This is a genomic window from Ruegeria sp. CDSA241, assembly GCF_059611265.1.
The window spans coordinates 57,672-115,342 of the sequence record NZ_JBXWPF010000011.1 but is presented as its reverse complement, the minus strand read 5'-3'; the positions used below and the strand labels follow the sequence as shown (position 1 = coordinate 115,342).

46 protein-coding genes (2 of these 46 cut by a window edge) are annotated in these 57,671 nt (G+C 56.4%); 14 read left to right on the top strand and 32 right to left on the bottom strand.

What is annotated here, in order from left to right; genetic code table 11:
* From AC2FJV_RS11945 to AC2FJV_RS11915, 7 genes are all read right to left on the bottom strand, one after another.
* On the bottom strand, positions 1–237 hold the 5' portion of the coding sequence (locus AC2FJV_RS11945; RefSeq protein WP_496709020.1) for a class I SAM-dependent methyltransferase. The gene continues 1,008 nt to the left of window position 1, outside the view; 237 of the gene's 1,245 nt are visible here — the first part of the coding sequence; it begins with the start codon at positions 235–237; its stop codon lies beyond the left edge, outside the window.
* Positions 237–1,439: a DegT/DnrJ/EryC1/StrS family aminotransferase gene (locus tag AC2FJV_RS11940; protein ID WP_142636227.1), complete on the bottom strand. Its 1,203-nt coding sequence runs from the start codon at positions 1,437–1,439 to the stop codon at positions 237–239. The genes AC2FJV_RS11945 and AC2FJV_RS11940 overlap by 1 nt, the downstream gene beginning before the upstream one ends.
* Before the next feature lie 24 nt (positions 1,440–1,463).
* On the bottom strand, positions 1,464–2,597 hold the full coding sequence (gene rfbG / locus AC2FJV_RS11935) for a CDP-glucose 4,6-dehydratase (RefSeq protein WP_281995076.1): 1,134 nt from the start codon (positions 2,595–2,597) through the stop codon (positions 1,464–1,466).
* 8 nt (positions 2,598–2,605) lie between these two features.
* Positions 2,606–3,415 (bottom strand): glucose-1-phosphate cytidylyltransferase, encoded by an 810-nt coding sequence (rfbF, locus tag AC2FJV_RS11930; protein WP_142636222.1) that lies wholly within the window; start codon positions 3,413–3,415, stop codon positions 2,606–2,608.
* 96 nt (positions 3,416–3,511) lie between these two features.
* Entirely contained in the window at positions 3,512–5,146 is a 1,635-nt protein-coding gene (locus AC2FJV_RS11925; RefSeq protein WP_496713812.1) for a hypothetical protein, read from the bottom strand.
* Position 5,147: 1 nt separating this feature from the next.
* A complete protein-coding gene (locus AC2FJV_RS11920; protein ID WP_142636218.1) occupies positions 5,148–5,570 on the bottom strand; it encodes a GtrA family protein in 423 nt (140 codons plus the stop codon).
* Positions 5,571–5,652: 82 nt separating this feature from the next.
* Positions 5,653–7,587, bottom strand: a complete 1,935-nt coding sequence (locus AC2FJV_RS11915; RefSeq protein ID WP_185956665.1) for a polysaccharide biosynthesis protein — start codon at positions 7,585–7,587, stop codon at positions 5,653–5,655.
* Positions 7,588–8,607: 1,020 nt separating this feature from the next.
* Between AC2FJV_RS11915 and AC2FJV_RS11910 the strand changes: the two genes are divergently transcribed.
* Genes AC2FJV_RS11910 through AC2FJV_RS11900 form a run of 3 tightly spaced genes read left to right on the top strand, consistent with a single transcriptional unit; the run spans position 8,608 to position 10,816 of the window.
* Complete coding sequence (locus AC2FJV_RS11910) at positions 8,608–9,213, top strand: sugar transferase (RefSeq protein WP_142636214.1); 606 nt, start codon at positions 8,608–8,610, stop codon at positions 9,211–9,213.
* Positions 9,210–10,124 carry a methionyl-tRNA formyltransferase gene (locus tag AC2FJV_RS11905; protein WP_281995073.1) on the top strand — a complete coding sequence of 305 codons (915 nt, stop codon included), beginning with the start codon at positions 9,210–9,212 and terminating at the stop codon, positions 10,122–10,124. Before AC2FJV_RS11910 ends, AC2FJV_RS11905 begins: the two co-directional genes overlap by 4 nt.
* On the top strand, positions 10,121–10,816 hold the full coding sequence (locus AC2FJV_RS11900; RefSeq protein ID WP_142636210.1) for a PIG-L deacetylase family protein: 696 nt from the start codon (positions 10,121–10,123) through the stop codon (positions 10,814–10,816). The genes AC2FJV_RS11905 and AC2FJV_RS11900 overlap by 4 nt, the downstream gene beginning before the upstream one ends.
* Before the next feature lie 31 nt (positions 10,817–10,847).
* Here AC2FJV_RS11900 and asnB read toward each other — a convergent pair whose 3' ends face one another.
* The 3 genes from asnB to AC2FJV_RS11885 form a co-directional block, all read right to left on the bottom strand.
* A complete protein-coding gene (gene asnB, locus AC2FJV_RS11895) occupies positions 10,848–12,797 on the bottom strand; it encodes an asparagine synthase (glutamine-hydrolyzing) (protein ID WP_281995071.1) in 1,950 nt (649 codons plus the stop codon).
* A gap of 3 nt (positions 12,798–12,800) precedes the next feature.
* Positions 12,801–13,925: a glycosyltransferase gene (locus AC2FJV_RS11890; protein ID WP_496713811.1), complete on the bottom strand. Its 1,125-nt coding sequence runs from the start codon at positions 13,923–13,925 to the stop codon at positions 12,801–12,803.
* Between the two features lie 100 nt (positions 13,926–14,025).
* A complete protein-coding gene (locus AC2FJV_RS11885) occupies positions 14,026–15,189 on the bottom strand; it encodes a DegT/DnrJ/EryC1/StrS family aminotransferase (RefSeq protein WP_496713810.1) in 1,164 nt (387 codons plus the stop codon).
* 424 nt (positions 15,190–15,613) lie between these two features.
* Between AC2FJV_RS11885 and AC2FJV_RS11880 the strand changes: the two genes are divergently transcribed.
* Positions 15,614–16,846 (top strand): glycosyltransferase family 4 protein, encoded by a 1,233-nt coding sequence (locus AC2FJV_RS11880; protein ID WP_496689384.1) that lies wholly within the window; start codon positions 15,614–15,616, stop codon positions 16,844–16,846.
* 24 nt (positions 16,847–16,870) lie between these two features.
* On the opposite strand, the gene AC2FJV_RS11875 is transcribed toward AC2FJV_RS11880, so the two are convergent.
* The 15 genes from AC2FJV_RS11875 to AC2FJV_RS11805 form a co-directional block, all read right to left on the bottom strand.
* Positions 16,871–17,707 carry a sulfotransferase family protein gene (locus AC2FJV_RS11875; protein ID WP_496677161.1) on the bottom strand — a complete coding sequence of 279 codons (837 nt, stop codon included), beginning with the start codon at positions 17,705–17,707 and terminating at the stop codon, positions 16,871–16,873.
* A gap of 33 nt (positions 17,708–17,740) precedes the next feature.
* Positions 17,741–18,904, bottom strand: a complete 1,164-nt coding sequence (locus AC2FJV_RS11870; protein ID WP_496693736.1) for a glycosyltransferase family 4 protein — start codon at positions 18,902–18,904, stop codon at positions 17,741–17,743.
* 75 nt (positions 18,905–18,979) lie between these two features.
* Positions 18,980–20,191: a polysaccharide biosynthesis/export family protein gene (locus AC2FJV_RS11865; protein WP_496693735.1), complete on the bottom strand. Its 1,212-nt coding sequence runs from the start codon at positions 20,189–20,191 to the stop codon at positions 18,980–18,982.
* Positions 20,188–21,390, bottom strand: coding sequence for an O-antigen ligase family protein (locus AC2FJV_RS11860; RefSeq protein ID WP_496713809.1), 1,203 nt, complete (start codon positions 21,388–21,390; stop codon positions 20,188–20,190). The genes AC2FJV_RS11865 and AC2FJV_RS11860 overlap by 4 nt, the downstream gene beginning before the upstream one ends.
* Before the next feature lie 71 nt (positions 21,391–21,461).
* The gene (locus tag AC2FJV_RS11855) at positions 21,462–22,808 is read right to left on the bottom strand and encodes a lipopolysaccharide biosynthesis protein (protein ID WP_496689392.1); all 1,347 of its coding nucleotides are present in this window, start codon (positions 22,806–22,808) and stop codon (positions 21,462–21,464) included.
* Between the two features lie 173 nt (positions 22,809–22,981).
* The gene (locus tag AC2FJV_RS11850) at positions 22,982–24,838 is read right to left on the bottom strand and encodes a GumC family protein (protein ID WP_496689394.1); all 1,857 of its coding nucleotides are present in this window, start codon (positions 24,836–24,838) and stop codon (positions 22,982–22,984) included.
* A 290-nt stretch (positions 24,839–25,128) separates the two neighbouring features.
* Entirely contained in the window at positions 25,129–26,694 is a 1,566-nt protein-coding gene (locus AC2FJV_RS11845) for a carbamoyltransferase C-terminal domain-containing protein (protein WP_496693734.1), read from the bottom strand.
* A gap of 54 nt (positions 26,695–26,748) precedes the next feature.
* Positions 26,749–28,071 (bottom strand): alginate O-acetyltransferase AlgX-related protein, encoded by a 1,323-nt coding sequence (locus AC2FJV_RS11840; RefSeq protein ID WP_496713808.1) that lies wholly within the window; start codon positions 28,069–28,071, stop codon positions 26,749–26,751.
* A 604-nt stretch (positions 28,072–28,675) separates the two neighbouring features.
* The gene (locus tag AC2FJV_RS11835) at positions 28,676–30,892 is read right to left on the bottom strand and encodes an NADP-dependent isocitrate dehydrogenase (protein WP_496689400.1); all 2,217 of its coding nucleotides are present in this window, start codon (positions 30,890–30,892) and stop codon (positions 28,676–28,678) included.
* Between the two features lie 220 nt (positions 30,893–31,112).
* The gene (locus tag AC2FJV_RS11830; protein WP_496713807.1) at positions 31,113–32,138 is read right to left on the bottom strand and encodes a trans-3-hydroxy-L-proline dehydratase; all 1,026 of its coding nucleotides are present in this window, start codon (positions 32,136–32,138) and stop codon (positions 31,113–31,115) included.
* An 11-nt stretch (positions 32,139–32,149) separates the two neighbouring features.
* Positions 32,150–33,388 carry an NAD(P)/FAD-dependent oxidoreductase gene (locus AC2FJV_RS11825; protein ID WP_496713806.1) on the bottom strand — a complete coding sequence of 413 codons (1,239 nt, stop codon included), beginning with the start codon at positions 33,386–33,388 and terminating at the stop codon, positions 32,150–32,152.
* Positions 33,385–34,317: a 4-hydroxyproline epimerase gene (locus AC2FJV_RS11820; RefSeq protein WP_496713805.1), complete on the bottom strand. Its 933-nt coding sequence runs from the start codon at positions 34,315–34,317 to the stop codon at positions 33,385–33,387. Before AC2FJV_RS11820 ends, AC2FJV_RS11825 begins: the two co-directional genes overlap by 4 nt.
* Complete coding sequence (locus AC2FJV_RS11815; RefSeq protein ID WP_281995060.1) at positions 34,308–35,267, bottom strand: dihydrodipicolinate synthase family protein; 960 nt, start codon at positions 35,265–35,267, stop codon at positions 34,308–34,310. The genes AC2FJV_RS11820 and AC2FJV_RS11815 overlap by 10 nt, the downstream gene beginning before the upstream one ends.
* Positions 35,268–35,425: 158 nt before the next feature.
* Positions 35,426–36,484 (bottom strand): ABC transporter ATP-binding protein, encoded by a 1,059-nt coding sequence (locus tag AC2FJV_RS11810; protein WP_271948765.1) that lies wholly within the window; start codon positions 36,482–36,484, stop codon positions 35,426–35,428.
* Entirely contained in the window at positions 36,481–37,287 is an 807-nt protein-coding gene (locus AC2FJV_RS11805; RefSeq protein WP_496693729.1) for an IclR family transcriptional regulator, read from the bottom strand. Before AC2FJV_RS11805 ends, AC2FJV_RS11810 begins: the two co-directional genes overlap by 4 nt.
* Before the next feature lie 140 nt (positions 37,288–37,427).
* Between AC2FJV_RS11805 and AC2FJV_RS11800 the strand changes: the two genes are divergently transcribed.
* The 10 genes from AC2FJV_RS11800 (at position 37,428) to AC2FJV_RS11755 (ending at position 48,692) form a co-directional block, all read left to right on the top strand.
* Entirely contained in the window at positions 37,428–38,687 is a 1,260-nt protein-coding gene (locus AC2FJV_RS11800; protein WP_142636170.1) for an ABC transporter substrate-binding protein, read from the top strand.
* Positions 38,688–38,781: 94 nt separating this feature from the next.
* Positions 38,782–39,705, top strand: coding sequence for a carbohydrate ABC transporter permease (locus AC2FJV_RS11795; RefSeq protein ID WP_142636168.1), 924 nt, complete (start codon positions 38,782–38,784; stop codon positions 39,703–39,705).
* Position 39,706: 1 nt separating this feature from the next.
* On the top strand, positions 39,707–40,555 hold the full coding sequence (locus AC2FJV_RS11790) for a carbohydrate ABC transporter permease (RefSeq protein WP_142636166.1): 849 nt from the start codon (positions 39,707–39,709) through the stop codon (positions 40,553–40,555).
* A 22-nt stretch (positions 40,556–40,577) separates the two neighbouring features.
* A complete protein-coding gene (locus AC2FJV_RS11785) occupies positions 40,578–41,918 on the top strand; it encodes an alpha-glucosidase/alpha-galactosidase (RefSeq protein WP_496713804.1) in 1,341 nt (446 codons plus the stop codon).
* A 24-nt stretch (positions 41,919–41,942) separates the two neighbouring features.
* Positions 41,943–43,652, top strand: coding sequence for an IlvD/Edd family dehydratase (locus tag AC2FJV_RS11780; RefSeq protein ID WP_496713803.1), 1,710 nt, complete (start codon positions 41,943–41,945; stop codon positions 43,650–43,652).
* Positions 43,652–44,419, top strand: coding sequence for an SDR family NAD(P)-dependent oxidoreductase (locus tag AC2FJV_RS11775; protein ID WP_142636160.1), 768 nt, complete (start codon positions 43,652–43,654; stop codon positions 44,417–44,419). Before AC2FJV_RS11780 ends, AC2FJV_RS11775 begins: the two co-directional genes overlap by 1 nt.
* Before the next feature lie 4 nt (positions 44,420–44,423).
* Positions 44,424–45,317 carry a 2-dehydro-3-deoxygalactonokinase gene (locus AC2FJV_RS11770; protein ID WP_142636158.1) on the top strand — a complete coding sequence of 298 codons (894 nt, stop codon included), beginning with the start codon at positions 44,424–44,426 and terminating at the stop codon, positions 45,315–45,317.
* Positions 45,314–45,919, top strand: a complete 606-nt coding sequence (locus AC2FJV_RS11765; RefSeq protein ID WP_496713802.1) for a 2-dehydro-3-deoxy-6-phosphogalactonate aldolase — start codon at positions 45,314–45,316, stop codon at positions 45,917–45,919. The genes AC2FJV_RS11770 and AC2FJV_RS11765 overlap by 4 nt, the downstream gene beginning before the upstream one ends.
* Complete coding sequence (locus AC2FJV_RS11760; RefSeq protein ID WP_496713801.1) at positions 45,916–46,776, top strand: SMP-30/gluconolactonase/LRE family protein; 861 nt, start codon at positions 45,916–45,918, stop codon at positions 46,774–46,776. The genes AC2FJV_RS11765 and AC2FJV_RS11760 overlap by 4 nt, the downstream gene beginning before the upstream one ends.
* Positions 46,773–48,692 carry a beta-galactosidase gene (locus AC2FJV_RS11755; protein WP_496713800.1) on the top strand — a complete coding sequence of 640 codons (1,920 nt, stop codon included), beginning with the start codon at positions 46,773–46,775 and terminating at the stop codon, positions 48,690–48,692. Before AC2FJV_RS11760 ends, AC2FJV_RS11755 begins: the two co-directional genes overlap by 4 nt.
* 27 nt (positions 48,693–48,719) lie before the next feature.
* Here the strand turns inward: AC2FJV_RS11755 and AC2FJV_RS11750 are convergent, their stop codons facing one another.
* From AC2FJV_RS11750 to AC2FJV_RS11720, 7 genes are all read right to left on the bottom strand, one after another.
* Positions 48,720–49,970, bottom strand: a complete 1,251-nt coding sequence (locus AC2FJV_RS11750) for an ABC transporter permease (protein ID WP_142636150.1) — start codon at positions 49,968–49,970, stop codon at positions 48,720–48,722.
* Positions 49,967–50,887, bottom strand: a complete 921-nt coding sequence (locus AC2FJV_RS11745; protein WP_496689419.1) for an ABC transporter permease — start codon at positions 50,885–50,887, stop codon at positions 49,967–49,969. The genes AC2FJV_RS11750 and AC2FJV_RS11745 overlap by 4 nt, the downstream gene beginning before the upstream one ends.
* Positions 50,888–50,899: 12 nt before the next feature.
* Complete coding sequence (locus AC2FJV_RS11740) at positions 50,900–52,012, bottom strand: ABC transporter ATP-binding protein (RefSeq protein WP_496693723.1); 1,113 nt, start codon at positions 52,010–52,012, stop codon at positions 50,900–50,902.
* A 116-nt stretch (positions 52,013–52,128) separates the two neighbouring features.
* Positions 52,129–53,253, bottom strand: a complete 1,125-nt coding sequence (locus tag AC2FJV_RS11735) for an extracellular solute-binding protein (RefSeq protein WP_142636144.1) — start codon at positions 53,251–53,253, stop codon at positions 52,129–52,131.
* Between the two features lie 141 nt (positions 53,254–53,394).
* Positions 53,395–55,392, bottom strand: a complete 1,998-nt coding sequence (locus tag AC2FJV_RS11730; protein ID WP_496713799.1) for a beta-galactosidase — start codon at positions 55,390–55,392, stop codon at positions 53,395–53,397.
* Positions 55,356–57,002, bottom strand: a complete 1,647-nt coding sequence (locus AC2FJV_RS11725) for an amino acid ABC transporter permease (protein ID WP_281995053.1) — start codon at positions 57,000–57,002, stop codon at positions 55,356–55,358. Before AC2FJV_RS11725 ends, AC2FJV_RS11730 begins: the two co-directional genes overlap by 37 nt.
* 65 nt (positions 57,003–57,067) lie before the next feature.
* On the bottom strand, positions 57,068–57,671 hold the 3' portion of the coding sequence (locus tag AC2FJV_RS11720; RefSeq protein WP_142636138.1) for a basic amino acid ABC transporter substrate-binding protein. Its footprint extends 146 nt past the window's final position; only the last 604 of its 750 coding nucleotides appear in the window; its start codon lies off the right edge, out of view — the gene reads right to left on this strand; the stop codon is at positions 57,068–57,070.

The window sequence follows — 57,671 nt, the reverse complement described above, 5'->3', positions numbered from 1 at the left end:
ATAAAGATAGTCCGTAAAGAAATCAGCAGGCACCTGATCTGCAACCTGGATCAAGCCACAATCCAGACAGGCCTGAGTATTCAGCGGGAAAGCCGGTTGCGGAACATCCTTTTGCTCGGGCCGTGCGAACATATTGGCGGGCGGGTGATCGCCCATCGGCAGCACAAGCATAAGGTTGGTAGACCGGCAGGTCCGGCAGGTCGTGCGAACAGACGTATTGATGCTTTGATCGTTCATCAGACCAGTGCTCCTTGGAATTTCAATGCAAATTCTTCAAATTTTGCATGCATATAATCGATTTGCGCTTGTATCAGACCATGGTGACAAGCCAGCAGGATACCCCCGCGCATAACCGCATCGGAATTGGGATAGCCCGCAGGATCTGCTCGGTATTCTACTTGCTTCATGGCAGGCTGACGCAGAATGTTTCCGGTAAAGACGGGCCGAGTTTGAATGTCCGAAGTCTCAAGGAATATCTGCATCTCGCGCCGTGTGAATGGGGCACCTTCGCGCAATGTCAGCGGGAAGGCCAGCCAACCGGTGCGCGAGTTCGGCAGTTGTTCAGGCAGGATGAACCAGTCTTCATAGCGGGCAAAAAAGGCGCGATGAGCAGCGAAGGCCTCTTCGCGCACGCGGATGTTGTTGTCCAGTTTGCTCAGCTGCACCAACCCGAATGCCGCGCTGATTTCCGAAGGTTCAACGTTATAGCCAAGATCCTCGAACAGAAATTTGGCATCATACTCGATCCCGTCCAGTTTGACGTTGAACCGGTTCTCGATGGCCTCGGATTCCACAAACAGCGAGGACGACCGCCCCCAGGACCTCAGCAAAAGCGCCTTGCGGCCAAGCTCTTCGTCATTCACGCACAACATGCCGCCATTCCCGGCGCCATTGATGACGTGGCTGCCGTAAAAGCTGGTGGTAGAGACGTCGGAATAGACGCCCGTGCTTGTACCGTCGATGGTCGCGCCCAGCGTGTCAGCGCTGTCTTCAATCACCTTCAGGCCATGCGCATCGGCCAGCTCGCGGATACGGCGCCAATCTGGCAGGTTTCCGATAAGTGACGGAATCATGACGGCAGATGTATTTGGCGTGATCATGCGTTCGATCGCGTCTACGTCGATATTATAGGTCCCGACCGCGGCATCCACAAATGTCGGGATCAGGCCCTGACGGACAAGCGGAGCAACCGTCGTGGCAAAAGTCAGGGCCGGAGTGATAACTTCGCTGCCCTTTGGCAAGTCCAGAATCTCGACCGCGAGATAGTTCGCCGATGACCCCGAGTTCACCATGATGCCGTGGCGTTTGGAAAACAAAGCAGCCACTTTTTCCTGCATCTCGCGCACTTTGGGGCCCATCTGGGTGGACGTTTTCAGAACTTCGACAACCGCGTCGATCTCTTCCTGGCCATGCACGGTTTGACCGTAATTCACTCGCATTATTCTTTTCTCCTCAATAACCCGCTATTGCGCGGCGACCGGAGCCCGGTCGAAATCCCGTGAAGACATCAGGTCACTGTAGAACCCGATCTGATTGTTTGTGATCCCACCCATCTCCGCACCGGCGGCATGGGCCTTGTACCAGTCTACTGTCAGGCGAACGGCTTCGGGCAATGTCAGTTGCGGACGCCAACCCAATCCCGTTTGCGCCTTAGTGCTGTCCAGTCGAAGAATACCTGCCTCATGCGGCGCAGCAGAGGTCTGTTCCGCCGACGCCATCGAAAACTGCGGGGCCTCTTCGCCCCAGGCATCCTGCATCAAGGTTGCCAACTGCCGGACATCCACCGTCCCCGACACATCAGGGCCAAAATTCCAGGCGCCAGCAAAGCTTTGCCCATCCCGATACATTCGCGCGGCCAAGGCCAGATAGCCCGACAGCGGTTCAAGAACATGCTGCCAGGGGCGCACGCTGAGCGGGTTGCGGATCACCACCGGTTCGCCCGCCTCGGATGCGCGGATCACGTCGGGGATAAGCCGATCTTCGCCCCAGTCGCCCCCTCCGAACACATTCCCGGCCCGGACTGTTGCCAGTTGCGGCCCATCCGCTGATGAAAAGAAGGAATGACCATAAGATTGCGCCACAAGTTCGGTACAGCCTTTCGAGGCGCTATACGGGTCCCTGCCGCCCATCGGATCGTTTTCGCGATAACCCCAGGTCCATTCCTTGTTGTCGTAACACTTGTCACTGGTGACAACGACCACCGCCTTCAGTGAGCGCATCCCCAAAGCGGCATCCAGAACATGGGCCGTTCCAGATACATTGGTCGCAAAGGTTTCGGCAGGATCCCTGTAAGACCGGCGCACCAAGGGTTGGGCGGCCATGTGGAACACGATTTCAGCGTCCACCCCTGACAGTGTATCCAGCACCGCCTGACGATTGCGGATATCCGCAATCCGGCTGTCGGTCAGCCCGTCAACAGAACAGGCATCAAAGAATGAATGCCCCTGTTCGGGAGGCAATGACAAGCCTGTCACCTCTGCCCCCAGACGCCTCAGCCATGCACAAATCCACCCGCCCTTGAATCCGGTATGCCCGGTCACAAGAACACGGCGGCCGGCAAAAACGCCATCAAACTGAGAATTGACCTGCCCGCTCACAGTTCACCTCATATCGCCAGAGCAGGGTAGCTCTTGCCCGAACCTTCGTTGAAATTAAGCCAGGGCGGCGTTTCACCTTCGCACAGACCGTCCAGCGTATTCCTGTCGCGCAGAGTGTCCATCGGATGCCAAAACCCATCGTGGCGATAGGCCATCAGCTCTCCGTCGCGGGCCATCTGGGTCAGCGGGGTCTGTTCCAGCGGCTCATTGTCATCAACCATATAGTCCAAGACGCCCGGCTCGAAGACGAAGAAGCCGCCATTGATCCAGGTTTCGCGATTGCGGACCTTTTCGGTGAAGGCGTCAACCCTGTCGCCCTTGAGCTCGATGTTACCAAACCGCGCCGGGGGCTGAACCGCAGTTACGGTCGCCAGCTTGCCGTGTGATTTGTGGAAATCAATCAGTGCATTGATGTCGATATTTCCTACGCCGTCCGAATAGGTGCACATGAACGGCTCATCAGGAGTCAGCCAATCCTTGAGCCGACGGATACGACCACTGGTCATGGTATGCGCACCGGTGTCTACCACTGACACATTCCACCCGCCCGGAGCAGAAGGGACCAGTTGCAATTCCCCAGTGTCCAGCGATACCGATATATTGTTGGCGATCAGGTGATAATTGGCAAAGAACTGCTTCAGCAGCAATGCTTTGTACCCGGCAGCCACAACAAAATCACGATGCCCGAAATGGCTGTAGATATCCATCACGCGTGCGATGATCGGACGCCCGCCCACTTCAACCATGGGCTTGGGAATGGAAACCGTTTCTTCGGCCAGACGCGAGCCTAGTCCACCAGCCAGAAGTACCGTTTTCATTGTCTATCCTTCCTTTATTCGATCAATAGAATTGATGGTCATGTGAATGGGCCCGCCCAGGAAAAATATAGGCAGGTTGAGTCGCGCAGGCACTGGTCATTGTTCAGCCCCTGCAGCTTTCAAGTATACCACACCTTGGCCGTAGCGGTTGTTCAGACCTGATAATTCGACCGGGCGGTAGTTGTTTGCCCGCGCATAGCTCAACAATGGGGCTTCCAGAACGGAATCGTATCCAAGCAGGAAAGCCGAAGGCGGGTTATCTGCAAACAGAGCCGGTAAGTCTTCGGCGCCTGCCATCACGTATTTGCCGGCAAGTTCCGGGTCCGTGAAGGGTGCAATTCGGTAAGCGAATGGCCCCGTTGCAAATTCTGGATAAACGCTCAGGCCCGCCTCAAGCGGATAGATCGGCAGCAAAGTCGCGACCGGACCATCAGGCAGTGCACTGCCTGCCACCGCATCCCGAAGGACAGCACCGGAACCGGCAAAACGGGCCGAGGTGAACTTCGAAGGTTCTGTCAGCGAGACCAGGCCCATCCCGATACGCGGGAGTCCCAGGATGACCATCAAGACAATACCTGCCGCAAGCACAGGCACTGCCTCGTGCCGCCGTGGCGGGTCAAGCCGACGAAACAGAACCGCGAGCAGTAGAGGCAGACAGACCAGAGGCTGGATATAATATTGCGGAAAACCGGGCGTTGGAACAAAAGCCATTGAGGCAGTCAGGATAATGATCGCCAGAACAACACCACCATGCCGCAGTTGCGAGGGCTGCATTTCGTCGACACGCGCACCACCACGCAGGATAATCCAAAGCACGGACAGAATGGCCATAACCATCACCAGGCCCACTCCGGCCACCCATGCCGAATGGGCCAGCATCAACTTGCCCGACAATCTCAGGGCCAGCCCCGGTTCTGTTGCGGCGTTGGCCTCCCAATAGGCGACATGTGGTCCGGTGTGAAACCCCAAGACATGCGCCAGAAAGACGCCCGGATCAGCGAGCAGGAAGGCAAACAGGGGCAAGGCCCCGCTCAGCCCTCCGATCAGCAGCGGCAGAACCACGGCTTTCAGTCGTCGTGCCATCGAAACATCCGCAGGCAACAAGAATGCGGCAAGAGCAATCGGCGGAATAAACAGTACCGCACTGACCTTCATCCCCGCCGCAATAGACAATGCGACACCCGATAGGACCAGCGTCAAAAATCGCGGCGCGGGCTTTGACGTCTCGATCAAAAACAGGCCAAGCCCGATGACCGCAAATGGCAGTGGCAACAGATTGTTGGTTGCGGCCATACCGGCACCGGTCAGAAACAGCTCGCATGTCACAATGCCGATAATTGAAAAGACAGCGAGAACCGGTGATCCCGACAAGCGCAGCGTTACCCAGCCAGTCGCCGCGATCAATCCAAGCCAGGCCAGAAACAGGCCGATCCGAGCGGACCCCAACAGGCCGAACTCATCGAACAGAATGCCGGACCCAAGGTAATACCACGCCGAATAAGGGACGTGATTGTAGAAGAAGTCCGAATAAAGCTCCCACTCTCCGAGCAAACGCGCCGGAGGGACGAACATCAGCTCATCCCGGCGCAGATCATAGGTCATCAGGCGGCCGAACAAACCGGCAATCAGCAACACAAGCCCCAGACCAGCGGTCACGACCCCAAGCATAGCACCCATGCGCGTACTTGACGGGGTGGCGCCCTTAAAGCTTGATATTCTCGCATCGCTCATCTCAGCCCCTCCGATCCATCGCCTGACCCCGGCCAAGCGCACGCGAAATCATGAGGTAAGACAATATGACAACGGGCCCCAATGCGACCGCCTGTGCCAGATAGGGATCAAGCCCAACCTGCATCAAACCGCGCAAAAGCAGCGCATTCACAAAATACAGCACGACATAAGACATCGCATAAAGCGGGAAACGGCGGTATCCCTGCACGCCAAAGACAAACCGGGCGTGGATACAAAAATTCCAGATCACACCCAAGATAAACTGAAGCAGAAGCGCAAGCTGTGGATGCATGCCCGCAAAAATCAAAAGGGCAAACACGCTATAGCCAAACGCCGTGTTGATCAGGCCGGCCCAGAGAAACCGTACCACCTGCGCACGTTCTTCTGACGGCGCGAAAGCCGAGCGTATATTAAGCCTCGCCATCAAATGTTGGCCCTTTCGGCGGAAATATTAAACACAGAAACCAAATTCGGCAAAATAACCGACACTAGAAAACAATTCTTAATCAGCTGCCAGCGGGCAACAGTTCTGGGTTTTCTCCTTCAGACTGACTGACTGCATTTGCTGCGTTTGTGCCAGCGCTTTTGAAAATGGGCTTGGACGAGAATTCCGAGATCGGAACTGGACGCAGGCCATTTGCACCATACCCTGGCACGAGCTCTTTCAGAAGGCGTTTGGCAGCCAGTTCGTCACCTTCTGCCGCAGCCTGTTCCAGTTTCCGGATCATGGCGCGCAGGCGGGCAACAGGAATGCCCTCGGGCCGTGCGGACCCGACGCCCGGAATGCCACATTCGTGGCGCTTCTCAGACGCATCAAACAATTCCTCGAACAGCTTTTCGCCTGGACGAATTCCAATGAATTCGATGTCGATATCCTCATAAGGCTTTAGCCCGGCAAGGCGGATCATCCGTTCGGCCAAATCCACGATCTTGACCGGCCGACCCATATCCAGAACGAATATCTCTCCGTGGCTGCTTTCCATTTTCAACCCGCTTGCGGCCGCAACCAGAGTCAGTTGCACGGCCTCACGGATGGTCATGAAGTACCGTTCCATCCGGGGATCGGTCACGGTCAGCGGACCACCGTTCGAGATTTGACGTTGAAACAGCGGGATCAGTGAGCCCGACGACCCCAAAACATTGCCAAACCGCACTGAGAAGAAACGGGTTTCTTCCTCGGTTCCGTTGGTTACACGGTCCTGTGCCTGAACGTAGAACTCAGCAACGCGCTTGGTTGCACCCATCACATTGGTGGTGTTTACAGCCTTGTCCGTGGAAACCTGTACCATCGCGATGGCACCATAGTTCCGGGCCGCATCCGCGACGTTACGGGTTCCGATCACATTGGTCAAAACGCCCTCGCAGGGATTCATCTCAACCATCGGAACATGCTTCAGGGCGGCGGCATTGAACACCAGCTCGGGGCGATGACGTTCAAAGATGTCATTCACACGCGACGCATTGCGAATGCTTGCGATATACATCCGCCGGGGAACATCTGGAAAGTTCTGCGACAAATCCATGTCGATGGAATAGGCGTTGAACTCGCAATGGTCGATCATCACCAGTTCCGCCGGATCGAAAGAGGCTATCTGACGTGCCAGTTCGCTACCGATCGAACCACCGGCACCGGTCACCAATACGCGGCGCCCACGGAACATCTCGCGCAACATCGAGCGTTCGACAGCTTTTTGTGGCCGCTCGAGAATTTCTTCCGGGTTGATAATACAACCGTTGGCCGCATCCTGGCCTTCTTCCCCAAGACCCGGCACGCGTGAGACAGCGATACCGTTGGATTCACACCAGCTGGTCAGCTTGCGGATGCCGTCACTTTCAAAATGCGTGATCGGTTCGGTCAGGAACAAGCGTCTGGGCAAATGATCCCAGGCTTTAAGCCGCTCGACCACGCGATCGGCATCCAGAAGAGATCCGATAATCTGAACATCGTGGAAATACAGCCCCATGGTATTGCGCGCATCGTCAATAATGCCCACCGGCTGATACTTGGAATGCGTATTCCTCAAAGACCTGACAAACAGATCACAACTTGCACCCGTGCCAACCAAAAGCACCGGAACCTTGTCCTGATGTTCGGCCATCAACCGCGCATTCTGGCGATTCAGCTCACGGCTACGGGCAACTACACGCAGGGCACTGAGCAGAAGGATCATCAAGCCAAGCTGAATAATGAAGGCCGCGAAGGGTACAGCCTTGGTCACTTCGAAAACTGCACTGGCAGCCATGAGGCACAGGACCAACATTGTCGATCCCCGCAGGATCAGACGAATGTCTCGCAATGACGTCGAGCGTGTGTGGCGCCGGTACATGCCCGCAAGCGGGAAAACCGCAAGTCCAATTAGGCTGGACAAGAGCATCAGCGGGAACATGGCTGGCGCCATCTGTTGCGCTACCGTTCCACCATTCGCAAGATTGATTGCCACTACGGCTGAGAAAGACGAAGCGACAATGTCTCCAAAGACTAATCGATGATTGGCACGCAACTCACTAACAATCTGCGTTTGCCAGCAATGAAAACCCGAAACCATTTACCTCACCCCTTTATCTCATCACCGGCTCAATTCCGGTCGAGAATTACTCGTACATCGTTACCCAACAGGATCCTGCAGCATCAAAACATTGCCACAGCTCCCAACTGATCACACACAGACCGCTTGCAGCTGTCCTATATAAACCAAAGGCTCGCGATCAAATGATCAACCGAAAGCCTTGTACCCGTATCTTTGTTTTGCCCCCTTCACTTGAGCTTGTCTCAATCGCCCAAGTTGAACACACTCACTTCACTCGTTAATAATAATAATTCGCGCAAGTAACAAAATTGTTCCTCTGGTTCGCCGGTTAGCGCAATTTCTTCAATCTCCTTCAACGCTAACATACGTTTCCGCGCCCTCAAAAGTAATTTCTTCACACTTCATTAACGAATTGCAGCGTTTCCTGAAGTACTCTTTGACAGATATTTTGCTGAGGGTTGCAGAATTTCCTCCCTGTTTCGGCTGACTTGAGCGCCGATTGACCTAGCGTAAACAAGAGAAATGCTAATCTCACGGGGAAAATTACAGTCATTTTCTCAATCCGATGAAATCTTCGGGGGCCGCTGTCCGGGTCTCAATATTGTCCAATCGATCCACAATAAGCCCCTATCGGGGCATTGTGAACCAAGACGCAACAAAGATGACAACTCCTTTCGGCCAATCCTCTAATGAGTCGCAGGCCGGTTTTCCTGACAAAGGCTTTGTGAACTTGGCGCATGCTTGGAAAAATTTCCGCATAGTCAGGGTGCCGGTCAGCTCTGCCGCTTGAATCGAGAATCAATTTGGGATCAACTCAGCCCAGACTTCGGATCAGTGCGCCGGAACTTGGATCCGGCCAGCAGGATGATCCGGAGAGATGTTGGTTCTTGGTTTGATATTCGTAGTTTTCAGCTACAGTTCTTGGGTTTGAATATGAACAGATTTCTCGAAATACTGTGTTGCCTGATCGCGGGCACGATCGCGCTGCCCTTTTTTCTGGCGGGTTGTGTGATTGTGCTGTTTTCGGTCGGGCGACCTTTGTTTTTTGGCCAACGGCGGGCAGGCTGCAACGGGCGCGTCTTTCGCATCTGGAAGCTGAGAACAATGTCCGACACACGCGATCAAAGCGGGGCTTTGCTGCCAGATTCGGAACGTCAGACAAAAACCACCAAGCTTCTGCGCCGCGTGAGGCTGGATGAGATGCCCCAGCTTGTGATCATCTTGCGCGGAGATATGGCCCTTGTTGGCCCCCGTCCCCTGCTTCCCGAAACCATCGAAGAGTTTGGAGACAATGGGCGGGTGCGCTGCACGGTTCGGCCCGGCCTGACAGGGTGGGCTCAGGTCAGCGGCAATACCGCGCTTTCAAATGACGAGAAGCTAAAGCTGGATCTATGGTATGTCGCGCACCGGTCACTGTCGCTTGATCTGAAGATATTGTTCGAAACCATTATGGTAGCCTTGGCCGGAGAGCATAAACGCCCTGACCGAATTCAGGCCGCAGACAACTGGCTGGACAGCCGAAAGGAGACACCTGCATGAAGACGGTATTTGTGGGGGCGGTCGAAGGATCGCATGTCGCCTTATCCGCCATATGTGCCCGAGGGTTTGTACCGGATTTGGTGGTGACACTACCGCCGGACTTGTCCCACCGGCACTCTGATTTTGCAGATCTCAAACCCACTGCAGATCGGTATGATATTCCTGTCCACTATACCGCCAAAAGTGACTCGGCCGGAACAATCAAAACCATTCAAGCCGTAAAACCTGATCTGATACTGGTCATCGGGTGGTCTCAGATTTGCGGGCCGGAATTTCGGGCCCAGGCAAAGATCGGATGCGTCGGGTTTCACCCATCCGCCCTGCCCCGTCTGCGCGGGCGCGGTGTGATCCCCTGGACTGTCATATTGGGCGAAACCGATGTAGGCGCGTCATTGTTCTGGCTGGGTGAAGGGGCCGATGACGGCCCGATTGCGGCGCAAGCTCGATATGCGGTCGATCCCAACACGGTAACAGCACGCGAGCTGTATGACCGGGCGCTTCAGGCCCTGACGCAGCTGCTGCCTCAGCTTCTGACGCAAATCTCTGAAGGCGATATCCCGGCGGCTCCGCAGCCAGAAACCGGGATCAGCCTTTGTGCGCGGCGGCGGCCCGAGGACGGGCTGATCGACTGGACCAGACCCGCGGCAGAGATTAACCGGTTGATACGCGCAGCCGGACCGCCCTATCCCGGCGCTTTCACCTACACTGCCTCCGGTGAGAAGCTGGTCCTGCTGGGTGTACAGAACACCGCCCTGCAGGGCTACTATATCGGCCTGCCTGGTCAGATACAGGCCATCGAAGGAAACCGGTTTACGGTCGCCTGTGGGGATGGGAAATGTCTGGACATCATAAACTGGACCGGCGCCGATGCGCCGCCCGAACTGCACTCAAAGCTCAGGAATTCCGAATGACAGCGCTGACACCTTTTGACGGACAGGACGGACCGGTACTTGTGGTTGCTCCGCACCCGGATGATGAAGTCCTTGGGGCTGGCGGCACCATCGCACGACTGGCAGATGCAGGTCGCGCAGTCCATATTGCGATTGTCACAACGGGTCGGTCGCCCCGGTTCAGCACGGAACAGATCGCCAATGTACAGGCCGAAGCCAGGGCCGCACATGAGCATCTTGGTGTGACGCATACGCATTGGTTGGATTTCCCTGCCGCTGAACTGGCTGAGCACCCCCATGGTGACCTGAACGCAGGTCTGGGAACACTGATCCGCGATCTCGACCCAAGTGTCATCCTGGCGCCGCATCCCGGCGACATCCATCTGGACCACCAGTTGAGTTTCCTTTCGACTTTGGTAGCAAGCCGACCTTATCAGGACAAATACCCGACGACGATCGCGGCCTATGAGACGCTGTCCGAGACAAATTGGAACGCGCCATATCTGACGCCGCCATTCGTACCGAACATGTTTGTGGACATTTCGGATACATTGGAGCGTAAACTGGAAGCATTCCAGTTATTTGCAAGCCAGGTCAAACAGCCGCCGCACGAGCGTTCGGTTCAGAGCTTGAAAGCGTTGGCAACTTTGCGTGGCGCGACGGTTCACCGGGCCGCGGCTGAGGGCTTTGTCTTGGTCAGGTCAGTTATCTGACTGACCTGGTCGCAAAATCGCCAAGCTGTGATCAGCGCATCCACGCTTCGGACCATAGTTGGAACATAAAGACCGTCCACAGCTGAGCACCCCAGTTGCGTTTGCCTGATTGGTGCTCGGCCCAGCATTTTTCCAGCGCTGCCTTGTCCACGAAACCCTCAAGCCCGTTCCCATCCAGAAGAATGCTGGAAACACGGGACTTTAGGGGCCCGCGCAACCAAGCGTTGAGTGGGATACCGAACCCGCGCTTTGGCCGGTCGTACAGCGATTGCGGAACCCGCTTTTTCAAAAGCTCCTGCAACGCCACCTTGCCAACCTTCCCGTCGCACCGAAGCGATGCCGAAGAGCGCCAGGCGGCGGTGACAACGCGGTAGTCCAACAACGGCGCGCGCATCTCAAGGCCCACCGACATCGAAGTGCGGTCGGCCTTCACCAGAATATCATCCGGCAAATAATAGAGCGAATCCAACAACATCATGCTGTCCAACTGGCTCAACCCTGCGGGCAAATCATGCGTTCCGATCTCATTGCCCAGCGGGATGCCGGACTTTCCAAGCATACCGGAGGACCAGATCGAAAACTGGGCCTGATAGCGGCACTGGAACTCTCGTCCCTGCAGAACCGGCGCAAGCTTGGCCAGACGGTCGGCGCTCAGATCATCGCGCATGCTGCGCGGGGCGAATGGCCTTAGGACTGGCAACAGAGCGGCAAGAACCGATTGCGGCGCCTGCGACAGGGCTTGAATTGCCAGGTCGGGCATCTTGCCCTTCAGGCGCTCAAAGGCCTGCATCCGAACATATCGGGCATAGCCACCAAACGACTCGTCACCGCCGTCGCCGGACATGACGACCTTAAGCTGCTGGCGCGCCAGTTGCGAAACCAGCAGGGTTGGTAGTTGCGACGGGTCGGCGAAAGGTTCGTCAAACACCTGCGGCAAGCCTTCGATGGCTTGAAACGCCATTTCCGGCGTCGCCGTCACCTCGTGGTAATCCGTCCCAAGATACTCGGCGATGGCTTTTGCATGGTCGGCTTCGTTGGTGTCTTCGTCCTCAAAGCGTACGGTAAAGCTGGGAACCTTCCTGCTGGATTGCTCTTGCATCATTGCAGTTATCAGCGACGAGTCGACGCCTCCGGACAGAAATGTCCCAACCGGCACATCCGCAACCATCCGTTCGCCCACCGCGCGCAGCAGTTCGGATTCGATTTCAGCTATGGCCGTTTCATCGTCAGGATAGGGGTTTGCGCGCGCCTCGGTGACTACGGCCTCGATATCCCAAAACCGCTCGATCCCTTGCAGAAGCGCATCCAACGAGGCCGGTGGGGTGTCAAGTTTGATCTCGACCATAGAGCCCGCAGGTAGTTTCAGGACATTTGGGTAAATCGTGCGCGGCGCAGGAATATATCCCAACCGAAGAAACGATCCCAAGGCTGCGCGGTCCACCTCTGCCGGTCCAAATTCCGGATGCGCGCGCAGTGACTTCAATTCGGACCCAAACAGAACGGTTTTCCCGGCCAGGCCCAGATAGAGAGGTTTTTTGCCAATCCGGTCGCGCGCCAATGTCACGCTCTGGGTTTTCCGGTCAAACACGGCAATGGCAAACATCCCGTGGACGCGGTCCAGTGTCTTGCGGATACCCCAAAGCTGCATCGCCGCCAGCAAAACTTCGGTATCGGACGTGCCCCTGAAGCTTATGCCCAGATCCTGCAATTCCTGACGCAGTTCCAGATAGCCATAGATCTCACCATTGAACACAATGGTGAACCGACCGTCTGCGGAATCCATCGGCTGGACCCCGGTTTCCGACAGATCAATAATGGCCAGACGCAGATGCCCCAGGGCCACACCCTGATCCGGGTCCACAAACAACCCGGTTCCATCCGGGCCACGGTGTTCAATCGATTGACACATCCTGCCAAGGACGGATGAGGCCTGAGACCGATCAACGGTGCCAAAGTTGATAAATCCGGTAATGCCACACATCGCTCAGATCCCCTTCTGTTCTGGCTGAGAGGCAATCTTATCGGGATCAAGACTGCCGCTCTCCAAAATGTTCCGATACTGCGCGGCAATGCGGTCAAGCTGGTAGGTACTGGCCACAATCGCCCGGGCTTTTTCTCTTTTTTCCAGATACTCTGGGGCCGACCAATTTGCGGCATGGACCAAAGCGTCTGCCAGCAATTCCGCGTTGCGGGGCGGTACGATCAATCCGCAGTTGCGAATGATCACCACTGCATCACCCACATCCGTCGACACAACGGGGTGGCCATAGCTCATCGCTTCGACAATGACATTCGGAAACCCTTCGGTTCGGGATGAAAGCACCAGCGCATCAATCCGTTTGTAGAATGCAGCCATATCATGCAGGTCGCCGCACAGCTCTACATTTTCGGCAGTCAGGTTATAGCGCGCCAGCAATGATTGTACTTCGGAGTTTTCAGGCGACATATTCTCTCCGGCCGCGATGATGCGCAGATCGGGGACTGACCGCAGCGCCAGGGACAGAGCCTGGAAAAGGGTTTCGTGATCCTTCTGTGGATGAAACCGCGCCGCAATCCCGAAAACCCTGGGCGGATCGTTCCGCACCAATTTCACTTGCGGCATGACCAGACCGTTCGGAATGACGCAAGACCGCGCAGCAGCAAACCCGTTCTTCGCGTGCTGATCCAATGCGCGTTGCGAGTTATAAATGATCCCTGCACACCTGCCCGACAAACGCCGACACAGGTCCACCGCAATCCGTGTGCTGCGCGTGAATGAGCTGGTATCGTCCAAAGCCTGCCGCACCGTCCAGTAAATTGGCACCTTACGACCTGATATCCAGCTGGCAATCAGCCCGATGACCATCGCATGATACATCCAGCACAGAACCGCCTGCGGTTTATACTGACGGATAAGACGCGATATCTGCAATATCGCGCGGGGCATGGACGACAGTGATCTGGCATTCAATCCGATCAGAACGGCGTTTGGATTTGCACATTGGCTTTTGATCCTGTCCGAAACCTCCGTCAGCGACACCACCAATACCCGATCCCCGGATTTGGCAACCAGCCGCGCCAGCATCGCCTGGGCCCCGCCCTGACCGGAAAAATCGGTGATGACATGCATGATCATCCGTTCAACACCCGAAACTCACTAACCTGATCCGGCGGCACATGCCGGGTCGGAACCTTCAGACACGCGCCCTAGATGCGGCGGTGTGAACTGCCTATGCACGCGCCTGATCTCCGATTTCGCGTACAAATTCGGCCAGACCGACAATGTCTTGATGCGACCAGGTCGGATCAACCAGAAAAGCAAGGCTGGTTTCACCAAGCTCTTTCGCCACCGGTAAGGGATCAACCGGGCCAACACCAAGGCGTGCGAACATCTCTTCTCTATATATTTCAGAACAACTGCCCGAGAACACGGGGAAACCCGCCGCAGAAATCTCAGCTATGATGCGATCCCTGCTCCAACCCGAGGCCAGATTCTCAGGTCTTATGAACGCATAAAACCGGTAATAGGCGTGTGTCAGCCCGGCAGGTGGAACAGGTACCCGAAACGCAGCGCATCCGGATAGAGCTTCCGCCAAAATCTCGGCATTTCTGGTTCTATGGGCGCGCCACCCGTCCAGTTTCGCCAGCTGAATGCGCCCGATGGCGGCCGAAAGCCCGGTCATCCGCAGATTGGTACCCGGCTGGCCACTATGTAGCCAGCGAAACCCCGGAGGGTGGCTCTTGTTAAACACGTGTTCATAGCTTTTACCGTGATCCTTATAGCTCCAGACCTTGGACCACAGCTCATCATCATTGGTGATCAGCATTCCGCCTTCGCCGCCGGTTGTGATGATTTTATCCTGACAGAAAGAATACGAGCCGCAGGTGCCAAAGGTTCCCACGTGCTGGTCACCGATCATGGCACCATGCGCCTGCGCACAGTCCTCGGTCACCCAGAGGTCGCGGCTGCGCGCCAGATCCATGAGACCCGCCATATCCGATGGCCACCCGGCCAGATGGACCGCGATAATCCCCACGGTTCTGTCGGTCAGAACCGGTGCAATCGTTTCTGCGGTGATGTTCTGGCTGTCACGATCCACATCTGCAAATACCGGCTTGCCACCGGCCAGAAGGATCGAACTGGCAGACGCGATAAAGCTACGCGGTGTGACAATAACCTCGTCTCCGGGTCGGATGTTCAACGCCAGCAGCGCGGCGTCCAGAGTGACCGTGCCATTCGCCATGGCGATCGCATGCTGCGCGCCGGTATAGGCGCTGTATTCACGTTCGAACTCTTTGACATCGGGGCCGGTCCAGGCATTCACGCAACCGGATCTTAGCACTGCGCTGACAGCATCAATTTCATCTTCTTCGAAGAATGGCCATTTGGGCATCAGCTGTTTCCCTTCAGATAAGCGGCCAGAGGATAGCCGATGGAAGATGGGCCAAGCCTATAATTGCTCAAATTTAGACAGCAGGATTTCCGGATCATTTCTTTACCTCGCGCCAAACCATCCGAGGAGGTCAGGCAAGCTCAACAATTAACAAATTTTTGGCGCTCAGCGCCTGAATTGGAAACAAACTCCGCAGGTTCGGAAATATCTTTTTGTGCCGCGGCAGGCGAAACCTGACCTGAATCGATTGCTTATGCAAGGTTCCAGGTCACTTAACAGCGTGATTTTTCAACAATCAGGCCGCAGACAGTCAGAGGTGAAAAATAGGCAACAATCGGCTTTGGTGACAGCGCCGTTGACAGCTTCGGCGACATGGATCAGCATCGCCTCAACCTTGGTTTTTAAAGTTTGAAATGTTTCTTTGATGAGTGATTTTCCCGACACCGCTTCCGGTGCCCAAGCCGTACCTGCCGAACGAGGTTCGACAACTGGCGGACGTCCAAAAGTTCTGTTTGTCGGCAATCTTACGACCTCTTTGACCAATTTTCGTTATGACCTGCTGAAAGAGCTTGCTGAACGCGCAGACGTACTTGCTTGCGCACCAGAAAACGATGCGGCGACCGAAGCAGCCCTTGCCGAGATCGGCGTGACATTTCGGCAAATCCCCATGGCGCGCGCGGGGTTAAATCCATTTCAGGATCTGTCCACCCTGTTCACACTGATCGGGATCTGCCGGGAAATACGGCCCGATATCGTCTTTGCCTATACGATGAAGCCGATCATCTTCAGCGGCCTTGCGGCGCGGTTGACCGGCGTTCGGCGGCGGTTCGCGATGTGTACCGGTTTAGGTTATGTATTTGCGGATGCCAAACTGACCCTGCGCCGAAAAGTGCTGAGAGCGGTGGCGACAGGCCTTTACCGCATCGGATTGAAAGGTGCCGACGAAGTTCTGGTTTACAACTCGGTCGACGCCGAGGAGTTTCGCAGCAGACGTTTGCTGGCACCTCAGGCCGCGCTGTCGATTGTGCCCGGTTCCGGTGTCAATCTCGCCAGATACGCAAAATCCCATCAGCCTACGGATCCACCCGTGTTTCTGATGATCGCACGTTTGCTGCGTGACAAGGGCGTGTTCGAATATGCCGAAGCCGCCCGGCAGCTTAGGGAACAATTCCCTGATGTGCGCTGTCAGCTTTTGGGTCCGCTGGATGACAACCCGGACTCGGTCAACGCACAGCAGCTCGAAGAATGGGGCCAGCTGGGGCATATCGAGTATCTAGGCGAAACCAAGGATGTTCGGCCATTTCTCAAGGAATGTTCGGTCTTCGTACTACCCACCGTCTATCGCGAGGGCATCCCCCGCGCCATTCTTGAGGCGATGTCGACCGGGCGCGCCGTCATTACGACCGATGCCCCGGGATGCGCCGATGCGGTCAGCGACGGGGAAAACGGGTTTATCGTCCCCAAACGCAATCCAGAGGGGCTGGCGGATGCGATGAGAAAATTCGTTGAAGACCGGAGCCTAATCGAATCCATGGGTCAGGCCGCGCGGGCGCGTGCCGAGCAAGAGTTTGACGTCGCGCGGATCAACACGATCCTGCTACGGAAAATGGGGCTGATCGACAGCGATACCACGCTGCCCTCGACTGCCACCGACTGATCCACACCCATTCTAAGCTGACGTCTAATCCGAGAAACTGCGCCACCCGCGGCTGAGACCCGGATCAATCGCATCAAGCTCGGCAACGTCTGGCCTGTAGAAATCGGCCATTTTCTGCGCCAAAGCATCGGGCAATTCAGGGTATTCCACCTGCCGCGCCACCGCTCTGCGAATGGCCTTTAACGGCCCCGTATGCCGGATCGGGTCAAGCAACGGTCGAAGCGGCGCCAGAACCCGCCTCAGAGGCAAGGGCACGATTGGCGTATTTTTGTTTTTGACCCGCTCTTCTAGTGGCGGCTCCACGACGCCGGAATAACCGATGTGATCGGCAACACGGCGCAAGGTTTCCACCGGTTGCGAGACGGTATTTTCATAGGCCAGTAACAAAATCTGATCGGTCGGAAACAGATCGTAAAAGCGGCGCAGGTGATAGCCATATCTGCCGTTGTGCAAGAACCTTTCATCACCGGCTTTGTCGGGGTCCAGATACCGATGAATGTCGTCCCCGACAGTGCCCCGGCGATACAGCATACAGTAATCGGAATAAGCCCTGCGAACCGGATCGCGCATCTGCAGGATCAACCTGACATCAGGATGATCCTGGGCGATCCTTTTGGCGGCCTCTGGATGTGTCAGGTAGGTATTGCACTTTTCACCCACGATACTCTGGCCCGAATATCCTTCGTATTGATCGCGATACCAGGCCGCCCCCCGGTCATAATGATCCGAGAAATAGTGCAGCTCGGGGTCCGGCATGAAAATCTGCGGTGTCGCGGTCAAAGAATTCTGCAACCAGGTGGTCGCACATTTTGCAGCACCAAAAATCAGGAAATCTATTTTTCGCTCGTTCGCCAAACCCATTTTACCCTCTAAACCCTACAATTCGCATCGGGATCACGATACCAATTCCCGGTACACGTCGGACACTTCGGCCACGTGTTTATCCAACCCAAAATTATCCTGCACATATTGGTAAGCCGCCTGTGTTACCTGCTGTCTCAGGCTCGGGTCCTCAATCAGAGAGACGACCGGCTCAACAAAGGCCTCGGGGTCCTGCGGATCTACCAGAAAACCGGTTTTGCCATGATCGATTGCCTCGACATTGCCGCCGTGCCGTGTGGCCACAACGGGCAGCCCAAGGTGCATGGCCTCGATCAAGGTGCGTCCAAATGGCTCGTTCAAGGCCGGCACAAGGGTGGCATCCATGGCGACCATGCACTTTTCAACATCCTGCCGAAAACCCATCATATGAATCTGCGCGCCCATCCCCTGTTCTCGGGCCACGTCCATGGAGCCTGAGTCCAACCCGTCATCGGGATTGAGTACTTTGCCAAACAGCAGGCCATGTACCGGCCTGTCCCCAAACTGTTTCTGAATGGCCACAAGGCTTTGGACAAAATGAACCGGCCGTTTTCGCGGTTCCAGATGGCCAAAATATCCCAGAAGAACTGCATTTTCCGGCGCACCAATTTCGTTCAGGATCATCCGACGCGCCGCGTCTGGATCCGGGCGCTGAATGCTCAGGTCGAAGGGGCTGCGGATGACTTGAAACTTTTTGTCAACCGAGCGTATCGGACGCGAGGGTTTCGAAAAATACGACACGCTTAGGATACGGTTCGAAAACACCGGCGCGACATAGTTAACGCCTACCGCGCGCGGATCCTGCCTGTGGTGCCAGATATGCTTGATCCCCAACCGTCTGGCCGGAAACACCCAATTCACATGCAATCGGCCCTCATTTGTGTGGACGATATCTGGCTTTTTGTCCCGCAAAAACCGGACGAGCTGGCCGTAGGTCCGGGTCCAGTATTCCGGAAAGCCAACATCTGCATCCGTTTTGTTGTTTGGAGGGCCCATAAGCCTGGGGCCCTGCAAAACTTCGACATTCAGACCCAGCGATTGTGCATACTGCCCGACTGACCCCGCTTCGTTGTGGCAAAGGACCAATGGTTCAAACTGATCCCGGTCCAGACAGGACGCAAGTTTGAGCGCGGAAACATGACTGCCGCCCAGATCTGCCCAACCTGCAAAGGGAAATAAAACGCGTATCTTTTTCATTCTGGCCTGCCGCCTTTTTGGCTCAGCGCCGGACATCAGGACCGCGCGCTGAACCATAAATCATTGAACTGAAATCTATTGTGTTTGCGTGACGAAGGTTCGAGAAACCGAAAGCGTATCCCCGGGGGACAAGACAGTGTCACCCGAAATCGCCGTTGCGGCTCCTCCGGCCGCGCGGGTGACTGAGTATTCGATCACGATCTCTTCGACCGCATCAACCTCTTCAACAACGCCAAGCGCTGCCAGCTCGGCCTGCAGGATTTTCGCGGTGCCCAGCCGGGTCTGCAAATCCTCGAGTTCGATCTGCACCAGATTCAGCCGCACCAGCGCATTCGAGCGCGCGGTATCAAGCAACTCCAGCTCATCGCGTTGCGCGCGGTTCAGCTGTTGCCGGGCCAAGCCCAGAGCGATCTCGATATCCACACTTTTGCTTTCCAGATCGTTCAACGAGTTGGACAGAGATGACACGCGCGAACTGACCGTAAGGCCCTTTTTCTGTAGTGCCAGAGCATCATCCAGATCATTGCGCGTGATCGCGATCTGATTTGCCCGCAATTCCAGCTGCCGTTCGAGGCTATCGATCTGATCTTTGAGGGTTTCCTGTAATTGGATGATGCGTTCACCCTGCCCTTCCCGGGCCTGTTGATCCGCTTGCAGAATCTCCCCCTGCAGACCTTGTGGGGGTTCAATTTTGGCATCACCGCCGTCCGGAGACAGTGTTGACAGATCAGCCAGCAGTCGGCGTTGTTCGGCTTGCAAAGCTTCAATCTGTTCATTGTACAACTGAACTTCACCCTGAACCCGCAATCCGGTAAAGTTCGTTCCTACGTCATTTTGCAAAGGCAACCGGTATTCCCCGCCCGCAAGCGCCATCGCCTGCTGCGCGGTCAGTTGTGGCCGATAAGGGTACGAGCCTGGAATCTGGACATCCCCCAATATGTATACAGGCAGATGGCCGATGACTTCGATCGCCAGATGAGGCGGTTCTGCCATCCCCACGCGAGTGCGCATCTGAGTTTCCAGCAGCAGTACCAGTTCTTCGGTCGTTCGCCCTTCAGCATGAACCTGACCGGCCAGAGGCACCATCAGCATCCCTCCCGAAGAAAGCGCATATTCACCGGAAACGCCTTGCCAGTTCACAAAAGACGCAACCACCGGATCCCAACGCATCGCACGCAAATTGATCTTGTCCTGCGGTGCCAGAACATATTCCTCGGCCTGAAGCGCACCGATAAAACAAGCCGAAGCCGCGATCACAGAAAGCATCAGTTTTTGCAATAATTTCACGACAATCTCCTAAGTGTATTCGTTGGTCCTAACACCGGCAGGCGCGACACGCTAAGCGCAATGGCAAGGACAAAGGGTACGTTCCAGAACCGGGCATAAAAGGTCGTCGCCCCGGCAAGCAGCACGACATACATCAGCATGGCAACGATGGTCAGTGCCCCGACCGATGGCGAGCGGCCGACAGAAATGGCCATCCAGGCCAAGTATATGCTGGCCAAAATAAAGCCGACCATACCGAGCAGAGAAATCAAGCCACCTTCGGACAGAGTCAGCAAATAGGCCGAATGAACCACGATTCCCTGTTCGCTGGCCAGGCTGTACTGGTTTGCACCCAGCCCGATCAACAAAGTGCCACGGGATACCTCGAAGGCCTCTTGCAGCAGGAATAGCCGGTCAGAGAACGTGCCCGCCTGGCTAATGTCACCTGCAAGAACGGCATTCAGAACTCGTTCGCGAAAGACCTCGGGCAAGAAAAGCTCACCAAAGTTCAGGACCACCAAAACCGCAATCAACGTGCTGGCGATCAGGATCACAACATGACGCGGGGACCCGCTGCTGAGGATAATGGCGACAGTCCCCACTATGGTCACGATCAGACCAGAATTCGAACCGGTCAGAATGACGCCGTAAAACAGGATTGGCAGCACGATCAGCCCCCAGATGCGGCTGCTTTGCTTCTGCAGGATCAGGCTAAGCAGGAAAACGATGGCCATCGCCAGCATGAGCGCGCATTCATTTGCCCGCTCGACCAGCGAAAGCATGCGACCATTGGCGGATACAAACCGGTGTGTCGGGTCTTCCATGAAGTTGATTGCATAGATGCCAAACAGCACAACAATGCCCATTCCAATAATAAATGCCTTCATCAGCAGGACGATCTGATCAAAGCTTCGATTGCCGATCAGGATTGGCAGCACGATCAACGAAAAGAAGTACTGAACAAACACAGTCAGCAGCTCGGTCGGATCTCCGTTGATCAACGAACCTACGGTCAGGCCCCCTGTGAAAAACAGGAACGAACTGTACCAGAACCCGCTTGCGGGACCGAATATCTTAACCGGCAGCTGGCCAGTTGCCAGCATGACAAACCCAGCCAGCACAAAGAAGAAATCCGAGAGGGTGAAATAGACGAAATCCACTCTGAGATAGTTCATCGGCGCCAGGGCTACAGCCGCCATCAGGAAATAGAGAGCTGCCATGTCTACGCTTGGCAAATAGCCGATTCCATTGGTCGGCTTGCCAAAGGAAACTGATTGGACCGATGCAGGTCTCATGGGCGCACCTGCTCCTTTCCGTGTAATGCAGGGTTCAGCAATGTACGCCGCAAGTGTAACACACACAGCCCTAACCAAACGGAATTACACAGCATATGCGCCACTGCGGCACCGACCACGCCCAAAACAGAAACCATCGGTGCAATGAGGATCAGAAACAAAATAGTGTTCAACAAACCGATCCGAACCAAGGCCCGGTCTTGCCCCAGACTCAGCAGTGCAGGGTTCAGCAGTATCCCACCAAGATAAATACCTACCGCGATTGCCTGCACGCGCACGACCGGTACTGCAGGGGCATAATCCACACCAAAAATCGCAGTAACGATCGGTTCCAGCATCAAGATCACTGGAATCAAGACAAGGGCAATTACCCCCCAGAACCCGGCGCTGAGACCCGTTAGCATTTTTTGCAAACGGTCAAATTCATTTCGGGCGGCAAACCGGGTGAACTCGGGATAGATCGCCTGGCTTAGCGGTCGTCCAAGACGCAGTGCAGCTTCGCCGCACCGTTTCGCGATATGGTAATATCCCACCATCGTCGGTGAAATCAGAACACCCAATATGATCACGTCCAGGCGCTGCGTGGTCTGACGCAGGATGACAGAGAGATTGCTGTTCCAAACAAAGCGCAGAAACCCGGAATTTTCACCCAGAGTTTGTTTTATTCCAAGCATCGGACGGCCATAGCCATTCCGCGACATTTCTCGCAGCCCCGCGGCAAAGGCCAGAACGCCGTCTAAAAGGCTGACAGCAACAAATATCGCGACAAAGCCAGGCAGCCCAAACCCCAGTTGCCAGGCAATCACCCCCAGCACCATCCGCACAGACGCTGCGAAAATATCCAGTTTGGCCAACAGATCGAACCGGTCGAAGGACCGCAACAAAGCCAACCCGGTTGGCCTCAGCGAAACCAGAATTCCCAGCGATGCGACCGGCAGCACCCATGCAAGATCCTGATCCAGCCCCAGCCATCCGGCGATGATCGGTGCGAATGCGATCGCAGCGCCGGCGGCCAATACGCCCCCAACCACGTCAATCAGGACCGACAGCCCGACAAGTCGGCGAAATCGTTCGCGGTCTTCTTCCTCCAGCGCAGTGCTTCCATATCTAATCACCGCCTGCCAGGGCTCAAGATGAAGGAATCGGGAAACGATCCGCGCATAGGCCTCTCCTATTGCCATTACCCCCAAGCCTGCGGCCCCAAGTGCGCGGGCGGCCACCGGCAGAAACACAAGGCCCAGCAAAGCGACTGCTATCTGAGAGGAAAAGATCCATTTCAGATTGCGCAGTAAACGCCGAAGCACAGCAGTCGGGATTGAGGTTGCGCCGGGCTGAGAGGTCATGTCTGACCCACCCGCCCGCCGCACAAACGACCGGCCAATTCCACCCCTTGGCGGCTGCCGGTCATTGGACCACGCCGCAAAAGCGTCGCGGGCGCTGTGCCCTCATATTCGCAAATAAAAACCAATACCCAATCACCAATCTAACAAATCCTACAAGGGTCTGCGAACCGTAATCAGCTGCTTTTCCCAGGCTCATCCGAGTAATGATATGTATAGGCACCATACCCATATTGCCTTTGCTTCCGCATGTTCACACCATTCATGATCGTACCGGAAATCTTGATATTGCTCATCCGCAGCTTTTCGATTGCATCCTTGAGAATTTTTTCGGTGGTCTGCCCCCAGCGCACCACCAAGAACGTACCGTCGACAAGCGGCCCAAGTCGGATCGTGTCATCAATGACCAATGTCGGCGGCGTATCGACCAACACAAGATCGTACTGATTGCGCAACATGCGCCCGTATTCGCCAAGTTGCTGCATCAACTGTTTGCGGGATATTTTTGGACGCAGGTTCAGACTGATCGACGAAACCCCCGGTACCCGTTCGCCATCGACATAAATCTGGCTGGGTTGCACGGCACCGCTCAGCGCGTCCTCGATTTCGACCGGGGCCGCCCCGTTAAGACCCAGTGTTTTTGAGGCACGGCAACGGTGGTTATCCATATCCAACAATAGAACGCGCATCCCATCTGTACCCGCCACTAGGGCCAGCGAAACCGCAACCACGGTCTTGCCTTCTCCAGGAACACCAGAGGTAACCATGACGATGCTGCCGTCATCATTTGTGTTAAACCACATCGTCAAAACACTACGCAGCGCCTCTACATACGGCGAGCGGCCCTGATCACGGATAAAGCGCAACAACTCCTGCTGACCATCCGTGTCCGAATCCATCACCGTATCCGGCAGGAAACCCAGATTGGTCAGATCGGTTTGCTGTTCGATCTGGTTTTCGTTGACGATCCGCGTGTTGCTGCCCTCCATCAACAGGGCGATCACAAATGCCAGAGAGAACCCGACAATCGCGCTGACTGCGACGGCGACTTTGGTATTCGGCCAGAATGCCGAAGTCGGCGCATGAGCAACCGAAACCTGCTGAACCGCCTGGCCAAGAAACTGTTGCTGGGTTTCGAAATCATTCAGCTTTTCAATCGTCGTCTGATACCGGATCCGAAGAAGCTCTAGCGCGCGTTCCATCCGCAGCAATGCAATTTCCGAACCGGTCCGGCTGCGCAATGCCTGTTCAACAACGGCAATCTGGTCAGCAATTTTGTCGACCTCTTCGCTGCTGGCTCCGTTGATCTCATGCACATCTTTTTGCGAGTTCAGCCGCGCAAGTTCCGACCGAAGCCTACCCGGCACGGATTCATCCGCCAGATTTTCTTCAAGAATAAAGGCCGCCATCTGAAGTTCGTCACGGGTCAGTTCGTCACCCAGCTCATTTACGCGGTCCTTAAGAAAAGAAATGGAAGATGAAAGTCCCTGCTGCCGCCGCTGCTGCAGGCGAAGGATAAAGGTTTCTGCAACTGTATTGGCAATATCGGCTGCCAGCTGCGGGTCTTCGGCTGTTGAGATGATCTCAATCGCAAGGCTCTCTCCTTGCCGAAGTACGTTATATGTCGACAGTGTATTGTCGATTACACGATTGCGGATAACGGATGTGGATTGCGGGTTTGCGGGATTTTGTGCCCCGGCAAAAGCCTCATTCTCGAACAGGTCCAGCGCTAGGGCGACCTCTGCCGCAAACTCCCGTGACCGCAGGATGTCGATCTCGGTTTCAATTAGGGTGCGGGTCAGTTCATAGGATTCAAGTTCGACACTGTCGGCGCGGACGCGCATATCCAGAGATGTGAGAACGATTTCGGCGCGGGATTTGTATCTTGGGTCCAGTTGATTGACGACCATAAACGTGCCGACGATCACAGCTGCGGTCACTCCGAGGATCAACTTCAGATGACGGTAAATCATCCGCCATATGCCATCCAGACGCTGCTGGCCAAATTGGTTTGCGATATGGTTTTGATCCATTCTCTATCGTCCCTTGTAGCGACCAAGATCACCGTCGCCTGAAATACAAATCTTTGATGCTGCGCCCATGTTCGAACGAATTCTTATCCTATTGATTGGACAGCTTGGCCATTTTTCCGAGTTTTCTTGTCGTTATTTGCTCAATGTTTCCACACAAGAGACAATAGGCCGGAATCCTTGCTGTTGCAGAAGCTAAGAGGCGGCGTCTTTCAAAGTTTTGCAGACCTGATTCATACGACAAAGTACTTAACCTCCAAAAGTGCGGCGACACCGCAAGCGCGCCAATATTACTAGTTAAACCTGTAAAACGTGTTTCCTGCGACAAAGCCGTCCAGCTTTGCCGATCTTGCATAGTGATGCAGATCACTGGTTTTGTTTATGAACCCCGCTCCGCGAAAGTTCAGTGATGTATTGCACAATACACCCGTGCCCGACGCCGACTTGAATGCGTTCAGCAGGTCGTAAAAGAAAGCATTCTGATCCCGGCGGACTGTTTGGACCCTTGCTGTCCCGTCTACATGCGTGATCGCGGCCAGGTTCTGATTGGTCACCTTCTGCAGATGCAACATATAGGGCGCGGAGTTTTCCCATTCAAAATGTTGGCTGACATCTTCCTCAAGGCAAGACGGTGCCACGGGGCTTGTATCCGGGCGGTTTTTAGCCCTGTTCAGGCGCACGCGGGTTTCGGCCCAGAACGGGGCCGCCAGAATCGAGCGGTTGCCCAATGCGCGCGGACCGATTTCACAGTTCCCTCTGGCCCAACCGATGAGCTCACCGGACATCAACGCATCCGCGACATCGTTCAGACGCAGCTCGCTGACCCGCATGCCGCTACTGTCGATTTTATCATCCACAAAGGACTGTCCGGAATAAACCGTCCAATCCAGCTTTGCCTGGCCCGTATAGTGGCGCATGGCATCAACCGCAGTTCCTATGGCGCAGCCGGAATCACTGCTGCAAGGTGGTACAAATACATCTCGGAACAAGCCGCAATTCTGCCACTTGGTGTTCCAATCGCAGTTCAATCCACATCCGCCGGCAATCACCAGCGGATAACCCTCTGTCAGGTTCTGTTCGGCAAAGGCAAGGAACCGTGAAAAAATCGCATCCGAGAGTTTCTGTGCAAGATTACTGAACTGCTGGCTGTGCATTCCGACATTGAAAAACGGGGAATCGGTCAACCGATCCTTGCGCAGAATTTCGGCCAATGGTTGATCTGACAAAAGATAATCTATCAGCGCATGTTCATCCGCGTCATGTGAACCGGGCTCTGCATAGGCACATGCCGCCATCATCCTCCCGGGATCCTCACGCCGTTGTTCACGCGAAAGCACGGGATAATCGGGATCAACCAGTGCGCTCAGGAATGAATATCGGGCACCTGGCCCGGTCATCACCCGACCAACATGAGACAGCTTTAGATCTTCATCAATCTTGTAGAAATCGCCAAGCGTGTCTTCCCAAACCAACACATAACAAGGTTCACCCTGACGAAACGGAGACATCCCATAAGCGCCCCAGATATGTGCCCTTTCATGGGTCGATGAGAAATAGTCGATCTCTTTGCCAAAAAACGTTCGTTTCCCCACGGTCTGAGCATCTTCGCCAATGCCGAAATACCCTGCCCCCGAGGTCGTCACATGTTGTGTTCCGGTCGTTGACCAGCCGCTAAGGGCCAGGATATCAGGCAAGTCCCGGAACCACAGGCCAGAGTCGATAAATGTATCCGGTGTGACTGACGTATTGCGGGGAAAACTGTCTTTCTCGGATTCATAGGAAAACAGCAGGTTACCGTTTTGGGCATCAATACCCGCAACCGTACCGTCATGCCCCGACTTGAATGACAAAATCTTCATTTCACACCTCTTTACCGCGCTTGTTGCGCGGTCCTGGCAAAACACACCAATTCGTTACTGTTCTATCAAATTGCGTTGACGCAGCCCCTCTGTAATTGCCCGAGCGGCCAGTTCTGCGCCTGCTTCGTTGAAATGAGAATCCGGCGCATAATACGATGCCGGATCCTCTTGCATTTCGATAACATCCGTTAAGTCTATCACGTCCAGCCCGGCCTGCGCAGCCGCATCTTTCACCAATACTCGCAGCGGGTCGTGGATAAAGGGCTGGGCGACCAGACCCATATAGCGGCTGACCGTCGGCACATACACAATGGCAATCTCACCATCCCATTCTGATGTAATCTGTTTTGCCCGCATCAGAACATCGGTAAATACCGGATTTTCATCAGTTGCCTTGGGATAGTGAATCCCAAGGATCTCGGCCGTTTTCTGCAATGCCAGAAAGTTTCTGAACACCCGTTGCGCCCGCAGGTAATCGCCCCAGGATAAAGTGGTCTCTGCCCACCATCCGGATATCACCGGTGCGGTTAATTCCGACTGGTCCGGATGCTCGATTGGGCCAAAATCTACAGCCGGGTCTAGTGCTGCGCTCAACCATGGCTTTTCAAGCTCTCGTTCCAGATTGCGCCAGTCATTGCCCGCAAAGAAAGAGAACAGCGTGAGGTCGGGCTGGAACTCTGGCCCGTACCGGCCCAAAATCGCCAGCTGATACAGCGGGCCAATGCCCCTGTGGCCGGTGTTAAGCAGGTTCGGCATGCCCTGACGCAGCTTATCCGCCAGATGCTCACCCTCTCTCAGGCAGAACCCCTCGGAAAACGAGTCACCCAGCAGCATCACACTCACATCGTTTTCATAGACCGATGGTGGATTGCGAAACCCCAGACGATCCGGCGTGTAGGTCACCGGCTCGCCCAACACCGAGCACAATAGCATCTTGTCATCCGGCATGGGGGCCAGATACGCAGATTCGAGCAGTTGTGTATCCAGCGCATCGTTTACATGTTTCATTGTCCTGCCCGGAGGCAAGTTTTCCTTGTATTCTTCGACGCTTACCTCATCGCCGACAAACCCGACTAGCCCTAGGCGTCCGGGGATTATTTTGATGGTCAGATAGGCCTCAAATGCAAACAGAGCCGCCAAAAGCGATACCGCGCTCAAACCAACAGTCAGCCTGGCTTCGTTCGACAAGAAGACCGCGCACAAGGCCAGCACCAGCCCAATCGCGCCCGGGGCCAGAATGTACCGGATCAGCCGCGCGGTTCCATTGGCAAATTCCGCTGAATTCATCAGCGCGTATGCGACGACCCCAAAGAAATAGAGAGCGGCGCCCAGACATAGGATTGACCCGAAACGCGAACTGCGGGTTTTTTCAGTCATTCCATCTGGTCCCTTTCGACCGATATCGACATTTGCCGTCATTAACGGCGAAACCGGGCGAATTCAGTTGAACCGATTTGCGTATCATCGGCAAGCTTTTCTGCGGCGGCCTGAAAAGCGCAGGAAGCAGACGCATCGCCTGACCCTCTGGAATATGAAAAACGCTCAAAAACAACAGGATAAATACACACAGCACACAACACTCGAATACAAAACAAAAACCAGATTTTTTTACCACCGTTATGCCGAAAAGCAAATCACCCGCTCTTTCAACGCCTAGTGGGCGCACGGCGCTATCACATTGCGCGCATAATCCGTCCTTGTACGGCCTATTGTTCCCGAATTCAGTACGGCGACATAGTCCTTTCCGTCGCCGGAGGACAATGAATTTGGCGGGTGTATCGTCAGCGGCACAGCAGACGGATGAATATACGGGAAACCCCTAATATCCAGCCAGCAGGGTTTTGTTACAGTTAACGCAACTACACCGGAGAGGTTTCGGCCTCCCCACTCGCTCAAAAAGGGACTGACTTTGGGGGTCGGTCCCTTTTTAATTTTCACGCCAGGTTCAGAACCCTGCCCAAATCAGGACAGGGCATCTGGATTACCCGTCAATGATACCATTGAGTGTCGCGCTCGGGCGCATGACTGCTGCAGTCTTGGTCGGGTTGGTGTGATAGTAACCACCCAGATCTGCCGCTGCCCCTTGTGCGTTGGCCAGTTCGGATAGGATCTGCTGTTCTTTCGCGGCCAACTCTGCAGCAATCGGCGCGAACTCGGCGGCCAGATCAGCATCATCGGATTGCGCGGCCAGCGCCTCGGCCCAATAGCGCGCGAACCAGTAGTGGCTGTCTCGGTTATCCGGCTGCCCGACTTTGCGGCTGGGCGACTTGTTGTTGTCCAGAATACCCTGCGTTGCGGCCTCGGCAGCGGCGCCAAGAACTCCGGCTTTGGCGTTGCCTTTGCTGTCGGCCAGGAAATTCAAAGACTCGCCAAGCGCGCAGAACTCACCCATCGAGTCCCAGCGCAGGTGGTTTTCCTCGACCAGTTGCTGCACGTGTTTCGGGGCAGACCCACCCGCACCGGTTTCGAACAATCCACCGCCCTGCATCAGCTTGACGATCGACAGCATCTTGGCCGAGGTGCCCAACTCAAGGATCGGGAACAGGTCCGTCAGATAGTCACGCAGCACGTTGCCGGTGATGGCGATGCTGTCGTTACCGGCCGTGATGGTCTCCAACGACTGGTGGGTCGCCTCACGCGGTGCCAGGATTTGGAACTTGTCCGCCACGCCAGCAGCTTCCAGTGTTGGTTGGACGGATTTGATCAGTTCGGCATCATGGGCACGGTTTGCGTCCAGCCAGAAGATCGCCTCGGATCCGGTCAGACGCTGACGGTCCAGCGCCAGTTGAATCCAATTCTCGATCGGAGCCTTCTTCACGGTGCAGGCACGCCAGATGTCGCCCTTTTCAACCGTATGCTCGTGCAGTGTCTCGCCATTTGCCAGAACGATACGAATGGTTCCATTCGCAGGCGCCTGGAATGTTGTCGGGTGGCTGCCGTATTCTTCGGCTTTCTGAGCCATCAGACCCACATTGGCCACAGCTCCGACGGTGGCTGGGTTCAGCGCGCCATTGGCTTTGAAGAATTTGACGGATTCATCATAAATAGACGCATAGCAGCGGTCGGGGATCACACAGTTGGTGTCACCCTTGGACCCGGTTTCGTCCCAACCCTTGCCACCAGCACGGATCACGGCAGGCATCGAGGCGTCGATGATCACATCAGACGGCACGTGCAGGTTGGTGATACCCTTGTCGCTGTCAACCATATACATGGACGGGCGGTCGCCCTTGATCGCGTCAATGGCGGTCATGATATCGGCGTTGCCTGCAACCCGCTCCAGCAGATCGCCCAGACCCGAGTTCGGGTTCACACCCAGCGCATCCAATTCAGCGCCATAGGCCTCGAATACCGGGGCAAGCCACGCCTTGACCGCATAGCCGAAGATGATCGGGTCGCTGACCTTCATCATTGTGGCCTTCAGGTGAAGCGAGAACATGGTGCCGTCTTTTTTGGTGTCTTCGATGGCCTCGGCCAGGAAAGACGACAGCGCATTGACGGACATGAAGGTCGCATCGGCAACGGTGCCCTCGGCCAGCGGCCAACCGTCTTTCAGAACCGTAGTACTGCCGTCTTGTCCGACAAATTCGATTTTGGCGTCACCGGCTTGCGCCGCAGTAATGGTGGCCGATTTCTCGTTCGCGTAGAAATCATTGCCGGACATGGACGAGACTTTAGTCTTGCTGTCAGCGGCCCATGTACCCATCGAATGCGGGTTCTTCTGGGCATAATTCTTGACGGCGCGCGCGGCGCGACGGTCGCTGTTACCTTCGCGCAGAACCGGGTTCACAGCCGAACCCTTGATGGCATCATACCGCGCGCGGATCGCTTTTTCTTCGTCAGTCGCAGGTTCTTCGGGATAGCTCGGGATGTCATAACCCTGTGCTTGCAGCTCTTCGACGGCGGCCACCAGCTGCGGCACCGAGGCCGAGATGTTGGGCAGCTTGATCACATTGGCATCGGGTGTCTTCACCAACTCACCCAATGCGGCCAGATCATCGGTGATGCGCTGCGCATCTGTCAGCTTTTCGGGGAAGGTCGAAATAATCCGCCCAGCAAGTGAAATATCCTTGGTTCCGACGCTGACACCGGCGGCGGATGCAAACTTTCGAATGATGGGCAGGAATGAGGCGCTGGCCAGCTCGGGCGCTTCGTCTACAATGGTATACAATATGTCGAAGTTCGATTTATCTGCCATATTCTTTTACCTTTTTTAAGCCTTTCGGGGCGTGCGATCCAAGAGTTGGGGCCACATCGGCGTGGCGCGTAAGGGACGTAACAAGACTGCCGTCCCGGGATGACTCTGTATTGACAGGGCCTCCCTTAAATGACGTTTGGCTTGGGATCAATCGCCAGAGACCGCGCATTTTGACACGGTTTGCGGAAAATCATCAAAACTGCTTGCCAATGGGCAAAATTCAGACGCCCCAGGTATCGCTGAGCTTATATCCGCCCGGCCAGGGATCGTCCGGGTCAAGCATGTGTTGATGTGTACCGGTAATCCATCCGCGGCCACTGATCTCGGGAATGATCGCGGCACGCCCCCCGATCGTTGTGGCCTCGACGATCTGTCCGGTGAAAGACGAGCCGATGATCGAAACCGCCTGGAAAGATTGCCCGACTGCCATTTCTCCCTTGGCGGCCATCAAGGCCATGCGGGCAGAAACTGCGGTACCGGTAGGGGACCGATCAACTTTGCCCGGCTGGATCGCCACGGCGGATTTTCCGCGCAGGCCATTTGCTACCCGCTCGGTCGGGCCACAAAAAGCGCAGAATGAAATGTGATTCCAGTCCGGGTTTTCGGGATGCGTAAACCCAATTTGTTCGTTGGCCGCATTGGTGATCGCTACACCCAGCCGCGCAATGTCACGCGCCTCGTCCTGCACGATGTCAAACCCAAGCGCCGCCGCATCGACCACCACGAAACTGTCGCCCCCATAGGCCGTATCCACGGTCAGTGTGCCAAGGCCCGGCACTTCAAGCGGAACGGCGAGCCGGTCTACAAAACTGGGCAGGTTCTGCACAAATATGCGCTCGGCCTTGCCATTCCGGCATTCGGCGCGCACCGGGACCAGCCCGCCCGGTGCCTCAAGCGTCAGATGTGTAACCGGTTCCTGCATCGGAATGATCCCGCTATTCAGCAGCACGGTGGCCACGCAGATCGAGTTTGAACCAGACATTGGCGGTGTGTCTTCGGGCTCCATGATAATGAAGCCTGCATCTGCTTGCGGATGTTTGGGCGGCACCAACAGGTTTACATGACGAAATACACCCCCGCGCGGTTCATTCAGGACAAAGTTGCGCAAGGACTGGTCGCGCGCGATGAACGACCGCTGCTCCCATAAGGTATCACCGGGTGGCGGAAGAACACCGCCAACGATGACATCTCCAACCTCGCCTTCGGCATGGGCGGAGATCACGTGGAGAGTTTTGATACTGCGCACGACCCCCTCCCTCAGAACCGGCCAGCAGCAAAGGGGGCTGGCGAAATCGGGGGGGCCTGACGGTCAACCATGGCCCCAACAAGCTCGGCCGTGCCTGCGGATTGGGTCAGCCCAAGATGCCCATGGCCGAACGCATAGAACACGCAAGACGCATTTGGAGAAACACCGATGACCGGGATGCTGTCAGGCATCGACGGCCGGAACCCCATCCATTGCGTGCCTCCTTCGGTCTTGAGGCCGGGTAGAAACTCTTCGGCTTTGTGCAATAACGTGTCGGCTCGTTTGAAATTGGGGGCGAGGTTCAGACCGCCCAACTCGACCGCGCCGCCGATCCTGACGCCATTGTTGATCCGGCTGGCAACGAACCCATGCCGCGAGAAGGACAGGTGCATCCGCAGATCAAATGCACCTTCGGGCAGGGTCGTGTTGTATCCACGCTCGGTTTCAAGCGGGAATCGGTCACCAAGAGTTCGGGCGATATGATGCGACCATGCGCCGGCAGCCACGACCACTTTCGTCGCGTCCACGGGCCCTTCCGCCGTTTCAAGGCGCATGCCACTTTGCTGTGGCACCAACGCCTGAATATCGCGCCGCTCGATCCGGCCTTGCCGGTTTTGAAAGGTCTGGGCAAGGCGCTCGACCCATTTCTTGGGATCAACAGTATTCAACCAGTTGGGCGTAAATCCCGCATGAGTGAACCGAGGACTGAGACCCGGCTGTTTTTCGGCAATCGCCTCGGGGCTTTCCAGCAGTTCAAAGTCGATACCATGCTGGCGGCGCACCTCCCAGGCGGGCAGGCTTGCACGGTATTCGGCCTCGGATTCGTACAGCTGCATCTGACCGTCGCGCTGCATCATCGCCTCGCCGTCAACCGCTGGGATCAACCGTTCAAGCGCGGCACTGGACAGTTGCATGAGGCTGGCCTGAGCGGCCAACAGCTCGGCATAGCGACCGGGCTGGCTGGCCCGCCAGAAACGGTACATCCAGGGTGCAATCTGCAACGCATAGGCAGGCGGGATAGACAGGGGACCCAACGGGTCCAGCAGCCACTTTGGTGCCTTTTTCATGATGCCGGGCGTTGCCAGAGGCTCAACCTCGGAAAAAGCAAAGGCCCCGGCATTTCCGGCTGATGTCTGCGCCGCAACGCCTTCCTTGTCCAGAACCAGCACGGCATGACCCCGGCGCTGTAATTCCAGCGCAATGGTCATGCCAATCACGCCAGCTCCGATGACGACGATCTGCTGGGTCATACCTCAATCCCCGAACGGAATGGATCAGCCTCGGCAAACATCAACCGCGATTCCGCCATGACATAGGCCTGCCCGGTGATCGAGGGGATGACACCGCCGTTGGGCCCAGCCTGATAGGACAGGCGATAGGTGCTGCCAATGACACTTTGCTGGACGATTTCCTGCCCCGGGGCCAATAGACCCTCAGCGGCCAGACAGGCCAGCCGAGCAGAGCTGCCGGTGCCACAGGGCGACCGGTCGTAATTGTCATCCGGGCACAGAACAAAGTTGCGGCTGTGAATCGCTTGCTCGGGCGATGCGTCCTGAAAGATTACATGATCAATCGGTTCACCCTGCTCGCCGCCAACCCCCTGCGCGATCGAGGCTTTGCGGATAGCAACGGCCCTATCGGTCAGCTCCCGAATATTGGCCGGAATGACGGAAAGCGGGCTTGGATCGACGATAAAGAACCAGTTTCCACCATAGGCCACATCCCCTGCAACCTCTCCGAAACCGGGCACATGAAGTGAAATGTCGCTGTGAACGCGGCGGCTTTCGATATTCGTGACCGTGACAGTATTGGCATCGTGCAGCTCGACCGTGACAACTCCGGCTGGCGTTTCGATCCGATGTATTCCAACATCGATCCGACCAAGATGCGCCAGTGTCACGGTCAGGCCAATGGTTCCGTGGCCGCACATTCCCAAAACAGCATCGACATCAAAATAGATCACGCCGGTGACACAGGTTGGATCAACCGGTTCCACCAACAAGGCCGCGACCATGGCCGGTTGTCCGCGCGGTTCAAGCATGACCGAACGATAGAAATCCCTGTATTCGATGTCCAGCCGCCGGGCGCGTTCAGCCAGAGGGCCAGAGCCCAGATCTGGAGCGCCATCGAGGATGACCCGGGTCGGTTCTCCTCCGGTGTGGCTGTCGATCACATGCATTCTGCGATCACCCCACCTTGTTTCAACCAATCGGCGAACCAAGCCCCAAACAACGCGTATTGCTGTTCGCAATAATTCCGCTGTGCATCTGTCAGGGCATCAGTTTCATTGAAATGCAGGCGGTATTCCTCTTCCCCGTTCAACACCAGAAGATGCTTGTAATACAGCACAAGATCCGGACCCTCATCAAAACTGGACAGCACCTGAATGGCCTCGGTCAGTTCTTGCGCCCGTAACCGGGCTTCGGCATCGCCCCGCGCGGCCTTTTGAGAAAGCGCAGCCAACAGCAACGCCTCACGTGGGAGGGCCGTTCCGATCCCGGTGATCGACCCGGTTGCCCCACAGTTGACGAAACCGTGGTAAACCTCGGTGTCCACACCCACCATCAACGTCACATCATCATCCTGACTGGTGATGTTTTCCGCAGCATAGCGCAGATCGTCCTTGCCCCCGAATTCCTTGAACCCAATGAGGTTAGGGTGTTCGGCGCGCAGGGCAAAGAACAGATCAGCCTTTGTTGCGAAACCATAATATGGGCTGTTGTAGATAATTGCCGGCACGTCCGGCGCAGCGGACAGGATTGCCTTGAAATGGTTCTTTTGCGCAGTTGATGAGCTCCCGCGGGACAGAACCCGGGGAATGACCATCAACCCGACAGCGCCGACCTTTTGCGCATGTGCAGCGTGGGCCTCGGCGGATTTGGTGTTGATTGCCCCGGTTCCGACCACAACCGGCAGCCCGGCATCCACCAGACGTTCCACCCCTTCCATGCGCTGCGCATCCGTCAAAAGCGGCCAGTCGCCCATGGATCCGCAATAGACAACCGCAGACATGCCTGCGTCGATCATTTGCTTGCCCTTCCGAACAAGTGCGTTGAAATCCGGCTGCCTATCCGCCGAGCAAGGGGTCATGAGCGCGGGCATCGTACCGCTAAATACATTGGTCGACATACGGTGCTATCCTCTAGTTACAGGGGTCCAGATAGGCGTCAGGCGCCCGTTTTCACGCGATAACGGATATTGGATACAAAATCCATATATAATTCGACGCAAAAGCCCGCGTTGGACCTTTCGTCTGACGCGGGTGTTTTTGACTGTCTAAACGGCAATTATCTCAACCGCAGGCCGGTTTCAGGATCAAACAGCATGGTGCGTTCCGGGCGGATCGAAATACCGATGCGTGTACCCTGCTTACTGCGCTCGTCTTCGCGCTCTTCAACGATCAGCTTGTCGCCATTCGATGTCAGCAAATAGGAATAGCTGACGCCGCCAAGCGCCTCGGTCAGATCAACGGTGCAGGTATCGCCCGATCGGTCGACCTGAATATGTTCCGGGCGGATACCCAGCGTGACCCGAGACAGACCCAAAGGAACCGATGCTGGGACGGGCAGAGGCTGAGTGATCGCCGGATGAGTCACCTGACCATCGACGATGTCGCAATCCAGAAAGTTCATGGCGGGCGAGCCAATGAACCCTGCTACAAACTTGTTATCTGGATCCCGATACAGATCCATCGGCGCACCGACCTGTTCGATCCGACCATCGCGCAGCACCACGATCTTATCGGCCATGGTCATCGCCTCGACCTGATCGTGAGTCACATAGATCATGGTCGCGCCAATTTCATTGTGAAGCCGGGCAATTTCCACACGCATCTCAACGCGCAATTCGGCGTCCAGGTTGGACAGAGGTTCATCGAACAGAAACACCTCGGGGCCGCGCACAATCGCACGCCCGATGGCAACGCGTTGGCGCTGACCACCCGACAGAGCCTTGGGTTTGCGTTTCAGATACTGGTCCAGCTTCAGGATACCCGAGGCTTCCTGAACCTTCCTGTCGATCTCGGCTTTTGCCACGCCGTTCATCCGCAGGCCAAACCCCATATTCTCGGCCACAGTCATATGCGGGTACAGGGCATAGGTCTGGAACACCATCGCCACGCCCCGTTTCGCCGGGTCCTGATGCGTCACCTCACGCGCCCCGATGTGAATCTGGCCCTCGGTCGTTTCCTCAAGCCCTGCGATCATCCGCAATAAAGTGGATTTTCCACATCCCGATGGGCCAACAAAGACACAGAATTCACCATCCTCGATTTCGAGGTCGATCCCGTGAATCACCTGTGTCTGGCCATACCGCTTAATCGTTTGGTTCAGAGTTACTCCGGTCATGTCGCTTGTATCCTGTCCTTCTGGCCATCGGGGCGTGTTTCAGGGAACCGCCAGGCCTGAGCTTCGGCCGCGATTTGTTCGGCCACCCGGCGCACGCGGGGAATCCAAGCCTCGAGCTGGTCGAAATTCATCCGCTCGGTCGAGCCGGTCACCGATATTGCACCCAGCATCCGCCCGCCCGGCGTTCGGATCGGGCAGGCAACACAAATGATCCCCGTCTCGTGTTCTTCATCGTCCAGGGCGTAGCCCCGGCTGTGGATCAGCTCTAGATCGGACCGCAGCGCAGCTTCCGAGGCCAAGGTCTTATCCGTAAACCGGTGAAAGCTTTGCTGTGAGATCACCTTGTTCAGCTCAGCCTCGTCCAGAAAGGCCATCATCGCCTTGCCCACACCCGTACAATAGGCCGGTCCGACCTTGCCCGCCTGTGAATACATCTCAACCGGCTGGGCGGCATTGCGCTTATCGACATACAGAACCTGACCAGAATCGAGCTGCGCCAGATGCACAGTCTCGCCCGTTTCACCGCTGAGCGTATCGAGAAAAGGCCTGGCAATCGGCGCCAGTGAGCTTTGCGTCCACGCTGCATGGGCCAACCGAACCAGCCTCAAACCCGGTGCATAGGTCTGCCTATCCGGGTCATAGGACAACATCCCCTGATTGGTCAGGGATTGCAGAAACCGATAGAGCGTTGCCTTGGGAAAGCGGCTGCTTTCCAGCAGTTCCGCAAAGCGAACCGGCCGCTGAAACGCGGCCACCTGATCAAGCACGTCACATGCTTTCCCTATCGTTCCATCACCTGCCACGGGCGCTCTGTCTCCTCCAGTTAACCTTCGGCCTCAGCCAAGAGGGTCTTGACAAGACTAACCGAGTCGATGTGTAGTTTTCAACATATAAAACTAAGTTCCAATATATGGAACTAAAATGGAAGCTAAGGGAGGAAACCATGCATTCCATCTACAAGCGCACCACGGCCGCTCTGGCCATGAGCGTTGCACTTGCTGTTCCCGCCTCTGCCGAGCTTACCGGCGAATTGCGGATATTCCTGGACACATCGAACCCGGCACCCCGGGCCACGATGGAAGCAATGATCGACAGATTTCAGCAACAGCATCCGGATTTGGCCATCGAGACAACGGTGATCGACCGCGAGGCCTACAAAACCCAGATCCGCAACTTCTTGACTGCGGATACTCCGGATGTCGCCACGTGGTACGCGGCGAATCGGATGAAACCCTATGTCGAGGCTGGCCTGTTCGAAGACGTCTCGGACCTGTGGGCGGAACCTGCGATTGCGGACAATCTGGCTTCAACCAAAGGTGCGATGACGATCGACGGCAAACAGTGGGGCGTGCCCTACACCTACTATCAGTGGGGCGTTTATTATCGCAAAGACATCTTTGACGAGCTGGGCCTGACCGAGCCCGCAACTTGGGAAGAAGAGCTGGCGAATTGCCAAAAGATCGTCGATTCCGGTCGCGCCTGCTATACGATCGGCACCAAGTTCCTGTGGACTGCCGGTGGCTGGTTCGACTACCTGAACATGCGCACCAACGGCTATGACTTCCACAACCAGCTGGCCAATGGTGAAATCAGCTGGGAGGATGACCGGGTCAAGCAGACCTTCGCCAACTGGAAACAGCTGATCGATATGGGTGCCTTCATCGACAACCACCAGACCTATAGCTGGCAAGAAGCTCTGCCCTTCATGGTCAACGGTGATGCGGCGGCTTATCTGATGGGCAACTTCGCCGTGGCGCCACTGCGTGAGGCGGGCCTGAGTGACGACCAGCTGGACTTCTACCAGTTTGTTGCCATCAACCCCGATGTCGAACTGGCCGAAGATGCACCGACCGACACGTTCCACATCCCGTCAAACGCGGCGAACAAAGAAGCCGCCCGTGAATTCCTGCGCTTCGTTGTGTCTGCGGATGAACAGACCGAGATCAACAATGGCTCGAATCTCGGCCAGTTGCCGGTCAATGCTCAGTCCTCGGTAGATGCCGACAAGTTCCTGCAGCAGGGCTTTACCATGCTGTCGTCAAACAGCCCGGGCGGAGTCGCCCAGTTCTGGGACCGCGACGCACCGGCAGAAATGGCCAAGGCGTCGATGGAAGGCTTCCAGGAATTCATGGTCAAGCCAGACAATGCGGACAAAATCCTGGCCAAACTCGAACGGGCGCGTCAGCGCATCTACGACAACTGAACCGGTCAGGATTGGCAAAGCCAATCCTGAGCCATGACCTGCGTAAGGCGGGTATCAACCCGCCTTACTCCGCCTACCAGAACCGGGGACGCCCATGACCGCCGTCGATACCCACGAACAAGAAAGCTGGTTCCACCGAAACCAACAGCGCATCGCGCCCTGGTTATTTTTGGCCCCAGGCCTGTTGTTCTTTATGGTCTATGTGATCATTCCGGTCTTTCAGTCCTTCAACCTGTCGCTTTACGAATGGGACGGCCTGGGGGCTGCCGAATATGTCGGCTTTCGCAATTATGAAGACCTGTACTGGGAATGGTCGGACCGGGATGCCTTTTACATCTCGCTCAAAAACAACCTGATCTGGCTGCTGCTCTATCTGGCGGCGATTCCGGCGGGTCTGTTCATCGCGCTGTTCCTGAACCAGACGGTCTGGGGCATTCGCCTGTATAAATCCTTGTTTTTCTTCCCCTTCGTGATTTCTCAGGTGGTCGTTGGCCTTGTGTTCACATGGTTCTACGATCCCACATTCGGCCTGCTGAACGAATTCCTCGGATTCTTTGGCATGGGCCCGGTGAACGTGCTGGGTGACGAGCGTTTCGTCACCTATGGCATCATCTTTGCCGGTCTCTGGCCGCAGACAGCTTATTGCATGATCCTTTACCTGACCGGCCTCAACGCCGTGGACCCCGAACAAATCGAAGCCGGGCGGCTGGACGGTGCCAAGAGCTGGCGGATGTTGTGGCATATCATCCTGCCGCAACTGCGCCCTGCCACCTTCATTGCCTTTGTCGTCACCATCATTGGCGCGCTTCGCAGCTTTGACCTGATCTCAATCATGACACAGGGCGGTCCGTTCGGATCATCGCGCGTGCTGGCCTATTACATGTTCGAGGTCGCCTTGTCCGAGTATGGCTTCCGCATGGGGTATGGCGCGGCTATCGCGGTGATCCTGTTCCTTATCATGCTGTGTTTCATCGGTTATTTCCTGTGGTCAATGTACCGCGAAGAAAGGGGGCACTGAGATGTTTCCCAAGCCAATCGAAAAACAACCTCGTGCAGCGCAGATCACCTATCAGGCGTTGCTGCCGCTGGCCTTGCTTTTGTGGCTCGGGCCGTTGCTGGCCGTCGCCCTATTCTCGGTCAAACCCGCCGCGGATTTCACCAATGCCAACTACTGGGGGATGCCGTCCAGCTTTGAGGGCGCATTCAACTATGGGCAGGTGTTTTTCAATTCGGATATGCCGCGCTATCTGATGAATTCTTTCCTGATCACCGTTCCCACGGTCATCGGGTGCGTCGCGCTAAGTAGCATGACGGGGTTTGCACTCGGCATCTACAAATTCAAATCGAACCTTTGGATCTTCTTCCTGTTCGTAGCGGGCAATTTCGTGCCTTTCCAAATCCTCATGGTGCCCGTGCGCGACCTGACGCTGGACCTGGGCCTGTACAACACCAAGACCGGGCTGGTCTTGTTCCACATCGCGTTCCAGACCGGGTTTTGCACCCTGTTCATGCGGAATTTCATCCGCGCCCTGCCCTTTGAACTGATCGAGGCGGCGCGGGTCGAAGGGATCAGTGAATGGCGTATCTTCTGGTACGTGGTGCTGCCGCTGATGAAGCCCGCCATTGCGGCGCTCAGTGTCCTGATCTTTACCTTCATCTGGAACGACTATTTCTGGGCTGTAGTGCTGACGCAAGGTGCTGAGAGCCAGCCTGTAACCGCAGGGATCACCAGCTTTAACGCGCAGTTCCGCGCCGCCTATCAGCTGATGAGTGCCGGTTCCATTGTCGCGGCGCTGCCGCCGGTTGCCATGTTCTTCCTGATGCAGAAACATTTTATCGCGGGCCTGACACTCGGTGCCGTGAAATAACATCAAGCTAAAGGTTTGCCTGATGACCAAAATCACTTTTATCGGGGCCGGTTCCACGATCTTCATGCGCAATATCGTGGGCGATGCCCTTTTGACCCCCGCCCTGGCCGACAGCCATTTTGCCTTGATGGATATCGACACACAGCGCCTGGCTGAGAGCGAATCCGTGGCCCGCGCCATGGTGCGCTCGGTCGGCACGGGGGCCACCATAACCACCCACACCGATCGACGCGCCGCATTGGAGGGGGCGGATTTCGTGATTACCGCCTTTCAGATCGGAGGGTATGACCCCTGCACAGTGACTGACTTCGAGATCCCCAAGCAATATGGCCTGCGTCAGACCATCGCCGATACGCTGGGCGTAGGAGGGATCATGCGCGGGTTACGCACCGTTCCGGTCCTGTGGGACGTGGCCCAGGACATGATGCAGCTCTGCCCCAACGCGACGCTGTTGCAATATGTGAACCCGATGGCGATCAACACCTGGGCTTTGGCCGAACGGTTTCCGACATTGAAACATGTCGGCCTGTGCCATTCGGTGCAAAATACGGTCGAGGAACTGGCCCATGATCTAGACCTGCCCAAGCACGAGTTTCGCTATAAGGTCGCAGGCGTCAACCATGTGGCTTTCTTCCTCAAGCTCGAGCATCAGGGACGCAATCTGTACCCTGCGCTCCGACAGGGATATGCCGGTGGACAGCTGCCGAAACCGCCCCTTTTGATGCCACGCTGCCCCAACAAGGTCCGATACGAAGTGATGGATCATCTGGGCTATTTCTGCACCGAAAGCTCGGAACATCTGGCCGAATATGTGCCCTGGTTCATCAAGGACGGGCGCGACGATCTGATCGAGCAGTTCTCGATCCCGCTGGATGAATATCCCACCCGCTGCGTCGAGCAGGTCGAGGACTGGAAAGAACAGGCCAAGACCCTGACCGACGGGCGTGCGGTTGAGGTGTGCCGCAGCCACGAATTCGCGGCGGACCTGATGAACGCCATCGTGACGAATACGCCCTACACCGCCTATGGCAACCTGCCCAATACCGGCCAGATCCCGCAACTGCCCTTGGGGGCTGCTGTGGAAACGCCATGCCTGGTGGACAGCAACGGGGTGCAACCCTCGGTCGTGACCGACATCCCACCGCAGCTGATTGCGCTGATGCGCACCCAGATCAACGTGCAGGAACTGACCGTGCGGGCGCTGACCGACCAGAACCCCGAATACATTTACCACGCCGCCATGATGGACCCACACACAGCCGCCGAGCTCGACCTGCGCCAGATCCGTAATCTGGTCAGCGATCTTTTGATCGCGCATGCGGATTGGTTGCCAGACTGGTGCAAACCGGCCAAAGCGGCATGACCAAATATTAAAGGGCTGACAATAATGACAAAAAAACGCCGCTCGCAGCATTGGTATGGCAAGCTGGACAAGGATGGTTTCATCCACCGGTCCTGGATGAAGAACCAGGGCTTTCCCGACCATGCCTTTGACGGGCGTCCCATTATCGGCATCTGCAATACATGGTCCGAACTGACGCCGTGCAATTCCGGCCTGCGCGATCTGGCCGAAGGCGTCAAACGCGGCGTGTGGGAGGCTGGCGGCTTCCCGGTCGAATTCCCGGTCATGTCGCTGGGTGAAACCCAGATGAAGCCCACCGCCATGCTGTTTCGCAACCTACTGGCCATGGATGTCGAAGAATCCATCCGCGCCTATGGGATTGACGGCGTGGTTCTGCTGGGTGGCTGTGACAAAACTACGCCGGGGCAACTTATGGGAGCCGCCTCGGTCGATCTGCCCGCCATCGTTGTCAGTTCCGGCCCGATGCTGAACGGTAAGTATCGCGGGCAGGATATCGGCTCGGGCACGGATGTATGGAAGTTTTCCGAAGCCGTGCGCGCCGGGGAAATGACCCTGCAGGATTTCATGAATGCTGAATCCGGCATGTCGCGCAGCGCCGGTGTCTGCATGACCATGGGCACCGCGTCGACCATGGCATCCCTGGTCGAAGCAATGGGCATGAGCCTGCCCACCAACGCCGCGCTGCCCGCCGTAGATGCTCGCCGAATGGCGCTGGCGCATCTGACTGGCAAACGGATCGTCGAGATGGTGGATGAAGACCTCAAACCCTCGGACATTCTGACCAAAGAAGCCTTTGAAAACGCCATTCTGGCCAATGCTGCCGTGGGCGGCTCTACCAACGCCGTGGTGCATCTGCTGGCTTTGGCCGGTCGTGTAGGCATCGACCTGACACTTAAGGATTTTGAGATCGGGTCGGATATCCCGCTGCTTGTGAACTGTATGCCTTCGGGCCAATACCTGATGGAGGATTTCTGCTATGCAGGTGGCGTGCCTGTGGTTTTAAACGAACTCAAACCCTTCCTACGACCTGCCAAAACGGTTCTGAACAAGGATATTTCGGCCCATTACGAAGGTGCAGAATGTTTCAACCGCGATGTGATCCGTCCCTTCAACGACCCAATAAAACCTGCCGCAGGCCTGCGTGTGCTGCGCGGCAATCTGGCGCCGAACGGGGCCATTGTGAAACCTTCGGCGGCCACGGACGCACTGTTGGAGACCGAGGCTGTGGCCCATGTCTTCGAAAGCATCGAAGATATGAAGGCCAATATCGACAGGGATGACCTGCCGGTGACGCCCGAGACTATATTGGTGCTGAAAGGCTGTGGACCCAAGGGTTATCCCGGCATGCCCGAGGTTGGCAATATGCCGATCCCGGCCAAGCTGGTGAAGGACGGTGTGCGCGACATGATCCGTATCTCGGACGCACGGATGTCCGGCACGGCATTTGGCACTGTCATCCTGCATGTCAGCCCCGAAGCCCAGGCGGGCGGCACGCTGGCGCTGGTCAAAACCGGTGACCGTATCCGTGTATCCGCTAGCAAGGGCGCGCTCGAGTTGCTGGTTGACCAAGTTGAACTGGACGCCCGACGCGCCGCATGGCAACCGGATGCTCCGCATTACACCCGCGGCTATGCCAAGCTTTACATAGACCACGTCCTGCAGGCCGATCAGGGTGCGGACCTGGATTTTCTTGTCGGCAAAGACACCCGCCTTGTGACCAGAGAGAGCCACTGATGGACCAACCCGCCACTTTCCACGACCTGAACGGTGCATCCGTCTTTATCACCGGAGGTGGTTCTGGTGTCGGGGCCGCTTTAACGGACGGATTTCTGGCGCAGGGTGCGCAGGTCGCCTTTATCGGGCGCTCCGACGCCAGTGCCTTTGTTGATGAGATGCGCGCCAAGCACGGGCGCGGGCCGCTGTTTCTGCAAGGCGACATGACAGATACCGACCTGCTGCGCGCCTCAATGGCCAAAGCCGCCGAGGCCCATGGCCCCCTTGGTGTGCTGATCAACAATGCCGCCAACGACAAGCGCCATTCGCTTGACGAAACCACGCCCAAATTCTGGGACTGGATGATCGAGGTGAATCTGAAGGCGTATTTCTTTGCCTGCCAAGAAGCCGCACGTCAAATGCAGGACAAGGGCGGATCAATCATCAATTTCAGCTCGATCAGCTATATGATGGGTAATTCCGGTTATCCGATCTATACGACATCAAATGCCGGGATCACCGGGATGACCCGGTCGTTGGCGCGCGAGCTTGGCCCGCAGAAAATCCGCGTTAATGCGCTGGCCCCCGGATGGGTTCTGACACAGAAACAGCTGGACATGTGGGCCACGCCAGAAGATCTGTCCGCACATCTGGAACGCCAATGCCTAAAGGACCACCTGACGCCCGAGGATATGATCGCACCGACCCTGTTTCTTGCGTCGGAAGCCAGTCGCGCCATGACCGGGCAATGCATGGCCGTTGATGGCGGTGTTGTAGTAACAGGATGAGAACATGACAATCGAATGGATCGCTGTTGATTGGGGAACAACTCATCTGCGGGCATGGGCAATGCAGGGTGACACCATTCTGGACCAGGCTCAGTCCGCAAGCGGCATGGATCAAATTCCCCGGGATGGGTTTCAAAAAGCACTGCTGGACCTGATCGAGGGCTGGCTTGGCGATACGGTCATGGATGTGGTCGCCTGCGGTATGGTGGGTGCGCGCCAAGGCTGGGTCGAGGCACCATATTCCGCTGTACCTTCGGTTCCTGTTCCCGATGCACCTGTCCGCGTTCCGGCAACAGATCCCCGTATCCGCGCCTTTGTCGTACCCGGGCTAAAGCAAACAAGCCCCCCCGATGTCATGCGCGGAGAAGAGACACAGATCGCCGGTTTTCTGGCCCACCGGCCAAACTGGGACGGCATCATTTGCCTGCCCGGAACGCATACCAAATGGGTACAGGTCAGCGCGGATGAAGTCGTCAGCTTCCGCACATTCATGACAGGCGAAATCTTCGGATTGCTCAGCAATCAATCCGTCCTGAAACATACGGTCAGCGAAGGCTGGGACGACGCAGCTTTTGCCGAGGCTGTGGCGGATGCCCTGTCCCGACCGGAACAACTTGCCGCGCGCCTTTTCGGCCTGCGGGCCACTGATCTGCTGCAGGGTCAGGACTCCGGTGTCGCACGCGCGCGTCTGTCGGGATACCTGATCGGAGCGGAACTGGCCGCGTCCCGTCCCTATTGGTTGGGCCAGCAGATTGCCATTATCGGGGACCAAAGCCTCTCGGAAATCTATGCCATCGCGCTGAAACAGCAGGGTGCATTTGTTGAAATAGCCGACAGCACGCAATCTACATTGGCAGGTCTTTTGCAGGCCCGAAATCTGACGAGGCAAACCGCATGAGCCGTCCTATCATTGCAATTCTGCGCGGTCTGCAACCCACCGAGGCCGCCGAGGTCGGGCAGGCCCTGATCGACGCGGGCATAGACCGGATCGAGGTGCCCCTGAACTCACCCGATCCGTTGACCAGCATCGGCATTCTGGCGGAACGTTTCGGCGATCGCGCATTGATCGGCGCCGGAACCGTCCTGACCATCGAACAGGTCGATGCGGTGGCCGGGGTCGGCGGCAAGCTGATTGTCTCGCCAAATTTCGACGCTGAGGTGATACAGCAGACGATCAAACTGGGCATACAAAGCTGGCCAGGCGTCTATACCCCGACCGAGGCCTTTGGCGCGCTCAGGGCAGGGGCAACCGGGCTCAAACTGTTTCCGGGCGTGATGGCGGGGCCCTCGGGCCTGGCCGCAATACGCCCGATCCTGCCCAAGGACGCGCTGGTCTTTGCCGTCGGTGGGGCAGGCCCCGAAAACTTTGCCGAATGGCTCATGGCCGGGACGGACGGGTTCGGGATCGGGTCGGCCCTGTATAAACCGGGAATGGCCGTTGCCGACATTGCAGAGCGCGCGCGAAAGATCGTCTTGGCCTATGACAAGGCCGCCCAATGAGTGTCGTGTTTGACGACCGTCCCTGCGATCTGGGCGAAGGGCCTTTGTGGCACCCGGAACGGGCGCAGCTATTCTGGTTCGACATCACCGGCAACCGCCTGATGACCCAGAAGGACGGGCATCAGCAAAGCTGGCAGTTCCCGGAAAATGTTTCAGCAGCGGGCTGGGTGGACAGGGACACGCTGTTGATGGCTTCCGAGACCGGGCTGTGGCGCTTTGACCAGAAAACCGGCGCGCGTAGCTTGGTCACCCATCTAGAGGCGGACGATACGGTCACCCGTTCCAACGATGGCCGCGCTGATCCCTGGGGCGGTTTCTGGATCGGCACCATGGGCAAGAACGCCGAACCCGGCGCTGGGTCCATCTATCGGTTCTGGCGCGGAGAACTGCGGCGGCTGGTGCCGGATGTCACGATCTCGAACGCCATCTGTTTTGCGCCGGATCGCTCTTGCTCCTATTTCACCGACACGGTCACCAGACAGGTCATGCGCTGGAGTTTGGACCCGGAAACCGGGTGGCCAGAAGGCCAAAGCACCGTGTTCCTCGACCTTACCAAAGACCAGCTGAACCCTGATGGAGCAGTGGTCGATACGAGCGGAAATATCTGGATCGCCCAATGGGGCGCCAACCGCGTGGCTGCTTACTCGCCTGAGGGTCGGTTCCTGAAGGCGGTCGGTTTTGACGCGGCCCATGCCTCGTGCCCGGCTTTTGGCGGACCAGACCTGACAACGCTGTTCTGCACCACCGCTCGCCAAGGGCTGGATGCAACACAGATTGAAACCCAACCTACCAACGGAATGACCTTTGCCGCGCCCGACGCAGGCAAAGGTCAGGCAGAGCACAGAGTCATCCTATGAACCCCGAACTTGGCGTTTGCTATTACCCCGAACATTGGCCAGAGGCGATGTGGGCGGACGATGCAGCACGTATGGTCGAAACCGGCCTGACATGGGTGCGGATAGGCGAGTTCGGCTGGAGCCGGATGGAGCCCACGTCGGACGATCTGCACTTCGACTGGCTGGATCGCGCAATCGAAACCTTAGGTTCTGCCGGGTTGAAAGTGGTGCTGGGCACGCCAACAGCGACGCCGCCACGCTGGATGCTGGCCAAATACCCGGACATGCTTGCCGTGGATGCGCAGGGTCAACCGCGCAAGTTCGGCTCTCGCAGACATTATTGCTTTAGCCACACCGGGTATATCGAAGAATGCGTTCGGATCGCACGTGTCATGGGCGAACGCTATGGGCGCAACCCGCATGTCGCAGCATGGCAGATCGACAATGAATATGGCTGCCACGACACCACTGTCAGCTATAGCCGACGCGCCCTACACGCCTTTCAAAACTGGCTGGAAGGTCAATACAGCACGATTGAAACCCTGAATGCAGCGTGGGGAAATGTGTTCTGGTCAATGGAATATAACAGGTTTGATCAGATCGACCTGCCGAACCTGGCAGTGACAGAACCCAACCCGGCCCATGTTCTGGCCTTCCGGCGGTTCAGTTCAGATCAGGTGGTGGCCTTCAACAGGGCACAGGTCGAAGTGCTGCGGCCCCTGACCGATGCGCCTTTGCTGCACAATTACATGGGGCGTGTGCTCGATTTCGACCACTTCGCAGTGGGTACCGATCTGGATATCGCCACATGGGACAGCTATCCGATCGGGTTTCTATCTGACCGGCTTGAGGCGGATAAGGCACATAAGTCGGCCTTTCTGCAGCAAGGCGATCCCGACATGCAGGCCTTTCATCACGATCTGTATCGCGCTGTGGGGCGCGGGCGTTGGTGGGTGATGGAACAGCAACCCGGCCCGGTCAACTGGGCCCCTTACAACCCTGCGCCCCTGCCGGGCATGGTGCGCCTGTGGTCGCTTGAGGCCGTGGCGCATGGGGCAGAAGTGGTCAGCTATTTCCGCTGGCGGCAGGCGCCCTTTGCGCAAGAACAGATGCATGCAGGACTGCTGATGCCGGACAACCGCTCTGCCCCGGCTTTGGCCGAGGCGCGCCAAACCGCCGATGATTTGGCCGGGCTGGGAGCAATCACACAGGCCCGAACGGATGTCGCGATCCTATTCGACTATGCCTCGGATTGGGCCTGGGCGACGCAACCTCAAGGGGCTGGGTTCGACTATTTCAAACTGGTCTTTTCAACCTACCAAGCCCTGCGCCGAGCCGGATTGTCAGTGGATTTCCTGCCTGCGGAGGACATCCCAAAGGCGGGATATAAGGTGATCCTTGCACCGGGTCTGGCGACCATTGGTCCCGATCTGGAACAACGCCTGACCGATGGTTGTGAACTGGCTGTTCTGGGCCCGCGCTCTGGCGCCATCACGCTGGACTTTCAGATACCCGCAACTGGTCGCCCCGGGCTGACTGCACTGGATTGCACTGTCGATCTTGTGGAAACTCTGCCCCCTCAGGTGACCCGGGAAGTTGATGGTGGCGGCGCAGCCCGTCACTGGGTTGACCGCCTGTCAGGAAAGGCCCCGGACCTTTTGACATTTCAAGACGGAACACCTGCCCTGAAAGGGACCGACCACATGTGGTATCTGGCCGGGTTCCCGAATGGCACGTTATGGGATCGCGTGATCAGCATGGCCGCTGCTCGGACAGGCATTGCCTTGCATCCGATGCCTCAGGGTCTGCGGCGACGCCAGACCGCCGGGCATACATTCCTGATCAACTACAATTCGGCGCCGGTTGAATGGAACGGCCGGATGATCGAAGCCTGTGATGTGTTCATTCAGGAAAATGACACGCCCGCCGAGGGGTAACCCCGGCGGGCGCAAACTGCGAGGCGCTTAGTTCGCCTGCAAACTGTTGGGATCAAAGGCACCGCCATTGCCCGAAGGCGTTTCAGTACCAGAATCCTCTTCTTCGTCACCCAGAGTATTCGGCGCAAACACATTGCCGAAACCGCTGTTATTCGAGGGTTTCGGGGCCGATTCCTGCGCACCCTCTCCCTCTTGCTCAGCCGCTTCCGCCTCGCGCTTTTTGCGCTGTTCTTCGCGCTGCTTGCGCAGTTCTTGAATACGCAGATCAGCTTCAAGGCGCTTTTGCTCTTTGACATCTGCGACACACTGAGCCGGATTATAGGCGGTTGCGGTTCCGACCACAGTGATCGTGGCAACCGCAAAGACAACCAGCAGAACCGCAGCAAGGTTCCCGGCAAAGAAGCTGGGAAGCTTGATTTTACCCGCCAGTTCCTCGACCGTGGCGTTCTTGCGTGCAGCAGCCACCAGTTCCTGTCGCTTCAGCTTGGCCTCGTTCAGCAGGGCAAAGAACACCGTCAGCGCCACGATGATGAAGGCCAGCGCCGAGATCGAGGGCGTGATGCCATAGCGCACCTTCTGTGCCAGTTCGATGGTCAGCGTCGGGTATTCACCAAAGGTGAAGGTGGTGGTGTTGTAGTTCTCGAACGAGGCCAAGAACGCCAGCACTGCCGCGCTGGCAATCGCCGGACGCATGAACGGGAGCATGATCTTGCGGAACGCCTGAGCATGGGTTGCACCCAGATCCAGCGCGGCCTCGGTCAGCGCCATATCATAGCGCTGCAACCGTGCCACCAGCACCAGCATGCAATAGCTGGCGATAAAGGTGGATTGGCCGATCACCGTCAGGAATATCCCGTTTGACAGGAAACTGTCGGCACCCAAGCCCAACATCCGGTTGATCCGGTCCCAGAACACCAGTGTCGAGATACCCAGAACAACGCCCGGGATCAGGATCGGCGCGATGATGACCGTATAGTAGGTCGCACGCAGTTTCGGCCAGATCTGCGTCAGCATCAGCGCGCCCGCTAGACCCATCGCCACCGATAGAACCACCGTTCCGGCACCGATGATCAGTGAGTTCTTGATGCCGTTCAGGATGCGTTGGTCCTGAAACAATTCGCCAAACCACTGGAAGGTCAGACACTCCCACGGTGTCATCCTTGGGAATTCGGACGAGTTGAAGGCCGTGACCGACATGATCACCAGCGGACCCAGAAGGTACAGGAAGAACAGCACCAGGTAGACCCAGATGCTTACACGGAGGAAGGACAAATTCATTTCCCGATATCCCCCATATTCACCTTGAACAGGCGCATTACGGCCAGCACGAACAAGATACAGGTCACCAGCAGAACGATGGCGTAGGCGGCACCCTGCGGCCAGTCATTGTTGTCGTTGAACTGCTGATAGATCAGCTGCGTGAACCACAGGGAGGACGGCCCACCCAGAATTTGCGGCGCGGCCAGCGCACCTGCGGACAGCATGAACACCATAGTACAGCCCGAACTGATCCCTGGCTTGGCATAGGGAATGACCACGCGCCAATGGATACGCCACCAGGGGGCTCCCAAATCTCGCGCCGCCTCGATCTGGTTTTTATCCAGACTTTCTATGACGTTATACATCGGGAAGATCATCAGCAGGATATAGGCATAGCCCAGCCCGGCATAGAGCGCGATGTCATTGCGGATGAAATCAAACGGCATATCCCAGACCCCCAGCCCAGTGAACAGCGTGTTCAGTACACCGGTTTCGCCAAAGATGATTCGCAGGGCAAAGGCGCGCAGGATCTCATTGATCCAGTAGGGGATGATCAGCATGATCGCAAAGATGCGGATGTGACTGCCCTTGGACTGACCCAGATAATAGGCGATCGGATAGCACAGGATCAGGTTGAAGATCGTAACGCATACCGCGGCCAGAAGGGTGCGGAAAAACACCCTCAGATCGACGGAGTTATAGTCCTGGCTGCCGCCTTCCGGGCCATAGATCAGGTATTTGTAGTTCTCCAGCGTATAGACATCTTTTGGCCCCCCGATCTCGGGCGGGGGCAGGTTTGGCCGGAATGAGAAATCCAGCATCGACAGCTGCGGCAGGATGATCAGGCCGATGGTCCAGAACAGGACCAAACCCAGTATCATCAATCCCATGCCGGTGCCGTTGCGGTTGAAGAATTCTTTCAGAAAATGGGGCATATTTTTATCCCCTTATTCCGCGGCCAGCTCACCCGCTGGAACCAGAACCGCATTATGGGTCTGATATTCCAACGTGATGGTCTGCCCGGTATGGTCATCGAAAGATTGGCCTAGATTGGGCAGCGATACCTTAATTTCCTTGCCGCCATCGCCTTCGGTGAAAATATTGAAGGCGTTACCTTCGAATTCTTCATGGTTCACGCGGGCGGTTACAAAATGGTCGCCCACTGCACCGTCCGGGGCAATCGCCAGCGCCTCGGGGCGAATGAACATCATCGCGTCATCGCCTTCTTTCAGCTTGCCCTGATTTACAGTCGAAATCCGTGCAACCAGATCGCCGGATCGGTTGGTTGCAATCAGCGCCTCATCTCCCATGACTTGCTTGATCTTGCCGCGGAAAACGTTGTTTTCGCCAACGAACGAGGCCGCAAAAGCCGTGTTGGGGTCATTGTAAATTGTCTTGCCATCGGCAATTTGGTCGATCACTCCTGCACGCATTACGGCGATATTGTCCGACATGGTCAGCGCTTCGCCCTGGTCGTGGGTGATATAGATGAAGGTGATACCGACACGCTTCTGAATTTCGCGCAGCTCGGTGCGCATATGCTGACGCAGCTTGAGGTCCAGCGCCGAAAGCGGTTCGTCCAGCAGCAGTACATCGGGTTCGGCACATAGGGCGCGGGCAATCGCCACGCGCTGACGCTGACCACCCGAAAGCTCGCTGGGCAGCTTGTCACCCTGTCCCGGCAGCGCGATCATGTCCAACAGCTCATCGGCCCGCTTGCGGCGCTCGGCCGCGCTGGCGCCTTTGATCTCCATCGAGAAAGTGATGTTTTCCCAGACTTTCATCAGGGGAAACAGCGCGAGGTTCTGAAAGATCAGGGCAGTCGGGCGCTTGTTGGGCCCGATGCCGCGCATGTCATTACTACCGATCAGAACCTTACCCTCGCTGGGGTCCAGAAACCCCGAAACAGCGCGCAAAATCGTTGTCTTGCCGCAACCGGATGGTCCCAGGAACGAAAAGAAATCGCCCCCGTTTATGTTCACATTTGCGTCCCGCACCGCGACAAAATCGCCGAAACGGATCCACAGGTTTTCAAGATCTACACCGACCCCTGCACTCATTTTTGGTATCTCCGATTGATGCGCTGGTGGTGCGCACCCAAATGGGTTCCGTCACGCAGTGGCGTGCGGGTTGGGAGCCCCCCGCGTTTAGCGGAGGGCACTTCTTTGAAAAGCTATCAGGCGCTTTTGAACTTGTTGACGAACTCGGTCCGGGTTTCTGCATACCAAGGCGCTTCGGCCGGCCACGGGTTGAGGTTGGCCAGCGAGTCGCCCGGATAGGCTTCGGCGAAGTTCTTCTTGTAGGTGTCGCCCGAATATTGGTCGGCACCCAGAACGGGCGAGTTGTACCCGTGGCTGTCGATCGCAACACCGGCCGGTTTGGCCTGGTAGGCAAAGTCGATGAAGGCATAAATCTGGTCGATATTGGCAGCACCTGTTGGAATTGCCATACCATCAACCCAGGCCATCGCCCCTTCAACCGGAGCCTGATAATGCACGGGCTCACCTGCAGATTTAAGTGCCAGCGGCGGGCCATCCCATGTCTGGCCAACAATCACGCCTTCGTTCAACAGACCGTTTTTCTGTGTGTCGGCGTCGTTCCAGATCAGCTTGATGCGGTTCTTACGTTCGATGCACCAATCTGCGATCTGACCCCAAACCTTGCGCATGGTATCTTCGTCGCCATAAGCGGCCCAGACGGAACCGGGCTCCATCTCGCCTGCGCGCTCCATGTACAGGCCTGCGCCCAGCATCATCGAGTGCGCGCGGCCCATGGTCTTACCTGCGTTTGCTTCGGACCAGACATCGCCATAGGACGGTGCATCACCTTCAGGCAGCCACAGGTCAGTCCGATATGCGATGCCTTCGGTGCCCCAGATATGCGGCAACCAGTGCACGCCCGAGTCGGCAAAGTTCCAGGCATCTGTACCAATCGCGGCCATCGCCGGGTTCACCAGATCAATCGGAACCTTGTTCATGTCGAAAGGTTGCAACAGCTCAAGCGGTTCCCACTGCAAAGACCGGTTATTGGTCGGCGACACGATGTCGAAACCCTGACCCTTGGTGGCCTTCATCTTGTTGATGATTTCTTCGTTCGACCCGATACCGGTATAGTTCACCTTGATTCCGGTCAGTGTTTCGAATTCCTGCAAGAATGCTGGTGGCAGGTAATCGGACCACATCAAGATGTTGATCTCACCCGAGGACGCCAGCGCGCTTTTGCTGTAAAGCGGTGCAGCAAGTGCTGCCGCCCCTGCGCTCTTCAAGATAGTACGTCTGGAAAGGTTTTTCCGTTCGGCCATATTCGATTCTCCCATAGTTGGACTTTCAGTCCTATTGTTATGCAATCACAGGCTAGAGGGTTGCTGCAAAGCTGTCAGTCCAAAAGGGACAGTTTGCAGAATTCATAGGTCCAGTTTGCAATCATGTCCGCAAGCTCTGGTTTACTTCCACTTCCAGACTGAGACACCATAGGATGGGATTTCTGAAGTACCAACAATATATTGCCGATTTTCGTCATCCGGCAGAACCTGTGCGGCAGCCCCGAAGTTGAACCCAAAGCCGAGGTCACCCCGCTGTGTAACACGAAGGTCCGGGTCACATTCCCGTATCGGAAGGCCCGCCCATGTCAGCGCTTTAATAAGAATCGCCCGTAGCAACGGCCCGTTGGGGATCATCGCCAGATACAAAGCCCGGTCCGATTGCACAATCGCCGGACTGCCAGCCCTGTAAGCACTTACGAAATGCGCGATTACCTGATTTTCGGTCTCGATGACTTCCCGCCAGCCCTTAAAATCAAAGGTTCCGGTGCTCTCGAGGCTTACGGATTCACCCGCCAGATCCGGCAGGGATTCGACGCGTATGACTTTTATCCCTGCAAGATCGGCCAACTCTCCGGGAGCGAGATTTTCAGGGGTCCACATGTCCACAGTCTTGCTGCCCGCACGGGCACCGATCAGCAATTTGGCCTGGCTGTGGTGCAATCTCTTTGCCAGATCGGGCGAGATGATCATGTTTTGCGGCAATACGATCAATGAATACCCTGTCAGATCATCATCGGGACCAACGAAATCCAGATCGACCCCCAATGCACGCAGGCCAGCATACCAAACCCGGAAAATCCCGGCATTCGGGAATGCGTCGTCATGTGGCAGGATATCTGCAGCCCAGATGGATTCGTAATCCAACAGAATTGCCACAGCTGCCTTCTGTCGGGTGACTTCCGGCAGGGCAGCACGCTCTTTTGCAACCTGCGCCAGTTCCAGCGCGGCCTGATCCGGGCTGCCATCCGATCGCAGAAGCGCCGTGTGGAATTGTTCCTGCGCGAACTTCGCCTGACGCCATCGGAAGAACATCACTGCCTGTGCACCGTGGGCAAAAGCGGCCCACGTCCAAAGCCTGACCATCCCATCCGCTGGTGAGGGGTTTTTTTCGGCCCAGTCCACCGGGCCGGGCTGTTGTTCCAGAACCCACATTCGGCCCCTGCCCTGGCTGCGATACAAATCGCAGTGAAACCCCTGATAGTCCGGCGCGCCTGTTCGCAGGTATCGACGTTTGTCTTCATCAGACAGCGACGATCCCAACAGGTTGCCAAGCGGATAGCTGTCAAAACCGACTACATCCAGATCCGCCGCAACAGCGTGATGGTCGAACTCAAAGCTGCCTGCCATGAAATTATGGGTAATATCGCGCCCCGGCGCAAACCTGCGCAGAATATCCGCCTGAGCACGATTGAAATCCCGCACCCGATCCGAAGAATAGCGGGCAAAATCCAGAGCATGGGTCGGGTTCGGGCTGGCCACCAAACTTATAGGCAGTTCGATCTGATCAAAATCGGAATAGAGCGACCCCCAAAACACTGTCCCCCATGTTCGGTTAAGCGCCTCAATCGTGCCATAGCGGTCTTGCAACCATCTGCGAAAACCGGTGCGAGCGGCATTGGAATAGCTCAGAACCGTATCGTGATCGTTATATTCATTGTCGATCTGCCAGGCACGAACAAATGGATTTTCGCCATATCGACGGGCATATTCCGTGGTGATCCGGCGGGCCTCGGTCAGGTAGATATCGCTGGAAAAACAATAGTGTCGGCGCGACCCGAACCCACGCACCCGGCCATCCGGCCCCACTGGCAGGATCTCAGGGCAGTCATCCACTAGCCATTTCGGAGGTGCAGCCGTAGGCGTTGACATCATCACGCGCAAACCGGCATCGCCCAGAATGCCGATCACCTCGTCCAGCCAACCCCATTGGAACCGGCCTCTTTCCGGCTCGATCAGGCCCCAGGTAAACTCGGCAATCCGAACCCAATCCAGACCCATATCGACCATGCGCTTTGCATCGTCGCGCCACAGCGATTTGTCCCATTGCTCGGGGTAATAGCAAACGCCCAGCTCAAGCCTGCTCATCGGTTTTCCCGTGCGCTGCGGCGTTCGATCCATTTGAGGAAACTAGCGCAACCAAGCGTCACCACGACATAGAGGATCGCCGCTGTGTTGAATGGCGCGAAGGGCAGAAAACTTGAGGCCTGAAACTCGCGCATGCGCTGAGTCATGTCGCGGACCGACAGGATGGACAGCAATGAGGTATCCTTGATCATCGCGATAAATTCATTGCCCAAAGGTGGCGTCACTATGCGCAATGCCTGTGGCAGGATAATAAGCCGAGCAGTTTGCCAGCGGGACAAACCAAGCGAGCCGCCTGCTTCGATCTGACCTCGTGGGATGGCCTCAATCCCTGATCGGAAAATCTCGGCCATATAGGCCGAATACCCTATGGAAATGGCGATGATGCCGCGAGTCATGTTGGTCATGTCGATGCCGCCACCTGTCGCATCCTTGACCGCACCGGCAAGCGGCAAGCCGATATAGAGGATGATGACCAGCATTGGAATGCCGCGAATGGTATCGACAAAAAACTCGGCCCCTACAGCCAGCGGATGTAGCTTATGCTGTGCGCCTCCGACCGTCAGTGTCAGAAGCAAAAACCCGAAAACCGCAAAAGTCAGCGCCGGGTTACGAAACTTGTCCGGCAGAAAACTGGATTGCCAGATCACCGGATAGCCCTGCGTATGAACGCCGGCCGGAACAAAAGCACCAGATACGCTGTCGACGGTTGTGATCTGATCCAGCGCAGAGGCGGCATCGGGGGCGCTGCGAATGCGATACTGTTGGCCTTCACCTCCGTCGAACTCTCCGAACCGGATCAAATCCGCCTGGGCCTGCGGCGTACCCCGAACAATGGCAATTCTTGCTTCAGTACTGCCAACCAGAACAAAGCTCACCTTTGGTTGCATAAAAAAGAACGCCGACACGGCCAATAGTGTCAGGCTGATGGACCCATAGACAACGGTTGTCCGAGCTTTGGGCTTGAAGGACTGCAAACCGACCCAGACCAGACCCATAATGGCCGCAAAGATATAGGCAAAGATCGCTGCACGGAACGTTATCGCGACCCCGGTCGCAAATTGCCAATGCGCAAGAAACAACAGGTAAAACAAAACCAGCCCGGTCAGCAGTTCGAGTCCAATCTGAACATAGGCTTTCATGGATCGTGGGAAACGGGCCGTCAGAGGGATCACCGCGACCACCATCGCAAACCCTACCAGCAGGGCCTGTAGTCTCATTTGCACCTTTGCGACGATCTCGGGAAACAAGACCCAAGGTTGCGAAGATCGGTCAATGAACTCAGACGTATTTTCGCTGAGCGCATTAAAGAAGACGGATTCCGCAAAGGGCATCAGCACCTGAGGCTGGAAAAGTCCAAGGATCGCCAACCCGGCCGAGGCCGGGATTGCCAAAACCGCCGCAATCCTCAACCAGTTCGGCGCGATGGTTTGAAACCGGATGCGGCGCGCCGAGAGATAGGCCAATATGGCCACGGCCAGTATCAGAAGAAACCCAACAAAAATGGGCCCCGCATTTTCACCAATCCCCAAAATGGCAACCAATGACCTCAGATATTTCGAGGATGAGGCAAACAGGTAGATGATGAACGGGGCAGCGGCGAGCAAAACAAGATTACTCGGCCGGATCGAGCTTAGGCGGATCATGGCGTCCCTCGGGTTATGCGTGACCCGGCAGGTTTTCCCGCCGGGTCAGAAAGGGTTTCAACGGCTCAATCAGTGCCCCAGTATTTGGCAACCAATGCGTCCATCGTACCGTCAGCCTGAATGGCGGCCAGCCCTTCGTTTATGGCGTCAACGGTTGCGTCACCTTCCTGAAACACAATACCCAGCGGATCAGACTGAAGGCCTGTGATGCCTACAGCCAATTCCCCGGCAAATTCCTGTTCATATGCCGATGCCGAGGTTCCATCAATGATTACCCCCTGTACGTCAGCATTCTGCAACGCCAGGATCGCAGCAGAGAAATTGTCATACAGGCTGACATTCTCGCGTCCCACCAGTTCTTCGGCCAGCTGGGCATTGGTGGTGCCAGTCTGCGCGGCTAGCTTCTGACCACCTGCTTTGAAGTCATCCAACGTCATGTCAGCATTGTCGACCTGCAGCAGGATCGCCTGACTTACAATGATATAAGGCTCGGAAAAATCCATGTTTTCTTCGCGTTCAGGCGTGATCGATACGCCCGAGATCACGAGGTCGAACTCCCCTTGCTGAAGCGCGGCAAAGATACCATCCCAGGCTGTATTTACGAAATTCGGGACGCAGTTCACCTTTTCACAGATCGCATTCATGACATCGACATCAAATCCCACAATC

Coding starts and splice junctions, on each gene's coding strand:
- AC2FJV_RS11860 (WP_496713809.1), bottom strand. CDS start 21,390: ATGGCAGCTCTCTATTTCCTGATGGCGGCTGTAGCCCTGGCGCCGATG.
- AC2FJV_RS11910 (WP_142636214.1), top strand. CDS start 8,608: ATGAACAGATTTCTCGAAATACTGTGTTGCCTGATCGCGGGCACGATC.
- AC2FJV_RS11780 (WP_496713803.1), top strand. CDS start 41,943: ATGACAAAAAAACGCCGCTCGCAGCATTGGTATGGCAAGCTGGACAAG.
- AC2FJV_RS11840 (WP_496713808.1), bottom strand. CDS start 28,071: ATGACTGAAAAAACCCGCAGTTCGCGTTTCGGGTCAATCCTATGTCTG.
- AC2FJV_RS11815 (WP_281995060.1), bottom strand. CDS start 35,267: ATGTCGACCAATGTATTTAGCGGTACGATGCCCGCGCTCATGACCCCT.
- AC2FJV_RS11730 (WP_496713799.1), bottom strand. CDS start 55,392: ATGGATCGAACGCCGCAGCGCACGGGAAAACCGATGAGCAGGCTTGAG.
- AC2FJV_RS11740 (WP_496693723.1), bottom strand. CDS start 52,012: ATGAGTGCAGGGGTCGGTGTAGATCTTGAAAACCTGTGGATCCGTTTC.
- AC2FJV_RS11870 (WP_496693736.1), bottom strand. CDS start 18,904: ATGAAAAAGATACGCGTTTTATTTCCCTTTGCAGGTTGGGCAGATCTG.
- AC2FJV_RS11920 (WP_142636218.1), bottom strand. CDS start 5,570: ATGGCGAGGCTTAATATACGCTCGGCTTTCGCGCCGTCAGAAGAACGT.
- AC2FJV_RS11800 (WP_142636170.1), top strand. CDS start 37,428: ATGCATTCCATCTACAAGCGCACCACGGCCGCTCTGGCCATGAGCGTT.
- AC2FJV_RS11850 (WP_496689394.1), bottom strand. CDS start 24,838: ATGGATCAAAACCATATCGCAAACCAATTTGGCCAGCAGCGTCTGGAT.
- AC2FJV_RS11825 (WP_496713806.1), bottom strand. CDS start 33,388: ATGACCCAGCAGATCGTCGTCATCGGAGCTGGCGTGATTGGCATGACC.
- AC2FJV_RS11810 (WP_271948765.1), bottom strand. CDS start 36,484: ATGACCGGAGTAACTCTGAACCAAACGATTAAGCGGTATGGCCAGACA.
- AC2FJV_RS11725 (WP_281995053.1), bottom strand. CDS start 57,002: ATGATCCGCCTAAGCTCGATCCGGCCGAGTAATCTTGTTTTGCTCGCC.
- AC2FJV_RS11795 (WP_142636168.1), top strand. CDS start 38,782: ATGACCGCCGTCGATACCCACGAACAAGAAAGCTGGTTCCACCGAAAC.
- AC2FJV_RS11760 (WP_496713801.1), top strand. CDS start 45,916: ATGAGTGTCGTGTTTGACGACCGTCCCTGCGATCTGGGCGAAGGGCCT.
- AC2FJV_RS11775 (WP_142636160.1), top strand. CDS start 43,652: ATGGACCAACCCGCCACTTTCCACGACCTGAACGGTGCATCCGTCTTT.
- AC2FJV_RS11745 (WP_496689419.1), bottom strand. CDS start 50,887: ATGCCCCATTTTCTGAAAGAATTCTTCAACCGCAACGGCACCGGCATG.
- AC2FJV_RS11735 (WP_142636144.1), bottom strand. CDS start 53,253: ATGGCCGAACGGAAAAACCTTTCCAGACGTACTATCTTGAAGAGCGCA.
- AC2FJV_RS11855 (WP_496689392.1), bottom strand. CDS start 22,808: ATGACCTCTCAGCCCGGCGCAACCTCAATCCCGACTGCTGTGCTTCGG.
- AC2FJV_RS11790 (WP_142636166.1), top strand. CDS start 39,707: ATGTTTCCCAAGCCAATCGAAAAACAACCTCGTGCAGCGCAGATCACC.
- AC2FJV_RS11770 (WP_142636158.1), top strand. CDS start 44,424: ATGACAATCGAATGGATCGCTGTTGATTGGGGAACAACTCATCTGCGG.
- AC2FJV_RS11925 (WP_496713812.1), bottom strand. CDS start 5,146: ATGAGCGATGCGAGAATATCAAGCTTTAAGGGCGCCACCCCGTCAAGT.
- AC2FJV_RS11750 (WP_142636150.1), bottom strand. CDS start 49,970: ATGAATTTGTCCTTCCTCCGTGTAAGCATCTGGGTCTACCTGGTGCTG.
- AC2FJV_RS11835 (WP_496689400.1), bottom strand. CDS start 30,892: ATGGCAGATAAATCGAACTTCGACATATTGTATACCATTGTAGACGAA.
- rfbF (WP_142636222.1), bottom strand. CDS start 3,415: ATGAAAACGGTACTTCTGGCTGGTGGACTAGGCTCGCGTCTGGCCGAA.
- AC2FJV_RS11820 (WP_496713805.1), bottom strand. CDS start 34,317: ATGCATGTGATCGACAGCCACACCGGAGGAGAACCGACCCGGGTCATC.
- AC2FJV_RS11755 (WP_496713800.1), top strand. CDS start 46,773: ATGAACCCCGAACTTGGCGTTTGCTATTACCCCGAACATTGGCCAGAG.
- AC2FJV_RS11845 (WP_496693734.1), bottom strand. CDS start 26,694: ATGAAGATTTTGTCATTCAAGTCGGGGCATGACGGTACGGTTGCGGGT.
- AC2FJV_RS11940 (WP_142636227.1), bottom strand. CDS start 1,439: ATGCGAGTGAATTACGGTCAAACCGTGCATGGCCAGGAAGAGATCGAC.
- AC2FJV_RS11900 (WP_142636210.1), top strand. CDS start 10,121: ATGACAGCGCTGACACCTTTTGACGGACAGGACGGACCGGTACTTGTG.
- AC2FJV_RS11905 (WP_281995073.1), top strand. CDS start 9,210: ATGAAGACGGTATTTGTGGGGGCGGTCGAAGGATCGCATGTCGCCTTA.
- AC2FJV_RS11885 (WP_496713810.1), bottom strand. CDS start 15,189: ATGCCCAAATGGCCATTCTTCGAAGAAGATGAAATTGATGCTGTCAGC.
- AC2FJV_RS11880 (WP_496689384.1), top strand. CDS start 15,614: ATGAGTGATTTTCCCGACACCGCTTCCGGTGCCCAAGCCGTACCTGCC.
- AC2FJV_RS11875 (WP_496677161.1), bottom strand. CDS start 17,707: ATGGGTTTGGCGAACGAGCGAAAAATAGATTTCCTGATTTTTGGTGCT.
- AC2FJV_RS11785 (WP_496713804.1), top strand. CDS start 40,578: ATGACCAAAATCACTTTTATCGGGGCCGGTTCCACGATCTTCATGCGC.
- AC2FJV_RS11890 (WP_496713811.1), bottom strand. CDS start 13,925: ATGCATGTCATCACCGATTTTTCCGGTCAGGGCGGGGCCCAGGCGATG.
- asnB (WP_281995071.1), bottom strand. CDS start 12,797: ATGTGTGGCATTACCGGATTTATCAACTTTGGCACCGTTGATCGGTCT.
- AC2FJV_RS11765 (WP_496713802.1), top strand. CDS start 45,314: ATGAGCCGTCCTATCATTGCAATTCTGCGCGGTCTGCAACCCACCGAG.